Below are 57,499 nucleotides of genomic sequence, written 5' to 3' on the forward strand. Positions count from 1 at the left end.
GGCGGCGATACAATCGCCGGCAACCTTCCCCCGTTTCAACCCCGAGCCTCCGAATGTCCCCTGCGTCGTCGCTGTTCCGCCTGGCCGTGCCCGTGCTGCTGCTGCTCACCCTGGCGCTGGCCGGCTGTGGCGACAAGGACGCTGCCGACAGCAGGGCGATGACCCAGCCCAGCGCACAGGCCGCCGCCGCCGCCGATCCGGCCGCCGCACCGCTGCTGGCCGCCTTGCAGAAGCAGCTCGACGGCCATCGCCGCATCATCGTGCTGCTGGCCGACGAAGCGCAGCAAACGCCCGCCGACCGCGCCACCTCCAGCCGCATCGGCCAGCAGCTGTTCCACGACGGCCTCGAGCAGCGTGCGGCCATCGCCACGCAGTTCGACGCCTTGCTGCGCGGGAGCAGCCCGCGCCGCTTTGCCACCCTGGGCACGGTGCTGGACTACATCGAGTCGGCCCCGGAACTGTTCGATGCCGACCGCCTGGCCTTCCGCGAAGTGTTGCGCGACCTGCACGAGCGGGTCGGCGCGGACTCCTCGCTGCCGGCGGTGAAGCTGCACCAGCGCATCGGCGAAGACCTGGAGGCGCTCGATGAGATCGAGCGCAACTACAACCAGGAAATCACCCGCATCTTCAGCCGCTTCGAGCGCACCCGCGCCATCGCGCTCAAGCGCGAGAAGTGGGACGACTACCTGGCCCACCTGCGCAAGCAGTACCGCCGCGAGGCGATCCTGCGCGACTACGGGGTGATCGAGCCCTACCCGATGTCGATGCAGGACAGCGACCGCGAGATCTTCGGCCGCGACCTGCCGCCCAAGACCGTGGTGCTGACCTTCGACGATGGCCCGCACAAGGCCTATACCGACGAAGTAATCGCCATCCTGCAACGCTACGACGTACCCGGGGTGTTCTTCGAGGTGGGCCGCAACCTGGGTGCGGTGCAGCCCGACGGCAAGGTCACGCTGGGCCCGATGGCGTCCATCAGCCGCAACCTGATGGCGCAGGGGTACGCGGTGGGCAACCACAGCCTGACCCATGCGCAGCTGTCGCGCACCACCGGCGATGCGTTGCGCCAACAGGTGCTGGCCACCGACACCCTGCTCAAGGATGTCGATGCGCGCCGCGCGCCGTTGTTCCGCTTCCCGTACGGCGCGCGCAATGCCGAAGGCCTGCAGCTGCTCAACGAGGCCGGGCTGAAATCGATCATGTGGAACATCGATTCGATGGACTGGGCCGACCCGGTGCCCGAATCGATCGTGCAACGCGTGGTCGAGCAGGTACAGAAGGAACAGCGCGGGATCATCCTGTTCCACGACATCCACGACCGTGCGGTGAAGGCCTTGCCGCAGATCCTGGACCGGCTGATCGCCGACGGCTACCAGTTCGCCGGCTGGAACGGCCGCGATTTCAGCGTGGCCCGCGCGCGCAAGGGCGCCGGTTCCGATGCCACCATCACCACCGGCTACGAGAAATCCTGGGCCATCGTGGTCGGCATCGACGACTACGCCAAGTGGCCCAAGCTGGAGCACGCCGGCCACGATGCCCAGGCCGTGGCCGACACCCTGACCGGTCAGTTCGGCTTCCCGTCATCGCAGGTGATCGTGCTGAAGAACCAGCAGGCCACCCGCAACAACATCCTGGCCGCCTTCCACGACCGCCTGGCCGATGACCGCACCGGCCGCAACGACCGGGTATTCGTATTCTTCGCCGGCCACGGCGCGACCCGGCGGCTGGCCTCGGGCCGCGACCTGGGCTACATCATCCCGGTGGATTCGGACCCCAACGAGTTCGCCACCGATGCCATCGCGATGACCGACATCCAGAACATCGCCGAAAGCCTGCAGGCCAAGCACGTGATGTTCGTGATGGATGCCTGCTACAGCGGCCTGGGCCTGACCCGCGGCGGGCCGTCCTCGTCGCGCTTCCTGCGCGAGAACGCGCGCCGCAGCGCACGCCAGATGCTCACCGCCGGCGGCGCCGACCAGCAGGTGGCCGATGGCGGCCCGAACGGCCATTCGATGTTCACCTGGGTACTGCTGCAGGCCTTGAGCGGCAAGGGCGACCTCAATGGAGATGGCTTGATCACCGGCACCGAACTGGCTGCCTATGTGGCCCCGGCGGTGGCCGCGGTCGCCCAGCAGACCCCGGCCTTCGGCAGCCTGCCGGGCTCGCAGGGCGGCGAGTTCGTGTTCCAGGTGCCCGACAGCCAGGAATACCTCAACGCCGATACACGCCAGCTGTCGCCCGAAGCGATCGCGCTCAACACCCGGGTCGATGCGGCCCAGGGCGGCAAGGGGCAGGGCGAAGCGCCGGTGACCGTGGCCGACCTGCAGGGCGGCAGCAACACCCTGGTGGTGCCGGCCGCCGTGCCCACCTCCGACCGCCAGCGCGCGCAGCAGGCCAACGACCGCGGCCTGCAGTTGTACCGCGAGAAACGCTATGACGAGGCGGCCCTGCAGTTCACCGAAGCCCTCAAGCTGCGCCCGGACTTTGCCCAGGCCGCCAACAACCTCGGCTTTGTCTACTACCGCCAGCAGCGCTACGCCGAAGCGGCGCGCTGGCTGGAGAACACCTTGAAGATCGATCCTTCGCGGGCGGTGGCCCACCTCAACCTGGGCGATGCCTACGCCCATGCCGGCGACAAGGCCAAGGCCAGGCAGGCCTACACCACCTACCTGGCGCTGCAGCCGCAGGGCAGTGGCGCCGCCCAGGCGCGCGCGCAGCTGGAGAAGCTGTAAGCCATGCACCAGACGCCTCCCGCGGACACCATCGTCGCTATCGCCACTGCGCCCGGTGCCGGAGGCGTGGGCATGCTGCGCCTGAGCGGGCCGCGCGCGCGCGACATCGCCCAGGCCGTCGGCGTGCGCACGATGCAGCCGCGCCACGCGCACTACGCGCGCTTCCGCGACGCGCACGGCGAGGTGATCGATGACGGCATCGCGCTGTGGTTCCCGGCGCCCAACAGCTTCACCGGCGAAGAAGTGGTGGAACTGCAGGGCCACGGCAGCCCGGTGGTACTGCAGCAACTGGTTGCGCGCTGCATCGCGCTGGGCGCCCGCCAGGCGCGGCCCGGCGAATTCAGCGAGCGCGCCTTCCTCAACGGCAAGCTCGACCTGGCCCAGGCCGAAGCCATCGCCGACCTGATCGCGGCCAGCGACACCCGCGCCGCACGCGCGGCCCGGCGCTCGCTGGACGGGGTGTTCTCGCGCCGGGTGGATGAGGTGGCCGAACAGCTGGTGGTGCTGCGCATCCATGTCGAAGCGGCCATCGATTTCGCCGACGAACCGCTCGATACCCTGGGCGGTGCGCAGGTGCGCAGCGGCCTGGGACAGGCGCTGGGCGCACTGCGGCAGCTGCGCGACGATGCCGAGCGCGGCCGCAAGCTGCGCGACGGCCTGCATGCGGTGCTGGTCGGCCCGCCCAATGCGGGCAAAAGCTCGCTGCTCAACGCGCTGGCCGGCAGCGAGCGGGCGATCGTCACCGACATCGCCGGCACCACCCGCGACACCCTGCGCGAAACCATCCGCATCGACGGCCTGGAACTGACCCTGGTCGATACCGCCGGCCTGCGCGAGGGAGGCGATGCGATCGAACGCGAGGGCATGCGCCGCGCCCACGTGGAGATGCAGCGCACCGACCTGGCCATCATCGTGCTCGACGCGCGCGATCCGCAGGCCGGCCATGCCGCGGTAGCCGATGCGATCGTCGAGGTGCCCCAGCAGCTGTGGATCCACAACAAGAGTGACCTGCTGGAGACGCTGCCGCCGCCCGTCGATCCCAACGTGGTGCATGTATCGGCCGCCACCGGCCTGGGCCTGGAGCGCCTGCACGCGCGCCTGCGCGAACTGGCCAGTGGTGGCGCCGGCGACAGCGTGGACGGCGAGTTCTCCGCGCGCGCCCGCCACGTCGAGGCGATCGTGCTGGCGATCGGCCACGCCGAACGCGCCGACGCCGAACTGGCCCACGAGCACCTGGAGCTGGCCGCCGAGGAACTGCGCCTGGCGCATGAGGCGCTGGGCGGGATCACTGGGCGGATGAGCGCCGACGACCTGCTGGGGCGGATATTCTCGAGCTTCTGCATCGGCAAATAGGCCCGCCTTTCTTCCCCCTGTCACACCGCGCCGGCACACTGCGCCGGTCCTTTCCACGCCCCGCCGCGTCGGCGCGGGCCGCATCAACAGGGGTTTGCAGTGTCGAAGTCGTTGTGGGGTTGTGCCTTGCTGTTGTCGCTGGCCGTGGCACCATCGGTGGCCATGAGCGCCGAATCTTCCTCCTCCGCGCCGCGCAAGGCGGCGGTATACGGCCACCGCGGCGCCAGCGCGCTGTTGCCCGAGCACACCCTGGCCGCCTATGCGCAGGCGATCGCCGACGGCGCCGACTACATCGAACCGGACCTGGTGATGACCAGGGACGGGGTGTTGGTGTCGCGCCACGAGAACGAGATCGGTGGCACCACCGATGTGGCCGCCCATCCCGAATTCGCCAGCCGCAAGACGGTCAAGACCATCGATGGGGAGCGCATCGAAGGCTGGTTCAGCGAAGACTTCACCGTGGCCGAACTGAAGACGCTCTACGCCCGCGAGCGCCTGCCGCAGCTGCGCAGCACCGCCTATGACGGGCAGTTCCGCATCGCCACGCTGGACGAGATCATCGCCTTCCTGGTGCAACAGGCCGGGCGTGCCAACCGCGGCATCGGGCTGGTGCCGGAGATCAAGCACGGTACGTACTTCAAGGGCATCGGCCTGCCGATGGAAGACAAGGTGCTGGCCGCGCTGCAGGGCAATGCGTATACCCGCGTGGCGCCGGTGACGATCCAGTCGTTCGAGGTCGGCAACCTGCGCTATCTGCGCGGCAAGCTTGGCCGCGATTCCAACATCCGCCTGCTGCAGCTGATCGGCGATGCCAAACAGCAGCCCGGCGATGTGCTGGCGGCCAAGGGCGGCCTGCACTACGCCGATATGATCACCCCGGCCGGGCTGCGCGAGGTGGCCAGCTACGCCGACGGCATCGGCCCCAGCCTGCGCATGGTGATTCCGCTGGATGCTGCCGGAAAGCTGGGCACACCCACCACGCTGGTCGGCGACGCGCATGCCGCCGGCCTGATGGTGGTGCCGTATACCTTCCGCCCGGAGAACTATTTCCAGGCCGCCGAGTTCCGCAAGGGCGAGCCCAATGCGCGCAACGCCGACGGTTCGGTCGCCGAAATGCGCGCTTACCTGGCCACCGGTATCGATGCGTTCTTCACCGACGACCCGGCACTGGGCCGGCGTGCGGTGGACGGGGACGCGAACTGAGGGTGTCGTTATTGCCCCTTGCTGCGGGATGAGGCGACTACCAACGTCAGCGGCCCTCAAAGGGCGGATACCGAATGCTGATCGGCCTGTACCCACCAACGGTGGGTACCTACCGGTTCTGGTCCGAAGCTGGCACCGGGACGGCAGCATCACGAAGGCTTCGGGTGCCCTCTGCGGGTAGCGCTTGTGGGATGGCGCCGGTCGCGCTGGGGCTCCGGGCGCAGGTCAGGCGGCACCGTCTTGTTGTCGTGGGCGGCCACCGGTACCGTGGCCGACAGACAGGGAGGTCGGCATGTTGATCGGACACCGCTACGAACGCACGCCGCATGGCGATCTGCGCATCCATTCCTACAATCGCGTACAAGCCAGCCTGGTCCTGCTCACGACGGCGCTCGCCCTGGCAGCGCCCACCGCGTTCGTGGTGGGCGGACTGGTGGAAGGCCGCTCGCCGCTGGCCAGCCTGGGCCCGTTGTCCTGGCTGCTGGCGGTGACGGCATTCCTGTTGCTGGTCGTGCTGGCGGTGGGCCTGCTGGTCTACGCCGAGACCGGCGAAACGCTGACCCTGTCGCGTGGCGAGGGTGTCGGCCGGCGCCACACCCGCACGCTGTTCGGCCGCCGCGAGCGGCTGCAGGTCGCCTTCGCGCTGGATGGGCTGTCCGAACTCCAGCTGCGACGGCAGGGCACCATGCACCGCGCGACTACCCAGCTGTGGCTGGTCCGCAACGACGGCACCGAGACCCGGTTGACGCCCGGCAATGTCGCCGTGCACCCCGGCACCACCCGCACCGACCGGTGGCTGGAAGCGCTGGCCGGCTACCTGCAGTTGCCCGTACCGGTCGGCGTGCTCGACGCGCCGCGCACGCCGTTCCTGGCACCGGCGGCAAGGGGCGCCCCGGCCTCGCCGCGCAGGGTGACGCCATCGGCGGCACGGGCGGCGGCGGTTACTACGCGCCAACGCCGGGCGGCGGCGCCCCAGCACACCGCGGCACCGCTGCCCGCCGAAAAGGCCGGTGCCGGCATCCGCATCTTCTTTGGCCTGCTGGGCACCTTGCTGGGGTTGCTCGAACTCAAGCACCTGCTCACGTTGCTGGCGGCGCTGTCCAATGCGCGGATCCGGGTGGGCGGCTACCGCTTCAGCGCACATACCTACTACTGGAGCGAGCAGCCGGTCGCCTACGCGTTCAACGTGTTGTTCGGGTTGGCGATGGTCGTGCTGGTCGGCATGTTCGCCGTCGGCTGCCTGCGGCTGGCGCTGTTTGGCCGGATCAGATCGGCCAGCTGAGGGCTACTCGTGCGGCCCGGGCTGGTCGCGTGGGCGGAATGGCAGCACCACGAAGTCCTGCCCTTGGCGCGGTTGCCACAGCACCGGCACGCGGGTCGGCGAGGGCGGCTCCAGGTCGCCATCGCGCGGGGCCTGCAGCTCGTCGTCGTCTTCTTCCTCTTCCCAGCTGTAGCGCTTGCGCGCGGCCATCGGGTCGGACAGGCGGAACAGCAGCGCACTGATGATGCCGGCGAAGGCACCGCCCATGTGCGACTGCCAGGACACGCCCGGCTCGTGCGGCAGGATGGTGATCAGCATGCTGCCGTAGAACAGGAAGGCGATCAGCCCGGCGGCGATCGCCGGCCGGTCGCGGCGCAGCAGGCCGAGCACGAACACCAGGAACATCAGGCCATGGGTGATGCCGCTGGCGCCCAGGTGGCGGCTGCCGATATCGCCCAGCAACCACGCGCCCAGGCCCGAGCCGATCCACAGCAACGGAATCGCGCGCAGGGTGGCCTTGGGATAGACGCTGCCGGCCAGGGTGCCGAGGATCAGCAGGGCGGCTGCGTTCGCACCCAGGTGCTGCACCGAACCGTGCAGCAGCGGTGCGCCGAGGATGCCGAGCAGGCCGGCGGTCTCCAGCGGCGCCACTGCCCACGGCCGCCAGTCGAAATGGCCTTGCGCGGTGAATACCGCCACCAGCACCAGCACGAAGGCCAGGCTCAGGTTGAACGCCCGCATCACGCGACCACGGTCGCTGCGGGGCGGTTCCGGCGCGTCGCCGGCGGGCAGGGGCTGGGGCAGGTTGGCGTTCATACCCTAAGGGATTGCGTCGCCCGCGCTGAACACAAGGGCAACGCGATGGGAGTAAGTGGTGCCGCCGGCGGGACAATCCCGCCGGCGGCAGGTGCGGTTACGCGTCGCCGGCCTTGGGCGGATTCTTCAGGCTCAACACCACGGTGGCGGCGATGATCAGCGCCACCACGCCCAGCGAGATCGGGGTGGGGATCTTGAAGATGTCGATCAGCATCATCTTGGCGCCGATGAAGGCCAGCACCAGGGCCAGGCCGTACGGCAGCAGGTGGAAGCGGTCGGCCATGCCGGCCAGCAGGAAGAACATCGCGCGCAGGCCCAGCACCGCGAACACGTTGGAGGTGAGCACGATGAACGGGTCGGTGGTGATGGCGAAGATTGCCGGAATGCTGTCCACGGCGAAGATCACGTCGGTGACCGCGATCAGGATCAGCACCACGAACAGCGGGGTGAACCAGCGTTTGCCGTCGCGCATCACGCTCATCGCATTGCCGGCGTAGTCGGGCAGCAGGCGCAGGTGTCTACGCATCCAGCGCAGGGCGGGGTTGGCCTCCAGGTCCGGTTCGGTGCCGGCCGAGAACCACATCTTCCAGCCGGTGAACAGCAGGAACGCGCCGAACACGTAGAGCAGCCAGTGGAACTTGGTCAGCAGCACGCTGCCGGCGAAGATCATGATCGTACGCAGCACGATCGCGCCCAGGATGCCGATGATCAGTACCTTTTGCCGCTGTTCCTCGGGCACTGCGAAGTAGCCCATGATCATCAGGAACACGAAGATGTTGTCCACCGCCAGGGCTTTTTCGACCAGGTAGCCGGTCAGGAACTCCAGGCCGACCTTGTTGGCCACCACCTGGCCGGCGGTTTCGTTCAGGTAGTACCAGAGGCCGCCGTTGAAGGCCAGGGCCAAGGCGACCCAGCCGATCGACCACCACAGGGCCTCCTTGAAGGTGACCTTGTGTGGCCCGCCGTGCCGCATCAACACCAGGTCGACCAGCAACGCGATGATCACCACCGCGCCGAAGCCGCCCCACAACCACAAATTACCGATCGTCTGCATGGGTTTATCCGTTGGAAAAATGAATGCCTCAAGCCGGATGGCGAGGATCTGCAACGGAGGATCGGGGGGATCCGGGGACAGAGCTTCGCCATACGGCGAAGGTCTCGCTCGCAGCCCCGATGGATGGGACTGCCGTTGCACCGGAGCCTGCGGGCTCGAATTGACGGCGACAACGTCTGGGAGCTACTCCCCTTCTGCGGCCGATTCTGCGGGCTTGGCCGGCTGCCGTCAAATCCGCTCCGGTCAGCAACGCCGCCGCGGCCGGCCCGCCGCCGGCCCGGCAGGAACTGTCGCCGGCCGCCCGGCGACAGCGCGTATGTGGCGCCGCGTCATACAATAGGCCGATGAATATTCAAGACCCCGTTGTCCGCCTCAAGAACGCCTGGCGCTCCAGCCACCCGTGGATCTTCCAGAAACTGGTCGAAAAACCGGCTGTCCGGCCCAAACCCGGCGCCATCGTCGAGGTCATCGGCGTGGACGGGGAGTGGATCGGGCGCGGCTTCTACAACGGTCATTCGCGTATCGCCGTGCGCATCCTGGAAACCGACCAGGCCATCCCGGTGGACGCCGGCTGGTTCTCGCGCAAGATCGCCCAGGCGGTGTCGCTGCGCCGCGACGTACTGAAGCTGGACGAGATCTCCGATGCCTGGCGGGTGGTCCACAGCGAGGGCGACGGCCTGTCCGGCCTGGTGGTGGACCGCTACGGCGACCTGGTGGTGGTGGAATTCTTCGCCGCCGGCATGTTCCGCCACCGCGAGTGGGTCTACGAGGCGCTGCGCGAGCAGTTCCCCGGCTGCCGTTTCCACAGCTTCGCCGACGAGCACGTGCAGAAGCAGGAGAGCTTCGATTTCCACGGCAACACCACCACCGAAGCGTCGGTGATCACCGAGTACGGGGTGAAGTTCCGCGCCGACCCGGCCGGTGCGCACAAGACCGGCTTCTTTGCCGACCAGCGCGAGAACCGCCAGTGGCTGAGCCAGCAGGTGGAAGGCAAGACCGTGCTGGACCTGTGCTGCAACACCGGTGGCTTTGCGGTGTATGCCGCCGCGCGCGGTGCGGCCGAGGTGGTCGGCATCGACATCGATGAAGACGTGATCGCCATCGCCAAGGGCAACGCCAAGCTCAACAACGTGCGCCCGAAGTTCATCCAGTCCGACATCTTCCCGTGGCTGCGCGATGCGTCCAACCGCGGCGAGCAGTTCGACGTGGTGATCCTGGACCCGGCCAAGATGACCCGCGACCGCGACCAGGTGATCACCGCGCTGAAGAAGTACCTGGACATGAACAAGCTGGCGCTGGGCGTGGTCAAGCCCGGTGGGCTGCTGGCCACGTTCTCGTGCACCGGCCTGGTGGCCGAGGACCAGTTCCTGGACATGCTGCGCCGCGCGGCGTTCTACGCCGGCCGCACCATCCAGATCCTGAAGGTGGCCGGCGCCGGCCCGGACCACCCGTTCATGGCCCACGTGCAGGAATCGCGCTACCTCAAGGCGGTGTTCTGCCGCGTGGTGGATTGATTCGCAGGATCTTGGCCACGTTCGGCATCGGGTAGTGCCGGCCGCTGGCCGGCTCCTCCTGGTCTCCGATTGTCGCGGGGAGCCGGCCAGCGGCCGGCACTACCGTTTGTTGTCCTCTCGGCGCTATGGTCTGACGCTTCCCATCCAAGGTGAGGCGTCATGACGTTGCGCAGTCTGTCTCTGCTGGTATCGCTGGCGTTGTGCGCGCCGCTGGCCGCCCACGCGGTCGAGTTCACCCCCCAGGAGTTGGCCAGGGCCACGGCGCTGCAGCAGCGGCTGCTGACCCTGGACAGCCACCTGGACACGCCGGCCAATTTCCACCGCGACGGCTTCGATATCAGCCAGCGCCACGACCACAACGCGCTGTCGCAGGTGGATTACCCGCGCATGGTCGAAGGCGCGCTGGATGGCGGCTTCTTTGCGATCTACACCGACCAGGGCGACCGCACCGCGCCGGCGCACCGGCGCGACCGCGATGCCGGCCTGCTGCGCCTGACTGAAATCCGCGAGATGCTCGCCGCGCACCCGGACACCTTCCAGCTCGCATTGACCGCCGCCGATGCCGCGCGCATCAAGGCGGCCGGCAAGCGCGTGGTCTACATCAGCATGGAGAACGCCAGCCCGCTGGTGGACGATCCCTCGTTGCTCAGCTACTACCATCTGGCCGGGCTGCGCCTGCTCAGCACGGTGCACTTCGCCAACAACGAGTTCGCCGATTCGGCCACCGACCCCAAGGGCGCCGAGTGGAAGGGCCTGAGCCCGGCCGGCAAGGCGCTGGTCGACGAAGCGGTGCGGTTGGGCATCGTCATCGATCAGTCGCACGCCTCCGATGCAGTATTCGACGATCTGATCCAGCGCCTGCCGGTGCCGTTCGTGCTGTCGCACAGCTCGGCCAAGGCGATCTACAACCACCCGCGCAACCTGGACGATGGGCGCCTGAAGCGACTGGCCAAGGCCGGCGGCGTGATCCAGGTCAACGCTTATGGCGGCTACCTGATCGACACCGGCAAGAGCGAAGCGCGCTCGGCCGCCGAGAGCGCGCTGATGGAACAACTGCGCAGCGATTACGACGGCCTCAGCATCGCCCAGGGCGTGGCGCTCAAGCGGGGGCTGGAGGATATCGACCAGCGCATCCCGCTGCGCAAGGCGACGCTGGACGACTTCTTCGCCCACGTCGAGCACATCCTGAAAGTGGTCGGCCCCGAGCACGTGGGCATCGGGCTGGACTGGGATGGCGGCGGCGGCCTGGCCGATCTGCAGGACGTGAGCCAGTTGCCGAAGATCACCGCCTGGCTGCTGCGCAAGGGCTACACCGAGCAGCAGATCGCCGGCATCTGGGGCGGCAACCTGCTGCGGGTGATGGCGCAGGCCCAGGCGCATGCCCAACAGGCAGCCAAACCCTGATCCCGGACCGGTAGTGCCGAGCCATGCTCGGCAACGCGCAATCGCGCAATGCAGCCGAGCATGGCTCGGCTCTACCGGAACATGGCGGCGGTAGGTGCCGACCGTTGGTCGGCACACTCCCGGATCAGGTCTTGTTGATCACCGCATTGCGACGGCCATAGGCGAAGTAGGCGACCAGGCCCAGCAGGTTCCAGGCCAGGAAATACAGCTGGGTCTTGCTCGGCAGGCTGAAGAACAGGTACACGCAACCGATCACCGCCAGCGGGCCCACCACATACGCCAGCGGCGTGCGGAACTTGCGCACCCGGTCCGGCTCGCGTTTGCGCAGCACCACCAGGCACAACCCCACCGCGGTGAACGCGGCCAGGGTACCGGCATTGGCCAGCGCGGCGATCTCGTCCAGGCGGGCCACACCGGCCAACGCGGCCACCAGCACCGCGGTGAACAGCGTGGTGGCGATCGGCGTACCGGTGCGCGCGCTGACCTTGGACAGGCTGCGCGGCAACAGGCCGTCGCGCGACATGACGAAGAAGATCCGGCTCTGCCCGTACAGGAAGGCCAGCAGCACCGTCGGCAGCGCGATCACCGCCGCCGCGCCGATCCACTTGGCCGCACCAGGGCTGCCCAGCTCGCGCAGGATCAGCGCCAGCGGCTCGGCGCTCTGGCCGAAGATGGTGTAGCTCATCGCCCCCACCGCAGCCAACGCCACCAGCACGTAGATGATGGTGCAGCCGACCATCGAGCCGATGATGCCGATGGCCAGGTCGCGGTCGGGCTTCTTGGTTTCCTCGGCCGCGGTGGAGATCGCATCGAAGCCGTAGAAGGCGAAGAAGATGATCGCCGCCGCGGCCATCACCCCGTGCTCGACGCCATCGGCGCCCAGCGACTTGGCAAAGCCGAACGGCATGAACGGGTCCATGTGGCCGCTGTCGAACTCCGGCAGCGCGATGGCCACGAACACGGTCAGCGCGATGATCTTGACCACCACCAGCACTGCGTTGAGGGTGGCGCTTTCCTTGGTGCCGGCCATCAGCATGCCGGCGACCACGAAGGTGATCAGCACCGCCGGCAGGTTGATGAAGCCGCCTTCCACGTGCGGGCCGGCCGTGAGCATCAACGGCAGGTCGATGCCCCAGCCATGCAGGAAGCCCACCGCGTAACCGGACCACCCGACCGCCACCGTACTGACTACCAGCGAGTACTCCAGGATCAGGCTCCAGCCCACCACCCAGGCCACCACCTCGCCGAGTGCGGCGTAGCTGTAGGTATAGGCGCTGCCGGCGGCCGGCATCATCGTGGCCAGCTCGGCGTAGGACAGCGCCGCGCACGCGCACACCGCACCGGCGATGGCAAAGGAGATCAATACCGCCGGGCCGGCCAGGTTGGCGCCCACCCCGATCAGGGTGTAGATGCCGGTACCGACGATGGCGCCGATGCCCAGCGCGATCAGGTGCGGCCAGCTCAGGGTCGGGATCAGCTGCCTGCCGGCTTCGTGGACGGTGACTTGGTCTAGGGACTTGCGCCGGAGCAGTGACATGGGGCCTCGCGGTGGATGACTGTTAACGACAAGTCTGCGAGTTTTACCGAACGCGGTGCCGCATTACTACTGCCAAGCGTCCCCGCCCCTGAAACGGAACGCCTGACCAGGGAAAGGGTGACGAAACCGGCACAAAGAACGTCGACGCGATCCCAATGGCGGCTGGAGCGGCGATCCGCCGCAGGCGTGCCCCATCGCGCCGGCGGCATGCCGGCACTGTGGCCAGGGGCGGCCGGGCAGGCCGGCCTGTCTTCAGCGGTTCAACGTGGCCATGGCCGCCTCGGCATAGCGTGGGCCGGAGGCCACGTTCGGTGGGAAGATCGCCGCGATCCGGGCCAGCGCGTCCGCGTCCAGCCGGACCTGCAACGCGTCCAGGTTCTCTTCCAGGTAGGCCAGCCGCTTGGTGCCCGGGATCGGCACCAGGTCCTCGCCCTGCGCCAGCACCCAGGCCAGGGCCAGCTGGCCGGGGGGGATGCCCATGCCCTGCGCCATCGTGGTGACCGCATCGACCAGGGCCAGGTTGCGCGCGAAGTTGTCGCCCTGGAACCGCGGCGACTGGCGGCGGTAGTCATCGGCGTCGAAGTCGGCCGGGCTGCGGATCGCCCCGGTCAGGAATCCCCGGCCCAGCGGCGAGTAGGGGACAAAACCGATGCCCAGCTCGCGCACGGTGCGCAGCACGCCGTTGTCCTCCGGGTCGCGCGACCACAGCGAGTACTCGGTCTGCACGGCGGTGATCGGGTGCACCGCGTGCGCGCGGCGGATGGTCGGCGCCGATGCCTCGGACAGGCCCAGGAAACGCACCTTGCCCTGTTCGACCAGGCGCGCCATCGCCCCGACCGTGTCCTCGATCGGCACGCTGGCATCCACGCGGTGCTGGTAGTACAGGTCGATGTGGTCCACCCCGAGCCGCTGCAGGCTGGCCTCGCAGGCGGCGATGACGTACTCGGGGCGGCCATCGACGCTGCGCGCGGCGGTATCGGTCGGCTCCATCCGGATGCCGAACTTGGTGGCCAGGAACACCTGGTCGCGGCGGCCGGCAATCGCCTTGCCGACCAGTACCTCGTTGGTATGCGGGCCGTACATGTCGGCGGTGTCGAGCAGGGTTACGCCGCGCTCCAGCGCGCGGTGGATCACCGCGATGGCATCGGCGTCGTCGCCGCGGCCGCCGTAGAAGGCACTCATACCCATGCAGCCCAGGCCGAGTGCGGAAACAGCGGGGCCGTGGCGGCCAAGGGTACGGGTATGCATGGGACAGCTCCGGAGCGGGGGAGGGGACAGGCCGCCAGCAGCGGCCCGGAGGCACAGCATCCTCCGCTGTACCATGTGGATAAACCGCTGTTGACCGCATCCACCTTGAAGGCAGGCTTCACAATGTCCGCGCATCCCCCGTTGTCCGCCGTGGTCGCCTTTGCCCGGGTCGCCGACCATGCCAGCTTCAGCCGCGCCGCCGACGCGCTGGGCGTATCGCCCTCGGCGTTGTCGCAGACCGTGCGCGCGCTGGAGGCACGCATGGGCGTGCGCCTGCTGCACCGGACCACGCGGCGGGTGACCCTGACCGAACATGGCGCACGCTTCCTGGAGCGGGTTCGCGGCGGGCTGGCGCAGATCGAGGCGGCGTTCGAGGACCTGGACGCGGTCCGCGCGGTGCCGGCCGGCAAGCTGCGCATCAACCTGCCGCACTACGCCGCCGAACTGCTGGTGCTGCCGCACCTGCCCGGCTTCCTGGCGCGGTATCCCCAGGTGGAGGTGGAGCTGTTCGTCGAGCCGGCCCTGGTGGACCTGCTGGCGGGCGGTTTCGACGCCGGCATCCGCCTGGGCGAAAGCCTGGCCCGGGACATGATCGCCGTGCCGATCGGCCCACGCGAACGCCAGGTGGTGGTGGCCAGCCCGGATTACCTGGCCCGCCATGGCCGGCCGCAGACCCCGGCCGAACTGGTCGGGCACGCCTGCATCGTGCTACGGCGCAGCAACGGCCGGTTGATGCCGTGGGAATTCACCCGCGACGGCCGCGACCTGCAGGTGGAGGTCAGCGGCCCGCTGGTGTTCAACGACAGCGCCCTGATCCATGTCGCCGCGCGCGCCGGCATGGGCATGGCCCAGGGTTTCGAGGCGCTGATGGCCCCCGATATCGCCGCCGGGCGGCTGTGCAGTCTGCTGCAGGACTGGCAGCAGCCGTTCGCCGGCTTCCACCTGTATTACCCCGCACGCGAGCAGATGGCGCCGAAGCTGCGGGTGTTCATCGACCACCTGCGCCAGGCGGCACAGGCAGGTTGAGGCGGCGTATCAGCCGGCCGCGTCGACCGGCACCGCACGGATCACCGCGCGCAGCCAGGCATCGTCCTGTGGCAGCCCATGCGGGTAGACCACCCGGGTGTCGTCGGGAAATTTCTTGCAGCGCAGGATGCCGTCGGCATCGAACAACCGCCAGCCCTGCGCGGCATCCTCGGCCTCGCTGATGCGCCGGCGCAGGGCCAGCGCCAGGCTGGCCTGGCAATCGAACACGCAGGCGTGCAGGTCGATCCGGTCCAGCGGGCGCAGCCCGGCGACGATGCGGGTGACCGCCGGGTCGGCCAGATCGACCCGGCCGGTGCCCATGCCGAGCAGCCGCTCGTCATGGCCGGCCAGGTGCTGCACGAAGTACACGGGCACGGGCATCGGTTCCTCGCGGTGGCGCCGGTACGGCGACCGTTGGCGCCGATTGGACACCGGGTGGCGATGCAGGGGAATCCAAACGTATGAATCGCCCCGGCCCGCATGGTTGATGCAGCCTATTTCCAGCCCACCCCGGCACCGTGCCGGGCCCGGCGCATCGCTGCGGCGGCAAGGCGTCAGCCACTTACGCCGAGGCGCACGCCAAAACCGACCAGGAAGATTCCTGCCACGCGCGCCATCCAAACCCCTACACGCGGACGCTGGAGAATCTGACGGCGCAACAGGTTGCCCACCCCGATCAGCACCGAGCAGTACGCCAGCCCCATGACGAAGATGATCATTGCCATGGTCGAAAACGTCAGCATTCCCTGGTGCCGGGCCGGGTCGATGAACAACGGCAGGAAGGCCATGTAGAAAATGATCGCCTTGGGGTTGAGCAGGTTGATCAGTACCGCCTGGCGGAAGTAGTGGCCCGGCTGCAGGCGGATGCCGCCTTCGCTGCCGCCCTTGCGCGCCGGGCGCAGCAGGCCGATACCGATCCACACCAGGTAGGCCACGCCCAGGTACTGCACTGCGTGGAACACCAGCGGGTTGGCCTTGAGCAGCGCGGCCACCCCGGCCACCGCCAGCCACATCAGGATCTGGTCGCCCAGCAGCAGCCCGAACAGGGCGGTATAGCCGCCGCGCACGCCGCCACGCCCGGTTGCGGTGAGCAGGGTGAAGGTGCCCGGGCCGGGCAGGGCCAGGAACACCAGCACGGCGGCAACGAAGGTCCACAGATCCTGGATGCCCATCCACGGCATGGCGACGACTCGACTACGGGGGAGCGCCATTGTCGGGCACCGGCGCGGTTGCCGATAGCGTCAGCGCGCGCTGTGCGGCAGGTGCTCCAGCAGCGGGTGCAGGCGCTGTTCCAACAGCGCATGCAGTTGCCGGATCGCCGGCGAGAACTGCTTGCGGTGCGGGCACACCAGATTCAACGGCAGGCTGTCGCCGGCGCCGTCCAGCAGCACCTGCAGGCGTCCGGCGCGCACGTCGGCGCACACATCCAGCCAGGACTTGAACACGATGCCTTCGCCGGCCACCGCCCAGCGCCGCACCACGTCGGCGTCGTCGCAGACCATGTTGCCGCGCACCGGCACCACCACCCGGCGCCCGTCCACCTCGAAGTGCCAGCGGTCGTAGGCACGCCCGGCCAGCTGGTACAGCAGACAGTTGTGGTCCTTCAGCGCCTCCAGGCTCTGCGGCGCGCCATGCCGGGCCAGGTAGCCGGGCGAGGCGGCCAGCACCCGGCGGTTGCCCGGCAGCAGCGGCAGCGCGACATAGCTGGCGTTGTCGAAGCGGCCCAGGCGGAAGGCGACGTCGACCGGGTCGCGGAACACATCGGCGACCTGGTCGGACAGGTGCAGGCGCAGCTGCAGCCTGGGGTGCGCGCTGCGGAATTCGGTCAGCCAGGGCAGCAGCAGGTTGCGGCCCAGGTCCGACGGCGCGGCCAGCTGCAGCACCCCGCGCAGTTCGGCGTCCTCGCCGCGCACCCGCGCCTGGCCTTCGCTGAGCGTGGCCAGCACGTCCTGCGCGTAGGGCAGGTACAGCGCGCCTTCGGCGGTCAGGCGCAGGCTGCGGGTGGAACGCACGAACAGGCGCAGGTCCAGCTCGCGCTCCAGCCGCGCCACGGCCGCGGCGACCTGGCCGGGCAGCAGGTCGGCTTCGCGCGCGGCATTGGAGAAGCTGCCCAGCGCGGCGGTACGGACGAACAGGGCGAGGTCGTCGATGCGGACCATTTTCATTCCTGCAGTGAAAGTGCTGCCCGATTCTGCGCCTTACTGCGGCGCCGGGTGAAGCGCAGGCTGTGCATCCTCCCCAACGGACCTGCCCCCAATGAAAGCTGTCGCCTATACCCAGCATGGCCTGCCGATCACCGACCCGCGCGCGCTGCAGGACATCACCCTGCCGATCCCCGACCCGGGCCCGCGCGACCTGCGCGTGCAGGTCCGGGCGATCTCGGTCAACCCGGTGGATACCAAGGTGCGCAACGGCGTGGCCGTCAGCGAACCGCGCGTGCTGGGTTGGGACGCGGTCGGCGTGGTCGATGCGGTCGGCGCCGGGGTGAGCCTGTTCAAGGTCGGCGATGCGGTGTTCTACGCCGGCGCGATCGGCCGCGCCGGCAGCAATGCCGAGTACCAGCTGGTGGATGAGCGCATCGTCGGGCACAAGCCGGCCAGCCTGGACGATGCCGCCGCCGCGGCCTTGCCGCTGACCGCGATCACCGCCTGGGAACTGCTGTTCGACCGCCTGCGCATCCCCGAAGGCGGTGGCGATGGCCAGACCCTGCTGGTGATCGGTGCGGCCGGCGGGGTCGGTTCGATCCTGGTGCAACTGGCCCGCCAGCTGACCGGCCTGACCGTGATCGGCACCGCCTCGCGCCCGGCTACCCAGGACTGGGTGTATGGCCTGGGCGCGCACCACGTGATCGACCATTCGCAGCCGCTCGGCGACGGCCTGCAGCGGCTGGGCATCGCCGCTGTCGAGCATGTGGCCAGCCTGACCCACACCGACCAGCACTACGACCAGATCGTGGCCGCACTGGCGCCGCAGGGCCAGCTGGCGCTGATCGACGATCCCGGCCAGCTGGACGTGATGGCGCTCAAGCGCAAGAGCCTGTCGCTGCACTGGGAGTCGATGTTCACCCGCTCCAGCTTCGACACCCCGGACCTGCAGCGCCAGCACGAGCTGCTCGAACGCGTCGCGGCGCTGGTCGATGCCGGCGTGCTGCGTACCACCCTGGGCGAGCACTACGGCCGCATCAATGCCGCCAACCTGCGCCAGGCGCACGCCCTGATCGAGAGCCACCGCGCGCGCGGCAAGCTGGTGCTCGAAGGCTTCTGACGATCAGCGGCGCGGGCCGGCCCGCGCCTGCCCGGGGCGCAGCTGTTGGGCGCCTGTGATCGGTACGCAGGCGCAGCCAATGAGACCGGCTGCGCCTACACTTGCGTGCATGCAAACCCAATTCCTGATCCTCGGCGGCCTGGTCTGTGCCGTCCTCGTCCTGCAGCTGGTGGCCATGCTGCGGCGTTCCCAGCATGGCGGCCTGGAACAGGCGCTGCGCGATGAGGCGCGGGTGGGCCGCAGCGAGCTGCGCGAGCAGCTCGAAGGACTGGGGCGGCAGCAGGATGCGCGGCTGGAAACCTTCGCGCGCGCGCTGACCGACCTGTCCACCCGCACCGACCAGCGCCTGGACCTGCTGCGCGATGCGCTGGGCGAAGACGCACGCCGGGCGCGCGAGGAAGGCACCCAGGCCCAGCAGCGCACCGGCGAACTGCTGGCGCTGCGCCTGCAGGAGGTGCGCGCGCAGCTGGAGGCATTCGGCCAGCAGCAGCAGGCGCGGATCGAGGCGTTCGGCCAGCAGCTGGTCGAGCTGACCGGCCGCACCGATGTGCACATGGCCGCGCTGCGCCAGGCCCTGGCCGACGATGCGCGGTTGGGCCGCGAGGAAGCCGGGCAGTCGCAGCAGCGCCTGGCCGAGTCGCTGGGCCTGCGCCTGCAGGAGCTGACCCAGCGCAACGAACAGCGCATCGGCGAGATGCGCAGCACGCTGGAACAGCAACTCAACGCCCTGCAGGCCGACAACGCGCAGAAGCTCGAACAGATCCGGGTGACCGTCGACGAGAAGCTGCAGACCACCCTGGAGACCCGCCTGGGCGCGTCGTTCCAGCTGGTCTCCGAACGCCTGGAGCAGGTCCAGCGCGGGCTGGGCGAAATGCAGCAGCTGGCCACCGGCGTGGGCGATCTCAAGCGCGTGCTGAGCAACGTCAAGAACCGTGGCAGCTGGGGCGAAGTGCAGCTGGACAACATCCTCGAGCAGACCCTGACCCAGGAGCAGTACGCGCGCGCGGTGAAGGTGCGCCCGGACAGCGGGGAGATCGTCGACATCGCCGTGCGCCTGCCCGGGCGTGGCCACGAAGACACCCCGGTGTGGCTGCCGATCGATTCCAAGTTCCCGCGCGAGGACTACGAACGCCTGCTCGATGCGCAGGAGCAGGGCGACGTCGAGGGCGTGCGGGTGCAGGGCGCGCAGCTGGAGCGCGCGATCCGCATCCAGGCCAAGTCGATCAGCGACAAGTACATCGCCCCGCCGCATACCACCGATTTCGCGGTGATGTTCCTGCCCACCGAAGGGCTGTATGCCGAAGTGATCCGCCGGCCCGGGCTGGTCGACCTGCTGCAGCGCGAGCACCGCGTGGTGGTGGCCGGGCCGACCACCGTCACCGCGCTGCTCAACAGCCTGCAGATGGGCTTCCGCACGCTGGCGATCGAACGCCGTTCCAGCGAAGTGTGGGGCCTGCTGGGCGCGGTCAAGAGCGAGTTCGGCAAGTTCGCCGGCATCCTGGAAAAGGCCGAAAAGCAGATCACCACGGTCGGCCGCAGCCTGGGCGAAGCCAGCCGCAAGACGCGCACCATCGAGCGCCGCCTGCGCGGGGTGGAGACGCTGGGCACCGAACAGTCCCAGGACCTGCTCGGCGATATCGCCGGCGAGGACGAGGACAGCGCGGCCGACGAGGCCGAGGGGACGCAGGACTGACCACGCGCGGACATGCAACGCATGCCCCGGATCGCGCATGCTATGCCTCCTGCCGACCGTTCAAGGAACCTGCATGCGCCTGACCCTGTTGTTGCCCCTGCTGCTGGCGCTGGCCGGCTGTGCCAGCACGCCCCCCGCTCCGTCGCCGGGCACTGAGCTCTCCGATACGACCGTGCCGGCCGCCGAAGCCGCTGCGCAGGCCGCCGCCGAGGCCGCCGCGGAAGCCGCCGCCGCCGCCACCTGCGCGGCCGAGGGCGGCACCCTGCAGGCACTGGGCCGCCTGCAACGCGAGCAATGCGTGGTGCGCTATGCCGACGCCGGCAAGGCCTGCAGGGCCAAGTCCGACTGCACCGGGCAGTGCCTGGCCACGGCCGAAACCGCTGTCGGCGCCAAGGCGTCGGGCGTATGCCAGTCCGATGTCAGCCAGAACTTCGGCTGCCGCCAGCGCATCGACAAGGGTGTGGCGCAGGGCACGATCTGCGTCGACTGATCTTTCCCCGGGCACGGTCCCGCCGTGCCTTTCCCGATCCAACGCAAGGACATTCCCCCCGTGAGCCAGACCGTCTACGACATCCCCGTCACCACCATCGAAGGCCAGCCGTCCTCGCTTGCGCACTACCGCGGCAAGGTGCTGCTGGTAGTCAATGTCGCCTCCAAGTGCGGCCTGACCCCGCAGTACGAAGGGCTGCAGAAGCTGTACAGCGACAAGCAGGCCGCCGGCCTGGAAGTGCTGGGGTTCCCGGCCAACAACTTCCTGGCCCAGGAGCCGGGCAGCGAGGCGGAGATCCAGCAGTTCTGCCAGCTGGAATACAACGTCGGCTTCCCGTTGTTTGCCAAGATCAGCGTGGCCGGTGAGGACACCCACCCGCTGTACCAGCAGCTGACCGCCGCCCAGCCGGCCGCCACCGGCGAAGGCCCGATGCGCGAGAAGCTGCAGGGCGCGGTGGCCAAGTACCCCGAGCTGGTGGTCAACCCGGCGCCGGGCGTGCTGTGGAATTTCGAGAAGTTCCTGATCGGTCGCGACGGCCAGGTGGTGGCACGCTTCGCCCCGGACGTGACGGCCGACGACGCGCGCCTGCTGGCTGCGGTCGACGCGGCACTGGCGGCCTGACCGGCGCCGGCGGGTAAATGGAAAAAGCCCCGCATTGGCGGGGCTTTTTTTATCGCACTACGACCAACGGCCGTGGTCTACCGCTGCGGTGGGTACCGACCGTTGATCGGTACCCCGATCGGTACGCCGGTCAATTGCCCCAGTTGGGCATCGGCATCGCATCGACCGGGATCGGCGCGGTGTCATCGGCGTCCCGGCCGCGCGCATGCTTGCCGCGCAGGTCGTTCTCGATCTGGTAGTTGCGGCGCTGCAGCCAGGCATCGCGAGTCAGGGCGTATTCGTCCACTGCGCTGTCGCGGATGTCGTCCAGCGCCATCAGCTGCGAGCGCATGTCCACCAGTTGCAGGCCCTGCAGGCCGATGCGCAGCTTGTCTTCCTCGATCGTGCGGATCGGCGACAGCGGCATGTCGCCGGCCAGGCCGAACACATCGCGCACGGTACGCGGGCCGAAGAACGGCAGTTCCACGTAGCGCGAACCGCGCCAGCCCCAGGCACCCAGGGTCTGGCCGAAGTCCTCGCTGCGGCGCGGCACCATCGCCTTGCTGGCCGGGTCGAACAGACCGCCCAGGCCCAGCGTGGAGTTCATCATGAAGCGGCCCAGGCTGTCCCAGGCATCGGCCGGGCGGCCCTGCAGCAGCTGGTTGGTGATGGTCACCGGCGCACGCAGGTTGCTGAAGAAGTTGGTTACCCCGGTGCGGGCAAAACGCGGCACCACGTGGGTATAGGCCGTTGCCAGCGGACGGGCGATGGCACGGTCGACCACGTTGTTGAAGCTGTGCACCTTGCGGTTGAACGGTTCCCACGGGTCGTAGGGTGGCCGGCCGGGTTCGCCGCCATCGGCGCTGGGGGCCGGGCCGCCGTACAGCGCGGCGAAATCGTCCTCGGCATCGGTCGGGGCGGCGTCGCCGGTACTGCCTGCCGCTGCGGTGGCATCGACAGCGGCAGGCGCAGGGGCGGCCGGTTCGGCACTGGCTGCCGACGGCGCATCGACCGTATCGGGCACGGCCGAGCTGTCCACCGCGACGCTGGCCGGTGCGGCATCGCGGGCCGGCTTGCCCGCGCATGCGGTGAGGGCCAGGGCCAGCAGGAGGAGTGAGAAAGTGCGTATGACGTTCATGTCAGCTCGCGGCAGTGGGGGCGTTGAAATCCAGGGACGGTGCCAGCCGGTAGGCGGCACTGAGTTCGTTGAAGCCGGCCGGGGCGCCGTTGATGTGCGGTTGGATGCCCTGGGCGCGCAGCCGCGCGGTCAGTTCGGCCAGCAGCGCCAGGCCGGCGCTGTCCACCTGCGGCACCGCGGTCAGGTCCAGCACCTGCACCGGGCCGGGCGCCTGCACGGTGTTCCACAGCGCGGTCGCCGCGGCGCGGTCGAGCACGCCGCTGAACACCAGCGAGGTGCCCTGCACGCTGGCGCTGGCCGGGTTACTTGCCACTCGGGGCGGCCTGCATGCTGCCGTTGCGCAGTTCGGTGGCCACCTGCTGGATCGACTTCTGGCGCAGCGGGGCATCGAACTGGGTCTTGAAGGTCTGCACGTAGGAGATGCCTTCGATCATCACATCGAAGATCTTCCACTGGCCGTTGACGTTGCGCATCAGGTAGTCGACCGGGGTCGCCTCGCTGCCGGCCCGCACCAGTTCGGTGGAAACCTTGACGCCGCGGTTGCCCGGCAGCGGCTGCTCGGCCTTCAGGCGGAAGCTGGGCTTGCCCTGGATCTCCAGCAGCGCCGAACCGTACCGCTGCATCAGGTTGTCGGCCATGGCATCGGCGAACAACTTGACGTCGGCATCGGAGGCACCGCGGCCGTGCACGCCCAGCACCAGGCGGGCGGCGTAGTCACGGTCGAAGGTCTTGGTCAGTTCGCCGTTGATGAAGCTGCGCAGCGCGGCCGGGTTGCTGCGGAACTCGCCGCGGCGCTGCTGCAGGGTGGACAGGATGCGGGTGCTGGCATCGAGCACGACCTTGCCGGCCTGGCCCTGCTGGGCGCTGGCGGCGGCCGGCGCGGCCTGGGCAAAGCTGAGCGAGGGGACGCTGGCGAGCAGGGCAGAGGCCAGCAGGAGCGGAATCAGTTTGGTTTTCATTTGTGCGCTTCCGTTGCCGGCGCGTCGGCGCCGGGAGCATCCTGGGGAGCGGCGCCGGCATTGGCCGGGCCACTGAACATGTACTTGCCGACCAACTGCATCAGGTCCACCGCCGGCTGGGTGAAGACGATTTCCTCGCCGGACTTGAGCACGTCCGGATCGCCGCCGGGCTGAAGACCGATATAGCTTTCGCCAAGCAAACCGCTGGTGAATATGCCTGCCGAGGTATCGGCCGGCAGATCCTTGAACTTCGGGTCCAGCTTCAGGGTGACGATCGAGTCGAACCGGGTCGGGTCCAGCTCGATCGCGGCGACCTGGCCCACCACCACGCCACCGATCTTGACCGGCGCCTGCTTGCGCAGCTGGCCGATCTGGGTGAAGCGCGCCTTCAGCTCGTAGCCGTCGCCGCCCAGGCCCCAGCGTTGGTTGGTGGAGGCGACGGCCAGCACCAGCAGCGAGGCCAGCGCCAGCAGCAGGAACGCGCCGACGGAAAATTCGAGTCTGGGACCGCGGATGGCCATGGGTTGTCTCACTTGTTCTTGGTCAGGTGCCCGGGCAGGTGCCCGGGCGGGGGTCTGGAGGTTCAGCGGAACATCATTGCCGACAGCACGAAGTTGAACATCAGCACCAGCAGCGAGGCATTGACCACCGCGCGGGTGGTCGCCACCGAGGTGCCTTCGATGGTGGGTTCGGCGTGGAAGCCGACATAGGACGCGACCAGGGCGGCGGTGCCGCCGAAGATCGCCGACTTCAGCATCGCCACGCCGAAGTCGTCCCAGAAGTCCACGCTGTTGCTCAGCGCCGACCAGAACACGCCGTTGTCCAGGCCGAGCACATGCACGGCCTCGAAGTAGCTGGCGCTGATCGCCAGCGAGCAGAAGATGCCGGTCAGCAGCGGCACGGTCAGCACCGCCGCCCAGAAGCGTGGCGCGACGACTTTGGCGACCGGGTCGATCGCCATCAGTTCCAGTGCCTTGATCTGGTCGGTGGCGCGCATCAGGCCCAGCTCGGCGGCGATCGAACTGCCGGCGCGGCCGATGAACAGCAGCGCGGTCAGCACCGGCGCCAGTTCGCGGTACAGCGACAGCCCCAGCAGGGTCGACAGCGCATCGGCCGCGCCGAAGGTGGTCAGCGTGCGGTAGCCCTGCAGGGTCAGCACCAGGCCGACGAAGGCACCGCCGACGGCGATGATCGGCAGCGAGCGCGCGCCCACCTTGTAGATCTCGCGGGTCAGCTCGGCGAGGAAATCGGCGGTCGGCAGCGAGCCGCGCAGCACCGTCAGCGAGAACAGGCCGGCCCGGCCCAGCGCGCGGGTGGCGTCAACGAACGGCATCAGGCAACCCTCGCACGCGGCGTAGCATCGAAGGGAATCGGACCGTCCGGCTGGCCGTGCAGGAACTGGCGCAGCAACGGGTCCTGGCTGGACTCCAGCTGCGCCGGGCTGCCCTGGAACACCACCCCGCCGTTGGCGATGGCGATCACCTGGTCGCAGATCGGCAGGGTCTCGTGCACGTGGTGGCTGACGATGATGCTGGTCAGGCCCAGGCTGTGGTTGAGGCGCTGGATCAGGCTCATGATCACCCCCGAGGCGATCGGGTCCAGCCCGGTCAGCGGTTCGTCATAGATCATCAACGGCGGGTCCAGGGCCAGCGCGCGCGCCAGCGCCACCCGTCGCGCCATGCCGCCGGACAGCTCGCGCGGCCACGCGTCGGCGGCGGCCAGCAGGCCCACCGCGTGCAGTTTCATCTGCACCAGGCGGTGCAGCAGCGGTGCCGGCAGGCGGGTATGGGTGCGCAGCGGCAGCGCCACGTTCTCGGCCACGGTCAGGTCGGTCAGCAACCCGTTGCCCTGCAGCAGCACGCCCACGCTCTTGCGCATTTCCAGCAGGGCGCGGTTGCCGGTGGGAATCGGCTGGCCGAACAGGCGCACATCGCCGGCGACCGGGCGCAGTTCGCCGGTCAGCGCCGCCAGCAAGGTGGACTTGCCACTGCCCGACGGGCCGAGCACGGCGGTGATGCTGCCGCGCGGGACGCGCAGCGAAACATCGCGCAGGATCGGACGACCGCCGCGGTCAATGCGGACGTTGGACAACTGCACCAGAGGTTCTTCGGAAGCCGTCATGGACGCCATTAACAAAATTCCAACGTTGTAAGATCATGGTGAACGGCTGAACATAACCGAACTGGACCGTGCAGTATTGTCGCACGGCCATGGCTGCGCATCGGCCGGGCAGTCCTGCCGCCGGCTGCAACACAGCGTACCGGGCCGGCGCCGGTTGGCGTGAGTGGCCCGAAAGGCCATGCCCGCGCTGCGTTCGCGCGCCGGCTGCGGCACACTGCCGTGATGACCAATGCAGTTCCGGATGTCCGCCTCTACCACTCCAATGCCCTCGATGTGCTGGCCGCCCTGCTGGCCGCCACGCTGCGCACCCCGGTGCCGGGCCAGTCGATCCTGGTGCCGGAGGTGGTGCTGATCCCGCAGGTGGCGATGCGCCGCTGGCTGCAGTCCACCCTGGCCGCCGAATACGGCATCGCCGCCAATCTGGACTTCCTCACCCCCGGCGAGCTGGTCGCGCGCGCCTTGAATGCCAATGTACCCGGCGAGCATGACGACCTGGCCGCGGCCGCCCTGCGCTGGAAGCTGTATGCCGCCCTGACCGACCCGGCCCTGATGGCGCAGCCGCCGATGCGCGCGCTGCAGGCCTATCTCTCCGTCGCCGACCCGCTCAAGCCCTGGGCGCTGGCCGCCGAGCTGGCCTCGGTGTTCGAGAAGTACCAGGCCTGGCGCCGTGACTGGCTGCTGGGCTGGGAGGCCGGGGCCGCGCCGAACGACCCGCAGGCGATCCTGTGGCGGCACATCGCCCTTGGCCAGCAATACCGCGCGCGCCGCATCGATGCCTATCTGGCCCGCTTCGAGGGCGCCGGCCAGCCGTTGCCGCAGGGCCTGCCGGCGCGGATGTTCGCCTTTGCCACGCTGAACATCTCCCCGGACGTGCTGCGGGTGATGGCCACCCAGGCGCGGGTGGGCACGCTGCACTTCTACCTGCCCACCCCGACCCAGGCGTACTGGGGGGACCTGCAGACCCTGGGCGAGAAGCTGCGCAGCGGCGCGCCCGATCCGTTCGGCGAGGCGGCCGGGGAGAACCGCCTGCTGCAGGCCTGGGGCGCGGCCGGCCGCGACTTCATGGCGGTGCTGGGCAGCTATGAAGTGGTGCACCCCTCCGGCGAGATCGCCGCCTACAACGACCCCGAGGACGACGCCCGGCCGGGGCTGGACCAGGGCGGCTTGTCCGACAGCCTGCTGCACCGCCTGCAGCGCGATCTGTTCCATCGCCGCGGCCAGCCCTCCGGCGCGTTGCGCCCGGCGCTGCGCTACGACGATCCCAGCCTGCAGGTGCATGCCTGCCATACCCGCCTGCGCGAACTGCAGGTACTGCACGACCAGTTGCGCGGCCTGCTCCAGGACCCGCGCTTCGATCCCCCGTTGCAGGCCCGCGACATCGCAGTGCTGGCCCCGGACATCGATCCCTACGTGCCCTACCTGGAAGCGGTGTTCGGCGGCCGCAGCGGTGGCCAGGACCATATTCCCTATGCGCTGGCCGACACCAGCCCGCTGGCCGGCGAACCGCTGGCCGATGTGTTCGTGCACCTGCTGGGGCTGCCGGTATCGCGCTTTGGCCTGAACGAAGTGCTGGACCTGCTGGCCAGCCCACCGCTGGCCGAGGCGGCCGGGCTGGACGCGGCGGCCTTCGACCGCCTGCACGACTGGCTGCAGGCCGCCGGCGCACGCTGGGGGCTCAATGCCGGGCACCGCCGGCAGCACCAGGCGCCGGCCGACGACGCCTTCACCTGGCAGTTCGCGTTGGACCGGTTGCTGCTCGGCCATGCCAGCGGCAGCGACGGCGACATTGCCGGGGTGGCGCCGTGGCCGGAACTGGAAGGCAGCGCGCTGGACGCACTGGACCGCCTGCTCGGCCTGCTGCGGGTGCTGGCCCGGTACCAGCAGGCGCTGGGCCAGGCCCTGCCGCCGGCGCAATGGCGCCGGCGGCTGCTGGCGCTGCTCGACGCGCTGCTGCCCGAACCGCCGGCGGCGGCCAACAGCCAGCGCGCGCTGGAACGCCTGCGCAAGCTGATCAACGAATTCGCCGCCGATGCCGACAGCGCCCGTTTCCAGGGCGAGGTTCCGCCGGAAGTGGTGCGCGCGCACTTTGCCGGCGTGCTGGCCGAAGCCGATACCCGCGCCCCGTTGCTGACCGGCGGGGTCAGCTTCGGCCGCATGGTGCCGATGCGGCTGCTGCCGTTCCGGGTGATCTGCGTGCTGGGCTTGAACGATGGCGATTTCCCGCGCCGCGATCCGGCCGCCGGGCTCAACCAGCTCACCGCCGAACTGGGCACCGACCGGCGCCGGCACGGCGACCGCTCGCTGCGCGAGGACGACCGCTTCCTGTTCCTGCAGCTGTTCGCCTCGGCGCAGGACGTGTTCTACCTGAGCTATCTCGGCGCCGATCCGCGCGATGGCAGCGTGCGCGAGCCGTCGGTACTGGTCAGCGAACTGCTCGATGCGGCCGCCGAGTACCACCAGGTACCGGCCGACGCCGCCAGGGCGCTGACCGTGCGGCATTCGCTGCAGCCGTTCGCCCCGGCGGCGTTCGGCGGCGGCGATGAGCCGCGCCGCTTCAGCTATCGCCAGCAGTGGCATCCGGCGGCCGGTTCGCTGGGCGGCACGCGGCGCGCGCTGGCGCCGTGGTTCGACGCACCGTTGCCGGCGCTGGACACGCTGGAAGCGGCGGCCGAACTGAGCCTGGATGCGCTGCGCCGTTTCCTCACCGATCCGGCCAGCCAGTTCCTGTCGCAACGGCTGGGCCTGCGCCTGCCCGAGGACCTGGGCGATGCCGACGATGTCGAACCGCTGGTGATGGCCACCGGCGGCACCGACGCCCTGCTGCTGCAGGAGGCGGTGATCCAGGCCACGCTCGAGCAGGACCACGCGCCGCTGTACCCGCGGCTGCGCGCGCGTGCGCTGTTGCCGTCGGGGGCCCTGGGCCAGCGCCAGTTCGAGGTATTGCACGCGCAGACCCGGCCGTATGCGCAGGCCCTGGCGCAGTGGCAGGACGGCAGCCGCGCCGACAGCCGCCGTTATGAGGTGGACATCGACGGAGTACGCCTGCACGGACGGGTCGACGGGGTGTATCCGCATGGCCTGGCGCGGCTGCGCCCGGGCCCGCTCACCGGCCGCGCGGCGATCCGCCAGGGACTGGACTGGTTGCTGACCAACGCCGCCGGCGATGCGCAGCCGCTGGTCCAGTTCCACGAGGCCGGCGACGACGGGCTGGGCCCGCACATCCTGCCAGCACTGCCGCGCGAGCAGGCCCGGCAGGTGTTGCGCCGCCTGTTGCAGCTGCGCCAGGAAGGGTTGCGCGCACCGTTGCTGTACGCGCCGTCCACCGGCTGGGCGCTGTACACCGCCGCCGAGGCCAAGCGCGAAGCCGACGGCCGCGCCAAGTGGCACGGCAGCGACCGCACCTGGGCCGAATCCAGCGGTGCCGGTTACCAGCTGGCGCTGCGCGGCCGCGATCCGTTCGCCAGCGCCGACAGCTACCGGCAACTGCTGCACAACAGCCTGGTGGTGTTCACCGCAGTGCGCGAAGGCCGGGTGTTCGCCGGCTTCGACCAGGAAGGAGCCCTGCGATGATCGACCACGACCTGCCCGACGATCCCTACCTGTCGCTGCCGCTGGACGGCGTGCGCCTGATCGAGGCCAGCGCCGGCACCGGCAAGACCTTCACCCTGGCCACGCTGTTCACCCGGCTGGTGGTGGAAAACGGCTGGCGCATCGGCCAGATCCTGGCGGTGACCTTCACCGATGCCGCCACCCAGGAACTGCGCAAGCGCATCCGCGAGCGCCTGGCGCTGGCCGCCCAGCTGGTGCAGCGCCCGGCTGCCGACGAGGACAGTCCCGAGGTGGTGCTGACCCGTGCGATCCTGCAGCGCCAGCTCGCCCTCGGCCGGGAAACCCCGGCCGCGCTTGCACGCCGGCTGCAGACCGCTGCCGATGAAATCGACCTGGCGTCGATCTTCACCATCCATGGCTTCTGCGCCCGGGTACTGCGCGAGCACGCCCTGGAAAGCGGGCATACCTTCGACCCGCCCACACTGCTGCCCAGCGAACGGGCGCTGCACGACGAGCTGGCCGCCGACCTGTGGCGGGTGCACGCCAACGATCCGGCCACGGTCGATGCCCTGACCCGGCTTTGGTCCGGCCCGGAGGCATTGGCGGCCGGCCTGGCCACGCTGATCAAGCCGCTGCCGTTGTTGCCGGCCCCGCCCGCAGCGCTGGCCGACGATCCGCGGCCGGCGCATGTGCTGGCCGCCCGGCAGTTCGCCGCCGCCTACCGCACCCATGGCGAGGCATTCCTGGGCGAAGTCTGCGCGGCGGTGGAAAACAAGGTGCTCAACGGCAGCAGCTACAAGCTGGCCTGGCTGGAACCGCTGGCCGTGCAGCTGCACCGCTGGGCCGGGGCCGACGATCCGGACGCGCCGCTGGACCTGGAACGGCTGCGCCGGCTGGGCGCCGACGAACTGGCCGCGCGCACCAACAAGGCGCACGCCGGCAAGGCGCCCTGCTCGCCGCTGCAGCACGAACTGGCCGTGTACCTGGCCAGCGCCGACGCGCTGGAGCAGTGGCAGCGCGGCCAGGCCATCGCCTTCCTGCATGCGCTGCGCGACCAGGCCCGCACCCGCCTGGCCGAACTCAAGCGGATCGGCCGGGTACAGAGCTACGACGATCTGATCCATGGCGTGGCCGATGCGCTGGAAGGCCCGCACCGCGCCGCGCTGGTGCGGCAGCTGCGTGCGCAGTACGCGATCGCGCTGGTGGATGAGTTCCAGGACACCGACGACCGCCAGTGGGGCATCTTCCAGCAGGTGTTCGGCGACACCGCGCAGACCGCCGAGGCGGGGCTGGCCCCGGCGCTGTTCCTGATCGGCGATCCCAAGCAGGCCATCTACGGCTTCCGCGGCGGCGATATCCACACCTACCTCAAGGCCAAGCAGCAGGCGCAGGCCGCGCCGCCGCTGGACCGCAACTTCCGCTCGCGCCCGGCGGTGCTGCGTGCCATCGCGGCGTTGTACGCCCAGGCCGGCGAACACGCCTTCCTGGAGCAGGGCATCGCCTTCGAGCCGGTGCACCCCGGCGGTACGCGGCTGGACGCCGATTTCCTGCGCGACGGCATACCGGCCCCGGGCCTGACCGTACGCATGCTGCACAACCCCGACGGCGGCGCGCTCAAGGCCGATCCATCGCGGCAGCAGGCCGGCGATGCCTGCGTGGCGGCGATCCACCAGGTACTCAGCGAGGCCCGCCAGGGCCGCGCGCTGCTGCGCGGGCAGCCGGTGCAACCCGGCGACATCGCCGTGCTGGTGCGCTCGCACCGCGAAGCCGTGCGCATCCAGCAGGCGCTGGGCGCGGTCGGCATCCCCGCCGTCGCCGCCGGCAAGCAGAGCCTGTACGCCACCGCCGAGGCGCACGAGCTGCGCCTGCTGCTGCTGGCCCTGCTGCAGCCGGCCGATGAAGGGCGGCTGCGCGCGGCGCTGTCCAGCGTGCTGCTCGGCGAAGATGCGCAGGCCATCGCCGCGCTGGAAGGCGACGGCCATTCCCAGCGCGGCTTCCAGGTCCGCCTGCTGCTGTGGCGCGAACGCTGGCAGCGCGGCGGGCCGTTCGCGGTGATCGCCGACCTGTGCGCCGAACACGCCGAACGCCTGCTTGGCCTGCTCGATGGCGAGCGCCGCCTGACCAACTACCTGCAGCTGGGTGAACTGCTGCAGCAGGCCGCCGCCCAGACCCTGGGGATGCATGGCCTGCTGGACTGGCTGCAGGTGCAGATGGCCCATGCCGACCAGGACGACGAACAGCAGCTGCTGCGGCTGGAATCGGACGCGCGGCGGGTGCAGATCATCACCCTGCACAAGAGCAAGGGCCTGGAATACCCGCTGGTCTACCTGCCGTTCGTCGGCATCGGCCGCGATGCCCGCAACAGCGCGGCCCACTGCACGGTGTATGCCAACGAGCGCCGCGAGCTGCACTGGAAACTGGACAAGGACGAGGCCTGGGCCGCCGCCAGCGCGCGCAGCGCGCAGGAACAGGAGGCCGAGGACGCACGCCTGCTCTACGTGGGGCTGACCCGCGCCGAACATGCGCTGTGGATCGCCGCCGGCGACCTTGCCGGGCTGGCCAAGACCCGCCTGGCGCCGATGCTGTCGGACCTGGACGCACTGCGCGCGCACCCGGACATCGCGGTGCTCGACGGCGCGCTGGAACCACGCCCGGCGCAGCTGGCCTTCCAGCGCGAGGGCGACCTGCCGCCGGTGCGCGCGTTGACCCGCCGCGTGCCGCACGACTGGTGGGTGTACAGCTTCACCCAGCTGGCGCACGCCGACGCCAGCCATGACACCGACGCGGCCGCCACCGAAGTGCCGGCCCCGGCCGCCGACGAACCGGCGGGCATCAGCTTGGACGCCGATGCCGAGGCGGCGGCACCGGCCAGCGAGGCGGCGGTCGACCCGCGCTTCATGGGCAGCCGTTTCGGCAACGTGCTGCACGAGGCGCTGGAAAACACCGAGTTCGCGCAATGGGCCGGCTGGCAGGCCGGGCAACCGGCGCCTGCCGATCAAGCCCAGGTACTGCGCGCCTCGCTGGCTGCCGAAGGCTATGCCGATGAAGACCTCGACGACGGCGTGGCGGTGCTGACCACGCTGGTTGGCCAGACCCTGACCGTGGCGCTGCCCGAAGGCGGCGCGCTGCACGACCTGCCGGCCAACACGCGCCGCGCCGAAATCGAGTTCCACTTCGCCATGCAGCCCACCGCGGTACCGGCGCTGCTGCAGCTGCTGCACGCGCATGGGCTGGTGCGCGAACGCCACAGCTTCGGTGCCCGGCGCACGCTGGAGGGCCTGATGACCGGCAAGATCGATCTCACCTACGAACGCGGCCAACGCTGGTACGTGCTCGACTACAAATCCAATCGCCTGCCCGGCTATGACCGGGCGCAGCTGGAAAGCGCCATGCAGCACAGCGAATACGACCTGCAGGCACTGATCTACACGGTGGCATTGCACCGCTGGCTGCGCTTCCGGCTGGGCGCGCAGTACGACCAGGCGCGCGACATGGGCGGCATCCGCTACCTGTTCTGCCGTGGCCTGGATGCCACGCGCGCCGACAGCCCGGGCGTGTACGCGCACCGCTTCGATCCGGCGCTGGTGGATGCCGTGGATGCATTGTTCGCCGGTGGCCCGCAGGCCCAGGCGCGCATGGCCGCGCGCGCGCGGGGCGAGGCATGAGCCTGCTCGCCGCACTGCAGCGCAGCAACGCCCTGCGCAGCCTGGACCAGGCGCTGGCGCGCAGCCTGCAGCGGTTGCGCCCGGACACGCCCGATGCGGTGCTGGCCGGCGCCGCGCTGGCCTCGCTGGCGGTGGCCCAGGGCCATGCCGGGTTGGACCCGCGGCAGCCGCAGCGGCTGCTCGAGGCCGGCGTGGACTGGCCGCCCGGCGCGGACTGGCTGGCTCAGCTGGGCGCCTCGGCGTGGGTGGACATGCCCGCTTCGCAGACCGACGCGGCCGCCACCGATGCGCCGCTGGTACTGGAAAACGGCCTGCTCTACCTGCGCCGCTACCGCGAATACGAACGCCGCCTGGCCGAAGGCCTGCAACGCATCGCCAGCCATCGGCTGGATGCGGCCGACCCGGCGACGCTGGCGGCGCTGTTCGGCCAGCTGTTCCCGCAGGCCCGCGACAGCATCGACCACCAGGCGCGCGCGGCCGCCGTCGCGCTGCGCCATCCGCTGGTGCTGGTCACCGGCGGGCCCGGCACCGGCAAGACCACCACCATCGCGCGCCTGCTGGTGCTGCTGGCCGCGCAGGCGGTGCAGGTCGACCAGCCGTTGCCGCGGGTCGCGCTGGCCGCGCCCACCGGCCGCGCCGCCGAGCGCATGGCCGAAAGCCTGCGCCTGGCGGTGCAGCGGCTGCGCCTGCTCGGCATCGCCCCGGCGCTGTGCGACGCCATGCCCGGCACCGGCACCACCCTGCATCGCCTGCTCGGGGTGATTCCCGATTCCCCGCGCTTCCGCCACCACGGCGACAACCCGTTGCCGTTCGAGGTGGTGGTGGTGGACGAAGCGTCGATGATCGACCTGCCGTTGATGGCCAAGCTGGTCGAGGCGATCGCCTCGGGTACCCGGCTGGTGCTGCTGGGCGATCCGGACCAGCTGCCCTCGGTGGAAGCCGGCGATGTGCTCAGCGCGATCCTGCACGCCAGTGGCGATGGCCTGGGCACCCAGGCCGACGATGCCCAGGCCCTGCGCCCGCTGCTGGCGCCGGCGGCATTGCAGCCGCTGGCCGCGCCAATCCGGTTCGCCGGCCGGCGCGTGCAGCTGCAGCGCGGCTACCGGCAGACCGATGCGCTCGACCTGGCCGCGCTGGCCCAGGCCGTCCGCCAGGGCGACAGTGCCACCACGCTGGCCCTGCTGCGCGGCGGCACGCTGGCCGGCGTGCATTTCCATGAAGATCACCGCGACCCGTTGCAGCACCACCAGCAGCACCTGCTGGCGCATTGGCGAGCGCTGGGCGCGGCGGCCGACCCGGGCCAGGCGCTGGCCGATGCCGGCCGGATCCGCCTGCTCACCGCGTTGCGCGAAGGGCCGCAGGGCGCCCGCGGGCTCAACGCCCGCATCGAAGCCCTGTTGGCCGGGGTGCCGCGGCCGGGCCTGGCGCCGGGCTATTTCCACGGCCGCTTGCTGCTGATCACCGAGAACAGCTACCGCCACCGTCTGTTCAACGGCGATATCGGCATCTGCCTGGCCGATCGCAACGGCGCGGTGACGGCCTGGTTCCCCGGCGAAACCCCGGACCAGCCGCGCGGCTTCCATCCCGGCGCATTGCCCGCGCACGAAAGCGCGTTCGCGATGACCGTGCACAAGGCGCAGGGCTCGGAATTCGATGAGGTCTGGTTGCAGTTGCCGCGCCAGGACAACGGCGTGCTGTCGCGCGAGCTGGTCTATACCGGCATCACCCGGGCGCGGCAGTCGCTGCATGTACTGGGCGGCGAGGAGGTGATCATCGCCGCGCTCAAGCGCCATGCCAGCCGTGTGTCCGGGTTGGCCATGCGGTTGCAGGGTCACAAAGATCCGGCCGTGCAGGACAGTGCGGCAGCGCCGATCGACAGCGCCGCCGTGCCGCCGCCGGCGCAGGGCCGGCTGTTCTGAAGCTTACTCGGGAATCAGCACGGTGCCGTCGGGGAAGACGATGGCGCCGTCGCCGCTGACATCGAAGAAGCCCACCTGGTGGGTATTGGCCAGCACCTGCACCAGGCCATGCGCGTTCTCGGCCACTTCGTCGTCGAACGAGGCGTAGATCACGTGCTGGCCGATGCTGTAGTCGGTCACTTCGGGGCGCTCGTCTTCGTCGTCGGCCAGCGGGCCGTCCATCGGCGGGAAATGCTCGACGATCGCGCCGAACCATGCCTGCAGCGCCGGTACCGACACCGCTGCATCGTCGTAGTCGTGCTTTTCGTTCCACTCGGTCTGCGCGTCGTACCACTGCAGGAAGGCTTCCGCTTCACGCGGGGCCACGGCGGGGTCGAACACCATCAGGTCGTAACTCATCGGGATCACCTTGTTCCATGCGCAAATGCATGCGGCAGGATAGCCTTGATCGGCATGGGCCGGCCGGCCCGCCCCGGCGCGGTTCAGCGCGGTGACGGCAGCGCAGCGGCGGTAGCGGCGTGCGGTTGCGCCACCGGCGCCTCCGGGAACAACGCAAAGCGTAGCCCCAGCACCCCCATCAGCGCGTCATCGCGCGCCTTGCCCGGGGCCACCGTCTGCACCCGCCGCAGCGACGCCTCCAGCCTGGCCTGCAGACCGGCCGGTGCGGGCAGCGGGCCGCGCCGTGCCACCTGCGCGCGGTAGTGCGTGGCCACATCGTCCAGGATCGCCTCGATCGCCTCCACGCTGGCCGGCGGCAGGCCGTGGCGGGCGCGCCGCAGCTGCAGGATGTTCAGGCCGATACGGGCTTCGGTGAGCATGTCCACCGAGGCGATGTCGCTGCCTTCCGGGGTGGCCGCCAGGCGTGGGGCGAGCAGGCCCAGCAGGTCCAGCATGCGCGCGGCGAACTGCTGGCGGTCCTGCTGGCCGCGGCCTTCGGCGGCCTCGGCCAGCGTGGTCCAGCCCTGGCGCACCAGCCGGCGCGCGGTCCACTCGGCGCCGACCGAGCGGAACAGGCGGGTCATCATCACCGCAAAGCCAATACCGATGAACATGGCCACCGAGGAATTGATGAAGCTCTGGATATTGGCGTTGTAGGTGTTCTGCACGTTCAGCAGCGCCACCAGGTTGACCATCAGCGGCAGCCCGATCAACGCGGTCTGCGGCTTGTGCAGCAGCAGCCCGGCCGGCAGGAACACCACCGCCAATACCAGCGCCAGGCTGCCGAAGTCGTGTACCGCCGGGAACACGCCGAACAGGTACACCCCGGCCACCAGGCTGGCCACGATCGCCCACAGCAGGAAGGACAGCATGCTCGGCGCCGGGTCGTCCTGGGCGGCGAAGAACGCGGCGGCCACGGCGGCCATCATCGCGCCATTGCCGCCGCCTTCCCAGCCGAGCGTGATCCACAGCGCGCAGTAGGTCATCAGCGCCATGCCGGCGCTGGCGGCGGAGAACAGCGCCATGCCGTAGTCGACGTGGCGGGCATCGCCCACGCGCCTGGCGCCGATGCGGTAGTGCGCGGTGTCGCGCGGGGCATCGCCGCGTTCGATCGCCTCCTGCAGGGTGGCGCAGTCCTGCCACAGGTCCACCAGCTCCTCCAGGCGCAGCAGCAGGGTGACCAGCAGCAGGTGGTCCAGCTCGCCATCCACGGCCGGCTTCAAGGCCAGGATGCGCTCGCGCAGCGCCGCGTACCCGCTGGCGCCGGCGCGGCCCGGCGTCTCCAGCCACTGCGCGATGTCGGCCACCAACGGCTCCAGCCCTGGCGGCAGCGCGCGGCCACCGGCGCGCAACGCACTCAACCGGTCGGCGATGGACGACAGCACCGGCAGCATCAGCAGCATCCGGTCGCGCAGCTGCTGCATCGACACCGCTGCACCGGCGTGGCGCGGGTCGTCGCGGCGCAGGAATTCGATCAGCGCGTCGAACTGCACCAGGTCGGCGGCCAGCCGGTTGCGCGGTGCGTGCGCCTGGCCGCGCAGCAGGATCTGCCGGCACCACTGCGCCGCATCGCCCATCCAGTTGCCTATCCGCGCGCGCAGCATCGGCCGCACCGAGGTAGGGAACAACAGCGAGGCGAACAGCACCGCCACCACCGTGCCCAGGATGATCTCCTCGCTGCGCGCCACCACCGTGTCGAAGATGGTGTCCGGCGAGGTCACCGCGGGAAAACCGATGAAGGCGGTGGTGTAGCCGGCCAGCAGGAACGCATAGCCGCGCGGGCCACGGTTGAGCAGGGCCACGAACAGGCAGACCGACAACCACAGCGACATCGCCGCGCTGAGGAGGAACGGGGTTTCCACCAGGTGCGGCAGCATCCACAGCGTGGCCGCCCCGGCGATCAGCGTGCCGAGGACGCGGTACACGCCCTTGGCGCGGGTCGGGCCGAGCATTGGCTGGGTGACGATGTAGACGGTGGCCATCGCCCAGTACGGGCGCGAGAGGTTGCCGGCCAGGCCGATGTACAGCGCAGCCAGTGCGGCCAGGAAGGTCTTGACCGAAAACAGCCATGCCTGGCGGTCCAGCAGCAACATGGGGTTACCTCGTGGCCGAGCGCGGGGCCACGGCGTCGGCATTCCAGCCCCCGCCCAGCGCCAGGAACAGCTGGATCTGGTCGCGCGAGACCTGCGCCTGGGCCTGGGCCAGGGTGGCATCGGCCGACACCAGCGTGCGGTCCGCATCCAGGCTGGCCAGATACGAGGTGCGCCCGCCCTGGTACAGGCGGCGGTTCTGGCTGGCGGCCAGCGCGGCCTGCTGCTGGGCCAGCTGCAGCGACTGCAACCGCTGCAGGTCCTGCGCATAGCGGCTGAGCGCGGTCTGGGTTTCGCGCAGCGCCTGCAGCACGCTGTGGTCGAACTCGGCCAGGGCCGCATCGGCACCGGCCTCGGTGGCATGGATGCGCGCATGGGTGCCCGAGGACGGCAGCGTCCAGGAGATCAGCGGGCCGATCGACCACTGTCGGGTCAGCGGCTGGCCGACATCCTCGAGCAGGCCGGCCACGCCCAGCGAGGCGCCCAGGCGGATGTCCGGGTACAGCTCGGCGGTGGCCACGCCGATGCGGGCGGTGGCGGCGGCCAACCGGCGCTCGGCCTGGCGCACGTCGGGGCGGCGCGCCAGCAGCGCACGGCCATCGCCCACTGGCAGCGGCTGGGCCAGGGTAGGCGCCTGGCTGCAGTCGGCCACGCCAGCGGGCAGTTGCCCCGGGGTGCGGCCGAGCAGGGCGGCCAGCTGGTATTCGGCGGCCTGGCGGTGGGCGTGCAGCGGCGGCAACGCGGCCTGCAGCATCGCCACCTGGGCATTGGCGCGGGCCAGCTCCGGCGGGGTGCCACGGCCGGCGTCGATCAGCCGCTGGGTGACCTCGCGGCTGCGCTGCTGCAGTTGCAGCGAGTGCTCGGCCACGTGCAGCTCATGGTTGGCGTGGCAGATCTCCACGTAGCTGCCGGCTACCTGCGCCACCAGCGAGACGCGAGCCAGGTCGAGCGCGGCGGCCACGCTCTGCTCATCGGCGTGCGCGGCTTCGGCGGCGCGCTTGAGCTTGCCGAACAGGTCGAACTGGTAGGACACGGCGAACTTGCCGTCGGCCAGGCTGATCGGCGGCAGCTCGTGCTCCAGCAGGAACGACTCGGCCGACAGCTGCGCGCGGCTCACCCCGGCCTCGGCCTCGTAGTCGACACCACCGGCATCCAGCGCCTGCTCGTAGACGGCGGCGGCGCGGCGCAGGTTGGCGTCGGCTACCTTAAGTTCCACGTTGTCGCGCAGTGCCTGCTGCACCAGCGCATTGAGGCGGTCGTCCTGGTACAGCTCCCACCAGCGCGCCGGCAGTTCGGCGCCGGCGGCCACCTGCGGGTTGCCGGTGTCGATGAAGGCCGCATTCGCCTCCGGTCGCTGGAAGGCCGACCCTGCGGGCACGGCGTAGTCCGGGCCGACGGTCGTGCACGCGGCCAGCGTGGTCAGCGCCAGCCCCAGCGCGATGCGGTGCAGGGCAGGGCGATTCACAGCGCCGCCTGGGCCGGTTGCGCCGACGTGGCCTTGGCATCGGGCTGGATGGTGACCGTGGCGGTGCGCCCGGCGATCAGGTTCACGCCCGCCGGCACCGTGTCGATATGGATGCGCACCGGGATGCGCTGGGCCAGCCGCACCCAGTCGAAGGCCGGGGTCACGTTCGGCAGCAGGCTGCTGCCTTCGCTGCGGTAGCGGTCCTCGATGCCGGCGGCGATGCTCTGCACGTGGCCCTGCAGTGGCTGGGCCTCGCCCATCAGGCGGATGTCGACCTTCTGCCCGGCATGCACGCCGCGCAGGCGGGTCTCCTCGAAGTACCCATCCACGCGGAACGAGCCGGTATCCAGCACCGCGATCACCGGGCGCCCGGCGGTGACATAGTCGCCGGCGCGCACAGTGCGGTCGTTGACATGGCCATCGCTGGGGCTGCGCACTTCGGTGCGGGCCAGGTTGAGCTTGGCCAGGTCCACCGCCGCCTGCGCGGTGGCCATCGAGGCCTGAGCGGCCAGCAGCTTGGCCCGGCGCACTTCGGCGTCCTCGGCGGCGACCAGGTCGGACAGGCTGCGGTCGCGGGCGATCTCGCGGCGCAGCTGGTCCAGCATGGCACGGCGTTCGCCGAGTGCGGCCTGGGCCTGCTCCAGCGCGATCTGGTAACGGGCGCGGTCGACCACGAACAGGACCTGGCCGCGGGTGACCGGCTGGTTGTCGGCCACCTTCACCGCCTCCACCAGCCCGGACACGTCCGGGGCCACCTGCACCACGTCGGCGCTGACGTGGGCATCGCGCGTCCACGGCTCGTCCATGTAGTACGCCCACAGGTGGCGCAGCACCAGCAGCGCGGCGATCGCCGCCACGACGGTCAGCACGACCGGGAAAGCACGCTTGAGGGTCTTGTTCACGATTGCATCCAACGCATCAGGGAAAACAACCCGCCGAGCACGATCACGTACAGGGCCAGGTTGAACAGGGCGGGGTGCCAGATGTGGCGGTAGGCGCCGCTGCGCTGCAGGACCAGGTGCAGCCCGCTGTTGAGCAGGTAGGCCAGCAGCATCAGCCCGAGCAGGGTCGGGACGAACACACCATAGAAACTGAATTCACCGTACATCGAGGCAAAGGGTTCGCAGGAGAGCGGAAAGGGGATCGCCCGGCGTCAGGGGCCGACACCGGGCGGTACAACGGGGAACAGGCTTACGTCACGCGTTCGGCGGCCTCGGCCAGCAGCTGCCACAGCTTGAGCACCGTGCGCAGTTCGTCGGTCGACAGTTCGCCGAACACGTCCCGGCGCAGCCCGATGAGCTGGCTTTCCAGCTCGCTGACCAGCGCCTGGCCCTTGTCGGTCAGCCACAGCAGGTTGGCGCGGCGGTCGCTGGCGTCGCATTCGCGGCGGACCAGGTCGCTGGCCGACAGCTTGTCCAGCAGGCGCACCAGCGAGGGGCCTTCCATGCCCAGCTGCTGGGCCAGCGCGACCTGGCGGATACCCCCGCCGGCGCGGCCGATCAGCAGCAGCGGCATGGTGCAGGCCGCCGAGATGCCATAGCTGCCCAGCGCCTGGTCGGCCAGGCGCTGCCACTGCCGCCCTGCATAGAGCAGGCCGGAGCTGAGCTGCATCTGCAGCTGGGTACGTTCGTCGAGGGTGCGTTTCATGGCAGATAGATAGGATACTACTAATTTCGACCCTATCAATACCCTTGGGCGCAGCGCCGCCCAACGCCGCCCCAATGAAGACGGGCCCCGGCCCGCGCCGGGGGGACGCCCGAGGGGTCTGTCGGGTACGATGCTCGCCCCCCTTCGGGTGCTGTATGTAATGAGCAAGCAAGACAACGACGCCACCCCGGTCACCCAGGCCGATGCCGAATCGGCCGTGCGCACCCTGCTGCGCTGGGCCGGTGAAGACCCCACCCGTGAAGGCCTGCTGGATACCCCGCGGCGCGTGGCCGAAGCCTACGGCGACTGGTTCAGCGGCTACCGCGACGACCCGCGCGCCTACATGGAGCGCACCTTCGAGGAAGTGGCCGGCTACGACGAGCTGATCGTGCTGCGCGACATCGAGTACGAAAGCCACTGCGAACACCACATGGCGCCGATCATCGGCCGCGTGCACGTCGGCTACCTGCCGGCCGGCAAGGTAGTGGGCATCAGCAAGCTGGCCCGCGTGGTCGAGGCCTATGCCCGCCGCTTCCAGGTCCAGGAAAAGATGACCGCGCAGATCGCCCAGTGCATCCAGGACGTGCTGCAGCCGATCGGCGTGGGCGTGGTGGTGGAAGGTGCGCATGAGTGCATGACCACCCGCGGCATCCACAAGCGCGGGGTCAGCATGGTCACCTCCAAGATGCTGGGCAGCTTCCGCGAGGATGCGCGCACCCGCGCCGAGTTCCTGCGCTTCATCGAAGTGGGCGGCAAACGCTGAACATACTGGGTGTCCGGCTGCGATCGGCCGGGCCGGCAATTTTCCCGCCGCGCGGCAACAGGCCACGCGGCGGTCTTCCGGATGTCCTGTCTGCATGAAGCACCGCGAACGCATCACCCGCTATCGCATCCTGCGCGAGCAGCCGCAGTGGAAGCTGCTGGCCGCCGCCAACGCTCCGGAGATCATCGGGCTGCTGCAGAGCCTGCTGATGGACGGCGAGCGCACGCTGCCCGCTGCAGTCCTGCATGAGCGGTTGCAGAGAGCGCTGGACCAGCTCAACGGCGAAGAGTTGTCGCGTGAGCTGCCGCGCACCGGCCAAGCCTACATTGCCCATTGGCTGGCACAGGGCTGGCTGGAGCGGCGCCTGCCCGACGGCGCCGATCAGGAGCAGTACGAACTGTCGACCCAGGCTCTGCAGGCGATTCGTTTCGCTGACAGCCTGGAGCAGAGTCGCGTCGCCGCCACCGAGAGCCGTCTGGCGCTGGTGATCGAGCAGCTCTCGCAGCTGGCCGCGCAGACCGAGTCCGATCCGGATGCACGGCTGTCGGCGCTGCGCGACGAACGTGATCGTATCGACGCCGAGATTGCGAGGGTAGGCGAGGGCCGTGTGGTCACCCTCGACGGCAAGCGCGCGCTGGAACGGGCGCGCCAGATCATCACCTTGGCCGATGACCTCACCGAAGACTTCCGCCGCGTCCGCGACGATTTTGAACGCCTCAACCGCGAGTTCCGTGAACGTATCATCGACGATGAAAGCGAGCGCGGCGATGTGCTCTCCCGGCTGTTCGAGGGCGTGGATGTGATTGGCGACAGCGACGCGGGGCGCAGCTTCCAGGCCTTCTGGCGACTGCTCAACGATGCCGAGCAGAGTGCCCAGCTCGACGCTGCGCTGGAAACCGTGCTTGCGCGCGGCTTCGCCCGGCGGCTGGATCGCAACGAGCGCGCCTTCCTGCGCGGCTTTACCGGCACGATGCTCGACCGTGGCGGCCAGGTCCACGACGTGCTGCAGCACTTCGCGCGCAGCCTGCGTGGTTTCGTGCAGAGCCGGGGATACCTGGAGCAGCGCCGGCTCAACCAGCTGCTCAAGCAGGCGCAATCCGAAGCACTGGCGCTGCGTGATGAATTCACCGCCCAACGTCCCATCGGCCGCGACCTCCAGCTCACAACCAGCCGACTGCGATCGTGGTCGCAGTGGAAACTGCACGATCCGCGCACCGCGCAGGTCGATGGCAGCGTCCAGCGCAATGACGCCGCCAGCATCTCATTGGAAAGCGTCGGCGATCTGGTGGCCTCGTCGGAAATCGACTTCCGAACGCTACGCCGCGATCTGCACGAGCTACTGGCCATTCAACCGAAACTGAGCATCGCCCAGGCCCTGTCGCAACGTGAAGCGCCGCAGGGGCTGGGCAGCGTCATCGGCTACCTGTCGCTTGGCACCCGCCACGGCACAGTGGTCGATGGCGAGCAGGAAACCGCACACTGGCGTGGCGGCGATGGGCAGTGGCGACGCGCCCGCATCCCGTTGGTTTGGTTCACCCAGGAGAAACGCCATGAACTGGCATGAAGATTCCAACGATGCCGAGCCGATCGACGGCGGCGCCCATGACCTCGACGCAGAACCGGTCGTCGTCACCCCGGTGCCGCGGCGCAACAGCGACGTGTTCTACATGGGCGACACCGGGCGTCTGCCGCTCGACGGGCGCCGAGCGCTGTGCCAGCTGTTGATAGGCCCGAGTATCGACCAGATGCGCCACGCCAAGCTGTGGCCGGCTCTGATCCGCAGCGAAGCGGCCATCCGTTCAGCGCTCTCGGACCTGTTCCTGGAACTGGTGCTGGACCGCGACAGCGGCGTTGCCTTCACCCGCCAAGCCGACACCGAAGACGTCGACGCGCCGGTATTGCTGCGCAGCTCGCCGTTGACGTTCATCGACTCGGTGCTGCTGCTTTATCTACGCCAACAACTGGCCGAGGCCGACGCACGCGGCAATCGCGCCGTAGTGGCCGAGACGGAGATGGCCGAAGCCCTGGCGATCTATGAGAAGAACCTCTCCACCGACCGCGCCGGATTCAACCGTCGCGTCGCGGCGGCCGTGCAGAAAATGAAAGAGAACCACATCCTCACCCGCCTGCCAGGCCAGGAAGATCGACACGAGGTGTCCCCGGCGCTGAAGCTGCTGTTCTCCGCCGAAGACGTGTCAGCACTGTCGTCGGTCTACCGCAAGTTGCGCGAAACCCCGGCTGCTAAAGCCTGAACGGAACGACCGATAACGCATGGCCATCTCCAAGCACACTCCCGCCCTATTCACCGAAGGCCTGCCTGATCCGCGGTTGCAGCAGTTCCGCATGCGCCGCCTGCAGGTTCACAACTGGGGCACGTTCAACGGACTGACCGAGGTGCCGATCGCCGAACGGGGCTTCCTGTTCGTGGGTCGCTCCGGTTCGGGCAAGTCGACCCTGCTGGATGCCATGTCGGCCATGCTGGTTCCCCCATCGATCGTCGACTTCAATGCGGCTGCACGGGAAGCCGAGCGCAGTGGTCGCGACCGCAACCTGGTGTCCTACGTGCGTGGCGCGTGGGCTGACCAGCAGGACCGTGGCACCGGCGAAATTGCCACTCAGTACCTGCGCAAGGGTGCGACCTGGACGGCAGTGGTGCTGGAGTACCGTGCTGGCGACGGCCGGGTGGTCAGCTTGGTACGGTTGTTCTGGATCGCCGGCAACGGCGCGGCAGCCGCCGACGTCCGCAAGCACTACCTGATCGCCGAGCGGCCTTTCGATATCGCCAAAGACCTTGGCGGCTTCGACCTGGACCTGCGAAAGCTCAAGCAGCGCCTGGGCGACGTCCACCATTTCGACAGCTTCACCGGCTATGCCGAGCGCTTCCGCCACCTGCTGGGCATCGACAACGAGATGGCGCTGCGCCTGCTGCACAAGACGCAGTCGGCCAAGAATCTCGGCGACCTGAACGTCTTCCTGCGCGACTTCATGCTGGATACGCCCAAGACGTTCGATGCCGCCGAGCGGTTGGTCAGCGACTTCGCCGAACTGGATGGCGCGCACACGTCGGTGGTCACGGCCCGGCTCCAGGTCGAAACGTTGTTGCCCGCGCGTGCGTTGCACGCCGAACTGAAAACAATGAACCTGCAGCGCGCCGATGAGGAGACCTTGAAGCTCGGCCTCGACAGCTTCCGCGAATCGCGGCTGCAGCAGTTGCTGGAAAAGCGCCTGCAGGAAATCGATGTGCGCCATCGTGGGCTGCAGGGAGAAGAAACCCAGCGCCGCCAGGCACTGGTAAATCATGAGGAGCACCTCGCTGAGCTTGAGCTGCAGCGGCGCCAGCAAGGCGGCGAGCGCATCGAAGAGCTTGAGCGTGAACAGGGGCGCGCCCAGTCAGAGCAGGATCGCCGGCAAGCAAAGCGCGAGCAGGCCCGCCAGGCTGCAGCAAAACTGCAGGAAGACCTTCCAGATGACGCGCATGGGTTTGCGCAGTTGATCGGGCGGGCGCAGAGCGAACTCGATAATCGCCAGCAGGCGGCAGCGGCCTTGGATGACGCGATCGCCGAGCGCCAGGCAGGCAAACAGGACGATACTCGTCGTTTCGCCGATGTTCGCGCAGAACTGGAAGCCATGGAGCGCACCCCCTCCAGCATTCCCGCGCCGCTGCAGAAGCTGCGCAGCCGGCTATCCGAAGAGACGGGCGTGCCCGAGGCCGCGCTGCCCTTCGTCGGTGAGCTGATCCAGGTCCACCAGGACCAGGCAGCCTGGCAGGGCGCGATCGAGCGTGTATTGTTCGGCTTCGCACAGTCGTTGCTGGTGGAAGACAAGCACTACAACGAGGTCAATGCCTGGGTGAATCGTACTCACCTTGGCATGCGGCTGACCTACTATCGCGTCCGCCGCAACGACGATGCGATCGTACGCTCGCCATCAGCGCGATCGTTGCTGCACAAGCTTGAGCTTCGCGACAGTGTGTTCGAGCCGTGGCTGCGTCGCGAACTTGGCAAGCGTTACGACTATGAGTGCGTCGAAGCCAAACAACTGCGCGATGTCGAACGAGGAATTTCGCGCGAAGGGCAGGTCAAGCATCCCGGCGACCGGTTCGAGAAGGACGACCGCAATGCGATCGGCGACCGTCGCCGTTGGCTTCTGGGTTTCAACAACCGGGAAAAGCTCGCCCTGTTCCGAAAGGAAGCGCAGGAACTGGCGCAACGCATCGCCGAATGCGACCAGGACGTTGCGAGCTTGCGCAGCCAACGCGACCTCGACAACGATCGACGACTTGCCTGCAACCAGCTGATCAACTTCGCTTGGGAGGAGGTTGATGTCGCCACCGCGGTCCAGCGACTCCAGGACATCGCATCGGCCCTGCAGGAACTGCGGGACGGCAACGCTGATCTGGCCCGTCTGGCCCAGCAGATCGACCGCGCCCGCGCCGATATCGAGCAGGCGAAGCGAACCTATGAGGACACGCGCGTCGAACTTCGTGAACTCTCCCGCGAACGCGACAAGCAGGACGCCAGGCGCCAGAAGAGCCGAGCGCTGGTACTGCCCGCACTGGGTGTGACCCAGGAAGCAGGACTTCAGCGTCGCCTCGACGCGTTCGGTGGCTTCAGCCTCGAAACGCTCGAAGACCAGATGCGCGAGATCAGCAAGGGCATCAATGAGAATCTGGCCTCCACGCAGCAGGACGTGCACCGCGTCGAATCGCAGCTGGTCGCCTGCTTCCGCCGCTTCGCGCAGGCCTGGCCGGAGGAGTCGGGCGACTTTACCGCGTCGGTTGCCTCGGCAGACGATTACCTCGCACGCCTGGCGCGTCTGGAGCGCGATGGCCTGCCTCAGCATGAAGAGCGTTTCTTTGACCTGCTGCAGAACCAGAGCAAGAACAACCTGCTGGCACTGCAACGACACAGTGCCGAGGCGCGCAAGTCGATCGGCCAGCGGCTGGACGAAGTCAATGCCTCGCTGGAGCAGGTACCGTTTAACCGTGGCACGCTGCTGACCATCGAGCTCAGTGACCGGCGCCTGCCCGAGGTGCTTGAGTTCCATCTGCAGCTGCGTGACGTGCTCTCGCATCATCAGACCGAAGAGCGCGAGGTGGCCGAGGCACAGTTTGCCGTGCTGCGTGAGCTGGTGAAGCGGCTTGGCTCGCAGGAAGGCGAGGACAAGCGCTGGCGGGAAAACGTGCTCGACGTGCGCCTGCATGTGGAGTTCATCGGCGTCGAGCTGGACGCCGCAACCCGCCAGCAGGTCGAGATCTACCGCAGTGGCGCCGGCAAGTCCGGCGGCCAGCGGCAGAAGCTGGCTACGACATGCCTGGCCGCTGCGCTGCGATACCAGCTGGGTGGGGCCGAGAGTCAGTTGCCCAGCTATGCCGCCGTGGTGCTGGACGAAGCGTTCGACAAGGCCGATAACGAGTTCACCGCGTTGGCGATGAACATCTTCGAAAACTTCGGCTTCCAGATGGTGGTGGCAACGCCGCTGAAATCGGTGATGACGCTGGAGCCCTTCATCGGCGGCGCCTGCTTCGTTGAGATCAGTGGCCGGCACGACTCCGGGGTGCTGTTGATCGAGTACGACGAAGAGGGCAAACGGCTCAAGCTGCCAGAACGCACCCGCGCCGTCGCCGAGCGAGCGGAAGACTGATCTGGCTGGAAGGCATGCGATGATGGGGCATGGCACCTACCCGCATGCTCCTTCCAGCGGCTGCATTGGCCGAGCTTGAACGACGCTGGCGACGGCGTCGCGGTCAGTGGTTACTCGGCGAAGGCAGTTGGCCCGAGCTGATCGCATTGAACGAGCCGTCGCAGAGCCTGGTCGAGAGCGAGGATGGCTTCAGGAAGTTCGGTCACTGGCTGAAGGCCTGGCAGCCCGTCGAAGGTGTGACCATCCGCAATGTGACCTGGTCGAGGCTGGGTCCGCAGGCATTGCCTACGCACTGGCGTCTGAGTGATGCATCCGCGGTCGCAGCGGCGCTCGGCCAGACCGTCCGCTGGCAACGTGCTTTGGCCGCGTTGGAGCGCTTTCAGCGTGCGTGGCCGGATGCCGGGGATCTGCACGTCCGATTGGCCAACGCCCATTTCGATATGCTGGGTGACGCCCCCGAGGGTGAGCTGGAGCGCGTGATCGGCGTGCTTCGCTGGCTGGAGATGAACCCATCGAGCGGTCTCTACCCGCGCCAGATACCGGTTTCCGGTATCGACAGCAAATGGCTGACCGGCCGAGCGCGCATTCTGGGTGATGCATTGGCGGTACTGCGGCCGGGTTCGGGCGGCAGCCGCTTCGCAGAGCGTGCGGGCTTGCGGGAGCTCCCAGATCGAGTGCGCATGCGCGTGCCGGATGCTGCGCTGGCGGCGCATCTTGGTGGGTTGGATGATCTGGCCGTGCCGATTGAGCAGCTCGCTCGCCTGGAGATCCCTGTCCGGCGGGTGTTGATCGTGGAGAACCTGCAAACCGGCCTTGCCTGTGAGGGACTTCCTGGAACACTGGTGCTGATGGCGAAAGGGTACGCGGTCCAGTATTCAAGTCGCGTACCGTGGCTCGCCAGCCTGCCCGTCTTCTATTGGGGAGATATCGATACTCACGGGCTGGCCATTCTGGACAGGTTGCGCGCGCACTTGCCGCACGTGGTCTCGGTGCTGATGGATGAGCAGGCCCTCCTGTCCTGTCCTCCCGATCGAGTCGGCGTTGAAGACGTCGTGCATCAGGCTGCAACCCTCCCGCGACTGACCGCCGACGAAGCGGCGTTCTATGTTCAACTCCGCTCGGGACGCTACGGGGCATCGATACGATTGGAGCAGGAGCGGATCGACTGGAACTACGCCATTGCACGGCTGCGTGCTGAGCTGGCGGACTAACCGGCGAAGGTGTCCCAGCCCATCCGCGCGATCAGCACCACCACCAGGCCAACGAACAGCTTGCGGATGAACGGCGTGCCGCCACGCAGCGCCAACCGCGTGCCCACCACCGAGCCGATGATGTTGGCCGCGGCCATCGGCAGCGCGAACAGCCACAGGATGTTGCCGGTGGGAACGAAGAACGAGATCGCCGCCACGTTGGTGGCCAGGTTCACCACCTTGGAGGCGGCCGAGGCGCGCAGGAAATCCAGCCCGAAGAAGCGCACGAACAGGAAGATCAGGAAGCTACCGGTGCCCGGCCCGAAGAACCCGTCGTAGAAGCCGATCACCGCGCCGATACCCAAGGCGGTGGCCAACTCCTTGCGGCCGATCTCGCGCGGCCGGTGCAGGGCACCGAAATCCTTCTTCCACAGCGTGTAGCCCAGCATCGCCACCAGCAGCACCAGCACCAGCGGCCGCACCGCATCCTTGGGCAGCAGGCTGACCGCGGTGGCGCCGGCGAAGGAGAACACGAACGCGGTACCGGCGGCGAACAGCACCGGCCGCCACGGGAAGCGCACATTGCGCGCATAGCGCCAGGCCGCCGCACCGGTCCCGAACATCGAGCTGAACTTGTTGGTGCCAAACAGCATCGCCGGGGTGTGCTGCGGCAATACGGTGAACAATCCGGGCAACTGCACCAGCCCACCGCCGCCCACGGCGGCATCGACCAGACCGGCGATGAAGGCGATCGCCACCAACCACAACAGCTCAGGGGGAACCAGTTCCAGCACGGCAGCAACTCTGCGACACAAGGCGCGCCAGCATACGCCCGGGCCCTGGTACCGGATAGCACCGCGCACGCCGCGCGCACGTACCGGCCAACGGTCGGTACCTACGGCGTACCCGGACAAACGCGCGACAATGCGCCCATGAGCACACCTGATCCCTGTCCCTGCGGCCGCCCGCTGGCCTACGCCGCCTGCTGCGGCCGGTACCATGCCGGCGCCCCGACGCCCGATGCCGAAGCGCTGATGCGCTCGCGCTACAGCGCCTACGTGAAACAGCTGCCGGATTACCTGCTGGCCAGCTGGCACCCCAGCACCCGCCCGGCCGAACTGTCGTTGGAGGAGCCGGCCGGCCAGCGCACCCGATGGCTGGGGCTGACCGTGCACGAACATGGCCTCACCGATCCCGACCATGCCCGGGTCAGGTTCACCGCGCGCTACAAGGTCGGCGGCGGCAGCGCGGTAAAGATGCTAGAACACAGCCGCTTCGTGCGCGAAGACGGCCGCTGGTTCTATCTCGACGCGTTGCCCTGAGCGGCATCGCCGCTGCTGCGCACCGCCACGGCCCGTTGCAGGCCGTGTGCGCGCACGCAGTTGCGCCCGGCGTCCTTGGCGGCATACAGCGCCTGGTCGGCGGCCTTGATCACCGCCTGCGGGCCATCGCCGGCGCGGCTGTCGGCCACGCCGATGCTCACCGTTACCTGCACCACCACGCCAGGGCCGCCACGGCCCCGCTGCAACCGCCCGACCGCATCGTCGGCGGCCCGCGCCGCGCGGTCGCGCAGGGTCAGCCGGGTGTCGGCCACCATCGCCCGGACCGCTTCCACCGCATCCACGCAGGCCGGGGCAGGGCGGTCCAGGAACACCAGCGCGAACTCCTCGCCGCCATAGCGGAACGCGCGGCCGCCGCCACCCACCGCGGCCAGCCGTGCGGCCACCAGCTTGAGCACGTCATCGCCGCTGTCGTGGCCATGGGTATCGTTGAAGCGCTTGAAGTGGTCCACATCGACCATCGCGATGGTGTAGGTTGCGCCCACCCGTTGCAGGCACTCGTTCAACGCGCGCCGGCCGGGCAGCCCGGTCAGCTCGTCGCGGAAGGCCATGTGGAAGGACTCCTGCAGCATCGCCGAGACGAGCAGCAGCAGCGCGGCGCTGGCCAGTGCCGGCAGCAGTGCCGGCGACAGGAACACCCGTGGCAGCATCGCCCAGACCACCAGCAGCGCGACCAGCATCGCCGTATGCAATGGCCGCGGCTGGCGCAGCGCCTGTACCGCCAGCCCGGCCAGGGCCAGCACGAACGCCAGCGAGGGCAGCTGCGCCAGCCGGCTCCAGCCGGTCGGCAACCAGGGCCAATGCTGGTCCGAGAGCAGGTCGTGCATGCCCTGCGGCCCCTGTGCGGCCAGCAGGGCGAACGTCCCCACCGCCGCGCCGCTGACCACCCCGCGCAGCAGCAGGTCCTGGCGCAGGCGCCCGCGCTCGGGCCACAGACCATGCAGCGCCATCAGCAGCGGCAGCCATACCGACACTGCGTGGAACAGCAGCGGGGTCAGCGCGGTCACCGCGCCGGTGTTGAGGAAACCGCCCACCAGCCCGTGCAGGATCGCAAATGCCAGCGCGATCGCCAGCAGCAGGCATACCGCGCGCACGCGGTTGTAGATCAGGCCCAGGCCGACGCCCAGGCAGGTCAGCACCAGCGGCAGGATGCGGTGCACCGCGCTGGCCACCTCGTCGGCCGGCGTGGCCGACCATACGCCCAGCCCCACCAGCGCGGCCGGCAGTACGAACAGGTAGTGGCCAGGCTGGCGTAGCAGGTGATCGCGCAAGGACGGTTCCACGGGTGTGGGCCGGCGCGCCAGGGCTGCATCGTGCAAACCGGAACACGCAGGCGATGGTCTTCCCGGTAGCGGCCTGCGCGCAGTCAACTTGAGTGGCGGCGTGGGCGGTGTAACGCGATGTGAGCCTTGCCATGACGTTGCGCTCACCCCGGCTGGTCGATCCTGCACGGGATGAATATCGCCGTTGCCCCGTCGCCGCCGACCACGGCCGCACCCCCGGCACCGCTGGCCGTGCGTTATGCCGGCATCCGCGCGCGCAGCATCGCGCTGGCCAGCCCGCTCAGTGCCGAAGACGCCCTGGTACAGAGCATGCCCGATGCCAGTCCGGCCAAATGGCATCTGGCCCATACCACCTGGTTCTTCGAACGCTTCGTGCTGGCCACCCAGCCCGGCCATGTACCGTTCAACGCCGACTGGCACTACCTGTTCAACAGCTACTACCAGAGCATTGGGCCGGCGCATGCGCGCCCGCAGCGCGGGCTGCTGTCGCGGCCATCATTGGACCAGGTGCTGCAGTACCGCGCGCTGGTCGACCAGCAGGTGATCGGCCTGCTGCAGGCCAATGCGCTCGATGCGCAGGCCAGCCACCAGTTGCTGCTCGGCCTGCACCACGAACAACAGCACCAGGAGCTGCTGCTCACCGACATCAAGCATGCGTTGTGGAGCAACCCGCTGCAGCCGGCCTACCGCGACGACCTGGTCCGCACCAGCGCGACCGCCATCCCGCTGCGCTGGCGCGGCAGCCCCGAACAGATCGTCGAGATCGGCGCCCCGGCCTGGCCCGGGCACGGCGCCTTCGCCTACGACAACGAATCACCGCGGCACCGCGTGCTGGTGCCCGCCCATGCGCTGGCCAACCGCCCGGTCAGCAACGCCGAGTACCGCCAGTTCATCCAGGCCGGTGGCTACCGCGACGTCACCCTGTGGATGAGCGAAGGCTGGGCGCTGTGCCAGGCCGAAGGCTGGCAGCACCCGCTGTACTGGGACGATGCGCTGGAGCGCGAGTTCACCCTTGGCGGCTGGCAGGCCCTGGACCCGCACGCGCCGGTCTGCCACCTCAGCTATTTCGAAGCCGACGCCTATGCCCGCTGGCAGGGCGCGCGCCTGCCCACCGAGTTCGAATGGGAGGCCGCCGCCAGCGGCCAACCGCTGCACGGCCACTTCGCCGATGCCGACCGACTGCATCCGGCCGGCGCCAGCGCGGCCGGGCAGGCCACCGACACCGCCCTGCTGCAGTTGTTCGGCGATGTCTGGGAATGGACCAGCAGCGCCTACGGCGCCTACCCGGGCTTCCGTCCCTTCGCCGGCAACCTGGGCGAATACAACGGTAAATTCATGAACGGCCAATGGATCCTGCGCGGCGGCAGCTGCGCGACCCCCGAAGGGCACGTGCGTGCCAGCTACCGCAACTTCTTCGCGCCTTCGGCGCGCTGGCAGTTCGCCGGCCTGCGCCTGGCCCGGGACGCGGCATGAGCACGGTCAGCGACGCGCTCGAAGCGCTCACCGACCTGCAGCCCGACCGCGCCCGGATCACCGCCGACATCCTGCAGGGCTTGTCGCTGCGGCCGCGTCAGCTGCCATCCAAGTACTTCTACGACGCGCGCGGGTCGGCGCTGTTCGAACGGATCACCCGCCAGCCCGAGTACTACCCCACCCGCACCGAACTGAAACTGCTGCAGGACTGCGCTACCGACATCGCCGTCGCCGTCGGCCCACGCCTGCACGTGGTCGAACTGGGCAGCGGCAGCGGCCGCAAGACCGAGTTGCTGCTGCACGCCCTGGCCGATCCGGTCGCCTACACCCCGATCGAGATCTCGCGCGCGGCCTTGCTGGCCAGCATCGCGCGGCTGGCCACCGCCTTGCCGCAGATTGAAATGCTGCCGGTCTGCGCCGACTTCACCGCCCCGGTGCAGCTGCCCACCCCGCAGCGCGCCGCCACGCGCCGGCTGCTGTTCTTCCCCGGCTCCACCCTGGGCAACTTCGTCCATGCCGACGCGGTGGCGCTGTTGCAGGCGATGCGCCGGACCATGGGCAGCGACGGCCTGGCCCTGATCGGCATCGACCTGCACAAGGACCCGGCCCTGATCGAGGCCGCCTACAACGATGCGGCCGGCATCACCGCCGCGTTCACCCTCAACCTGCTGGCCCGGCTCAACCGCGAGATCGGCAGCGACTTCGACCTCGAGGGTTTCGCCCACCGCGCCCGCTACAGCGTGCCGCGGCTGCGCATCGAAACCGAGCTGGTCAGCCGCTGCGCGCAGACCGTGCAGGTGGCCGGCCGCCGTTTCGATTTCGCCGAGGGCGAAGCGATGACGGTCGAATACAGCCACAAGTACACCGACGCGGTGTTCGCGTCACTGGCCGCCGAGGCCGGGCTGCGGGTCAGCGCGCACTGGAACGCGACCGAACCAGCATTCGGGCTGCGGCTGTTGCAGCCGCTGTAGTCAATCTGCCGCATCGGCCCGTCGCCTCGACGCTTGCGGCTATCATGCCGTTCAACACTGGCTGCAAGGATTCCCGCCAATGAAATGCCTCACCGCAGCGTTGCTGGCCATGGCGTGGCTGGGCAGCGCCGCCGCGCAGGCCGCGCCGCAGGACGAATTCGACCGCTGCCTGGCCAGCCTGCAGCCGCAGGCGCTCAAGCAGGGCGTCAGCGCGGCCGGCTTCAGCCGCCCCACTGCCGGGCTCAGCCCGGACCTGAGCGTGCTGCCGCTGCTGGATGCGCAGCCGGAGTTCACCACCCCGTTGTGGGATTACCTGGCCGCCCTGGTCGACAGCCAGCGCGTCGACGACGGTCGCGCGCTGCTGGCCCAGCACCGCGACCTGTTGAACCGCGTGTCCAGCCAGTACGGCGTGGACCCGGCCACGATCGTGGCGGTATGGGGCGTGGAGAGCGATTACGGCCGGGTGTTCGGCAAGCGCCCGCTGCTGCAGTCGCTGGCCACGCTGTCGTGCAACGGCCGCCGCCAGCCGTTTTTCCGCGGCGAACTGCTGGCCCTGCTCAAGCTGCTCGACGCCGGCGACCTGCAGGCCGAGGGCCTGACCGGCTCGTGGGCCGGCGCATTCGGCCACACCCAGTTCATGCCGTCCACCTATGCCCGCATTGCCGTGGATGGTGATGGCGATGGTCGCCGCGACCTGGTCGCCAGCATTCCCGATGCCCTGGCGTCCACCGCCAACTACCTGGCCAAGGCCGGCTGGCGCACCGGCCAGCCATGGGGCATCGAAGTGAACCTGCCTGCCGGCTTCAATCCCGCCGTGGCCGGGCGTACCCAGCGCAAGCCGCTGGCGGCCTGGCGCGCGCTGGGCATCGTGCCGGTCGGCGGCGGCGCGCTGGCCCCGGCCGGCCTGCCGGCCGACAGCAATGCCGCGCTGCTGCTGCCCACCGGTGCCAAGGGCCCGGCCTGGCTGGTGTTCCGCAACTACGACGCGATCTACGCCTACAACGCCGCCGAAAGCTACGCGCTGGCCATCGCCACCCTGGCCGACCGCCTGCGCGGCGGCAGCGGCACGGTCGCGGCCTGGCCCACCGACGACCCCGGCATCGGCCGCCGCGAACGCCGCGAACTGCAGACCCTGCTGCTCGCGCGCGGCCATGACATCGGCGCCGCCGACGGCATGGTCGGCACCGCCACCCGCCGCGCCATCCAGGCCGAACAGCAGCGCCTGGGCTGGGCCAACCCCGACGGCCGTGCCGGCCAACGCATCCTCACCGCCCTGCGCACCGCGCCTCCCCTCCCGACCCCGCCGACGCCCATGCCCGCATCCAGCCTGCCTGCCTCAAGCGTGTTCCCGCTGCCGCCCAACCGTACCCGCCTGCTGCAGTCGCCGGCCGCGCCCGGGGCCGCATTGCCCAGGCTCGAGGGCCTTGGCCTGGCCAACGTGCAGGGCTTCCCGGCCTGGCAGGTGGACACCCCGTTCGCCACCGCCGCGGTGTCGGTGTTCGGTGGTCAGTTGCTGTCCTACGTGCCCAAGGGCGGCAAGGACGTACTGTGGCTCTCGCCCAGCGCCCAGGCGCTGCCCACCCCGATCCGCGGCGGCAGCCCGGTGTGCTGGCCTTACTTCGGCCGTCAGGGGCAGGGCACCGATGTACCGTCGCATGGCTTCGTGCGTGACCTGCCGTGGACGCTCCAGGACGCCCGCCGCGAGGCCGACGGCACCGTCGTGCTGACCCTGGCACCACCGGCGCTGGACAACCTGGCCCTGCGCCTGACCATGCAGCTGCGCATCGGCCGCACCCTGGAACAGCGCCTGCTCACTGAGAACACCGGCAGCCAGCCGCTCAGCTTCACCCAGGCGCTGCACAACTATTTCCAGGTCGGCGATGCCCTGCAGGTCAGCGTCGAGGGCCTGGATGGCCTGACCTACCTGGACAAGTTCGAAAACTACGCCACCCCCCGCGTCCAGCGCGGCGACTGGAGCCTGCGCGACCCGCGCGATCCCGGCCGCAGCGACCGCATCTATACCCATGCCGGCGGGCGCTATGTCCTGAAGGACCCCACGCTCAAGCGCCGCATCGAGATCAGCACCGAAGGCAGCCGCTCGCTGGTGGCCTGGAACCCCGGGCAGGCCGGTGCGGCGAAGATGGTCGACGTCGGCGCCGGCTGGCGCAACTATGTCTGCCTGGAAGCGGCCAACGCCGGCCCGGACGTGGTCACCCTCGCCCCGGGGGCGCGGCACGCGCTGGTGCAGACCTTCCGCGTGCTGCCGCTGTAACCGGGCGCCAGCGATCCCTCAAGGAGCGAGTCATGACCGATACCCAGTGGTATTACGCCGATCCCCAGCAGCAGCGCCATGGTCCGCTGTCCACCGGGCAGCTGCAGCAGTTGCACGCCCAGGGCCAGGTTGAAGCCGGCACCCTGGTCTGGCGCCAGGGCCTGGAGCAGTGGCAGCCCCTGCACAGCATCGCCGAGCTGAGGGCCGCCCGTGCACCGGATCCAACCCATGATCCCTACGCCGCGCCAGCCTCGTCAGTCGGCGCGCCGGTGCCCGCACCGCTCAACGAGACCATGCAGGCCTACGCCGCCTTCGTCGGTCCCAGGTTCCCCGTCTACCGCCGCAAGTGGAATCTGGACCAGAACCCGAACCCCGACAGCGTCAGCACCTGGAACTGGGCCGCCTTCCTGTTCGGGGCGCTGTGGATGCTGTATCGCCGTATGTACGCGGTGGCCGCGCTCTGGCTTGGCGCGATGCTGGTCATTTCCAGCATCGAGCTGCTGATCGGCGTCAGCGGCAGCATTTCCGCCATCATCAGCATCGCCATTGCCGTCGCCGCCGGGGTGGTGGGCAACCACTTGTACCTGCGCCATGCCACGCGCCAGATCGGTGCGGCAAGCGCTGCCCACCGCGGGCAGGGGCCGGACCTGCAGGCCGAGCTGGCCGCGCGGGGCGGTACCAGCTGGTTGGCCGTGGTGGTCGGCGTAGCCCTGTTCGTCGCAGTGAACCTCGCCACGGCCCTGCTGCTGGATGCCTGAGCCGGCTAGCCGCGCCCGCTCCGTGGCCGCAGCACCAGCAGGCAGATGCCGCCGGCCACCAGGCCCCAGAACGCCGAACCGATCCCGGCCAGCGACAGCCCCGATGCGGTCACCAGGAAGGTGACCAGCGCCGCCTCGCGGTCGGCCTCCTCGCGCAGCGCGCCGGCCAGGCTGTTGGCGATCGTGCCGAACAGCGCGATGCCGGCCACGCAGGCCACCAGTTCCCTGGGGAAGGCCGCGAACACCGCCGCCACCGTCGCCCCGAACAGGCCCACCACGATATAGAAGGCACCGGCGGCCACCGCGGCGGTGTAGCGCCGCGCCGGGTCTTCATGCGCCTCGCGGCCCATGCAGATCGCCGCGGTGATCGCCGCCAGGTTCAGGCCGAAGGCCCCGAACGGGGCCAGCAGCGTATTGACCACCCCGATCCAGCCGATCACCGGCGACACCGGCGTGTCGTAGCCGCAGGCGCGGATCACCGCCACCCCGGGAATGTTCTGCGAGGCCATGGTCACCACGAACAGTGGCAGGGCGATGCTGAACACCGCCGGCCAGGACAGCGTGGGTGTGGTGAACACCGGTACCGCCCATTCCAGCCGTACCTGTTGCAGCTGCAGCAGGCCCTGGCCGCCGGCCACCGCGATGCCCACCAGCAGGGTGGCCACCACCGCATAGCGTGGGAACAGGCGCCGCCCGACCAGCCAGGTGGCGAACATCGCCAGCGCCATCGCCAACTGCGTGCCCATCGAGACGAACACCTCCAGCCCGAAGCGCAGCAGCACGCCGGCGAGCATGCCCGAGGCCAGGGCCATCGGTACCCGGCGCATCGCCCGGGCGAAGATCCCCGAGAAGCCGGCGATCATGCCCAGCACCGCGGCGAGGACGAAGGCACCGATCGCGTCGGAGTAGCCCACCGCGCCGGTCCCCACCACCAGCATCGCCGCGCCCGGGGTGGACCATGCCGTCACCACCGGCACGCGGTAGCGCAGCGACAGGCCGATACAGGTCACACCCATGCCCAGCCCCAGCGCCCACATCCACGAGGCGATCTGCGCCTGCGATGCGCCCACCGTCTGTGCGGCCTGGAACACGATCACCGCCGAACTGGCGAAGCCGACCAGCACCGTGATGAAGCCGGCCATCACCGACGGCAACGACACATCGCGCAACAACGAACGTTTGCTACCCACCGACATCGCATGCACCCCCGACAACAAGAGATGCATTGTTAGCAAGCCTGCGGCAGCACGCGCAACGCGCGTGCTGCCGCGCTGTGTGCCGGGCAGCACGCAACGATGACGCTGCGATGAAAAAGATCGACAAAAGCCTTGACGAATTTGCAGAAGTCTTTAGTATTCGCTCCCTCGCTGCGACGCGGTCTTCACCCCGGTGAACACCACGCCAAAGCGGCATCAACATCCTTCCAACGAAGGTGTTGACGGAAACGAAAAGCCTGACATAATAGGCGGCTCGCTTCGGTGAAAAGGCCTTCGGGTCACACGACGAAGCAGCATCGGCAACAACGTCCACTTCGGTGCGGCGGCCTTGAAAAAAGGTGTTGACGAGGCGGAAAAGCCAGCTATAATGGGCGGCTCGCAACGACGGAAACGTCGGGGCACA

Annotated in this window: 47 protein-coding genes; 24 read left to right on the forward strand and 23 right to left on the reverse strand. The window is 69.3% G+C overall.

Features of this window, described 5'->3' with window-relative positions; genetic code table 11:
- The first annotated feature begins 53 nt into the window (after window positions 1-53).
- From IC535_RS01715 to IC535_RS01730, 4 genes are all read left to right on the forward strand, one after another.
- Entirely contained in the window at window positions 54-2,732 is a 2,679-nt protein-coding gene (locus tag IC535_RS01715; protein ID WP_228884834.1) for a polysaccharide deacetylase family protein, read from the forward strand.
- Window positions 2,733-2,735: 3 nt separating this feature from the next.
- Complete coding sequence (gene mnmE, locus IC535_RS01720) at window positions 2,736-4,085, forward strand: tRNA uridine-5-carboxymethylaminomethyl(34) synthesis GTPase MnmE (protein ID WP_228884835.1); 1,350 nt, start codon at window positions 2,736-2,738, stop codon at window positions 4,083-4,085.
- 162 nt (window positions 4,086-4,247) lie between these two features.
- Entirely contained in the window at window positions 4,248-5,288 is a 1,041-nt protein-coding gene (locus IC535_RS01725; RefSeq protein WP_228884836.1) for a glycerophosphodiester phosphodiesterase, read from the forward strand.
- A 292-nt stretch (window positions 5,289-5,580) separates the two neighbouring features.
- The gene (locus tag IC535_RS01730; RefSeq protein ID WP_228884837.1) at window positions 5,581-6,570 is read left to right on the forward strand and encodes a hypothetical protein; all 990 of its coding nucleotides are present in this window, start codon (window positions 5,581-5,583) and stop codon (window positions 6,568-6,570) included.
- Window positions 6,571-6,573: 3 nt separating this feature from the next.
- Here the strand turns inward: IC535_RS01730 and IC535_RS01735 are convergent, their stop codons facing one another.
- Window positions 6,574-7,365, reverse strand: coding sequence for a rhomboid family intramembrane serine protease (locus IC535_RS01735; protein WP_228884838.1), 792 nt, complete (start codon window positions 7,363-7,365; stop codon window positions 6,574-6,576).
- A gap of 97 nt (window positions 7,366-7,462) precedes the next feature.
- Entirely contained in the window at window positions 7,463-8,419 is a 957-nt protein-coding gene (locus IC535_RS01740) for a TerC family protein (protein ID WP_228884839.1), read from the reverse strand.
- 344 nt (window positions 8,420-8,763) lie between these two features.
- Between IC535_RS01740 and IC535_RS01745 the strand changes: the two genes are divergently transcribed.
- Both IC535_RS01745 and IC535_RS01750 read left to right on the forward strand, forming a co-directional pair.
- Entirely contained in the window at window positions 8,764-9,933 is a 1,170-nt protein-coding gene (locus IC535_RS01745; protein ID WP_228884840.1) for a class I SAM-dependent rRNA methyltransferase, read from the forward strand.
- A gap of 159 nt (window positions 9,934-10,092) precedes the next feature.
- Window positions 10,093-11,337, forward strand: a complete 1,245-nt coding sequence (locus tag IC535_RS01750) for a dipeptidase (RefSeq protein WP_228884841.1) — start codon at window positions 10,093-10,095, stop codon at window positions 11,335-11,337.
- A 124-nt stretch (window positions 11,338-11,461) separates the two neighbouring features.
- On the opposite strand, the gene IC535_RS01755 is transcribed toward IC535_RS01750, so the two are convergent.
- Window positions 11,462-12,874, reverse strand: coding sequence for an amino acid permease (locus IC535_RS01755; RefSeq protein WP_228884842.1), 1,413 nt, complete (start codon window positions 12,872-12,874; stop codon window positions 11,462-11,464).
- Between the two features lie 252 nt (window positions 12,875-13,126).
- Entirely contained in the window at window positions 13,127-14,122 is a 996-nt protein-coding gene (locus tag IC535_RS01760; RefSeq protein ID WP_228884843.1) for an aldo/keto reductase, read from the reverse strand.
- Window positions 14,123-14,245: 123 nt separating this feature from the next.
- Between IC535_RS01760 and IC535_RS01765 the strand changes: the two genes are divergently transcribed.
- Entirely contained in the window at window positions 14,246-15,148 is a 903-nt protein-coding gene (locus IC535_RS01765; RefSeq protein ID WP_228884844.1) for a LysR family transcriptional regulator, read from the forward strand.
- 9 nt (window positions 15,149-15,157) lie between these two features.
- Here IC535_RS01765 and IC535_RS01770 read toward each other — a convergent pair whose 3' ends face one another.
- The 3 genes from IC535_RS01770 to IC535_RS01780 all read right to left on the reverse strand — a co-directional run bounded on the left by IC535_RS01770 (window position 15,158) and on the right by IC535_RS01780 (window position 17,307).
- Window positions 15,158-15,529, reverse strand: coding sequence for a hypothetical protein (locus tag IC535_RS01770; RefSeq protein ID WP_228884845.1), 372 nt, complete (start codon window positions 15,527-15,529; stop codon window positions 15,158-15,160).
- A gap of 173 nt (window positions 15,530-15,702) precedes the next feature.
- Window positions 15,703-16,359: a leucine efflux protein LeuE gene (gene leuE / locus IC535_RS01775; protein ID WP_228884846.1), complete on the reverse strand. Its 657-nt coding sequence runs from the start codon at window positions 16,357-16,359 to the stop codon at window positions 15,703-15,705.
- Window positions 16,360-16,389: 30 nt separating this feature from the next.
- On the reverse strand, window positions 16,390-17,307 hold the full coding sequence (locus IC535_RS01780) for a LysR family transcriptional regulator (RefSeq protein ID WP_429000321.1): 918 nt from the start codon (window positions 17,305-17,307) through the stop codon (window positions 16,390-16,392).
- Window positions 17,308-17,404: 97 nt separating this feature from the next.
- On the opposite strand from IC535_RS01780, the gene IC535_RS01785 reads away from it, so the two are divergent.
- The 4 genes from IC535_RS01785 (at window position 17,405) to IC535_RS01800 (ending at window position 21,216) form a co-directional block, all read left to right on the forward strand.
- Window positions 17,405-18,412 carry a zinc-binding alcohol dehydrogenase family protein gene (locus IC535_RS01785; RefSeq protein WP_228884848.1) on the forward strand — a complete coding sequence of 336 codons (1,008 nt, stop codon included), beginning with the start codon at window positions 17,405-17,407 and terminating at the stop codon, window positions 18,410-18,412.
- 109 nt (window positions 18,413-18,521) lie between these two features.
- Complete coding sequence (rmuC, locus tag IC535_RS01790; RefSeq protein WP_228884849.1) at window positions 18,522-20,105, forward strand: DNA recombination protein RmuC; 1,584 nt, start codon at window positions 18,522-18,524, stop codon at window positions 20,103-20,105.
- A gap of 73 nt (window positions 20,106-20,178) precedes the next feature.
- Window positions 20,179-20,595: a hypothetical protein gene (locus IC535_RS01795; RefSeq protein ID WP_228884850.1), complete on the forward strand. Its 417-nt coding sequence runs from the start codon at window positions 20,179-20,181 to the stop codon at window positions 20,593-20,595.
- 60 nt (window positions 20,596-20,655) lie between these two features.
- Window positions 20,656-21,216, forward strand: a complete 561-nt coding sequence (locus IC535_RS01800) for a glutathione peroxidase (protein ID WP_228884851.1) — start codon at window positions 20,656-20,658, stop codon at window positions 21,214-21,216.
- A gap of 130 nt (window positions 21,217-21,346) precedes the next feature.
- Here IC535_RS01800 and IC535_RS01805 read toward each other — a convergent pair whose 3' ends face one another.
- From IC535_RS01805 to IC535_RS01830, 6 genes are all read right to left on the reverse strand, one after another.
- Window positions 21,347-22,333 (reverse strand): MlaA family lipoprotein, encoded by a 987-nt coding sequence (locus IC535_RS01805; protein WP_228884852.1) that lies wholly within the window; start codon window positions 22,331-22,333, stop codon window positions 21,347-21,349.
- Window position 22,334: 1 nt separating this feature from the next.
- Window positions 22,335-22,646 carry an STAS domain-containing protein gene (locus IC535_RS01810; RefSeq protein ID WP_228884853.1) on the reverse strand — a complete coding sequence of 104 codons (312 nt, stop codon included), beginning with the start codon at window positions 22,644-22,646 and terminating at the stop codon, window positions 22,335-22,337.
- Window positions 22,636-23,292, reverse strand: coding sequence for an MlaC/ttg2D family ABC transporter substrate-binding protein (locus IC535_RS01815; RefSeq protein ID WP_228884854.1), 657 nt, complete (start codon window positions 23,290-23,292; stop codon window positions 22,636-22,638). Before IC535_RS01815 ends, IC535_RS01810 begins: the two co-directional genes overlap by 11 nt.
- A complete protein-coding gene (gene mlaD / locus IC535_RS01820; RefSeq protein WP_228884855.1) occupies window positions 23,289-23,813 on the reverse strand; it encodes an outer membrane lipid asymmetry maintenance protein MlaD in 525 nt (174 codons plus the stop codon). The genes IC535_RS01815 and mlaD overlap by 4 nt, the downstream gene beginning before the upstream one ends.
- 62 nt (window positions 23,814-23,875) lie before the next feature.
- On the reverse strand, window positions 23,876-24,625 hold the full coding sequence (locus IC535_RS01825) for an MlaE family lipid ABC transporter permease subunit (protein WP_228884856.1): 750 nt from the start codon (window positions 24,623-24,625) through the stop codon (window positions 23,876-23,878).
- Complete coding sequence (locus IC535_RS01830) at window positions 24,625-25,413, reverse strand: ABC transporter ATP-binding protein (protein WP_228884857.1); 789 nt, start codon at window positions 25,411-25,413, stop codon at window positions 24,625-24,627. Before IC535_RS01830 ends, IC535_RS01825 begins: the two co-directional genes overlap by 1 nt.
- A 222-nt stretch (window positions 25,414-25,635) precedes the next feature.
- On the opposite strand from IC535_RS01830, the gene recC reads away from it, so the two are divergent.
- Genes recC through recD form a run of 3 tightly spaced genes read left to right on the forward strand, consistent with a single transcriptional unit; the run spans window position 25,636 to window position 34,546 of the window.
- Complete coding sequence (gene recC, locus IC535_RS01835) at window positions 25,636-28,983, forward strand: exodeoxyribonuclease V subunit gamma (RefSeq protein WP_228884858.1); 3,348 nt, start codon at window positions 25,636-25,638, stop codon at window positions 28,981-28,983.
- Complete coding sequence (recB, locus tag IC535_RS01840; protein WP_228884859.1) at window positions 28,980-32,627, forward strand: exodeoxyribonuclease V subunit beta; 3,648 nt, start codon at window positions 28,980-28,982, stop codon at window positions 32,625-32,627. The genes recC and recB overlap by 4 nt, the downstream gene beginning before the upstream one ends.
- Window positions 32,624-34,546 carry an exodeoxyribonuclease V subunit alpha gene (gene recD / locus IC535_RS01845; protein ID WP_228884860.1) on the forward strand — a complete coding sequence of 641 codons (1,923 nt, stop codon included), beginning with the start codon at window positions 32,624-32,626 and terminating at the stop codon, window positions 34,544-34,546. Before recB ends, recD begins: the two co-directional genes overlap by 4 nt.
- Window positions 34,547-34,549: 3 nt before the next feature.
- Here recD and IC535_RS01850 read toward each other — a convergent pair whose 3' ends face one another.
- From IC535_RS01850 to IC535_RS01875, 6 genes are all read right to left on the reverse strand, one after another.
- Window positions 34,550-34,945: a hypothetical protein gene (locus tag IC535_RS01850; RefSeq protein ID WP_228884861.1), complete on the reverse strand. Its 396-nt coding sequence runs from the start codon at window positions 34,943-34,945 to the stop codon at window positions 34,550-34,552.
- Between the two features lie 83 nt (window positions 34,946-35,028).
- Entirely contained in the window at window positions 35,029-37,077 is a 2,049-nt protein-coding gene (locus tag IC535_RS01855; protein ID WP_228884862.1) for an FUSC family protein, read from the reverse strand.
- Window positions 37,078-37,081: 4 nt separating this feature from the next.
- Window positions 37,082-38,539 carry an efflux transporter outer membrane subunit gene (locus IC535_RS01860; RefSeq protein WP_228884863.1) on the reverse strand — a complete coding sequence of 486 codons (1,458 nt, stop codon included), beginning with the start codon at window positions 38,537-38,539 and terminating at the stop codon, window positions 37,082-37,084.
- Window positions 38,536-39,441, reverse strand: coding sequence for an efflux RND transporter periplasmic adaptor subunit (locus tag IC535_RS01865; RefSeq protein ID WP_228884864.1), 906 nt, complete (start codon window positions 39,439-39,441; stop codon window positions 38,536-38,538). Before IC535_RS01865 ends, IC535_RS01860 begins: the two co-directional genes overlap by 4 nt.
- Window positions 39,438-39,647, reverse strand: coding sequence for a DUF1656 domain-containing protein (locus IC535_RS01870; protein WP_228884865.1), 210 nt, complete (start codon window positions 39,645-39,647; stop codon window positions 39,438-39,440). Before IC535_RS01870 ends, IC535_RS01865 begins: the two co-directional genes overlap by 4 nt.
- 83 nt (window positions 39,648-39,730) lie before the next feature.
- A complete protein-coding gene (locus tag IC535_RS01875) occupies window positions 39,731-40,186 on the reverse strand; it encodes a MarR family winged helix-turn-helix transcriptional regulator (protein WP_228884866.1) in 456 nt (151 codons plus the stop codon).
- 160 nt (window positions 40,187-40,346) lie between these two features.
- Here IC535_RS01875 and folE point away from each other — a divergent pair, with 160 nt between their 5' ends.
- The 5 genes from folE to IC535_RS01900 all read left to right on the forward strand — a co-directional run bounded on the left by folE (window position 40,347) and on the right by IC535_RS01900 (window position 47,803).
- On the forward strand, window positions 40,347-40,949 hold the full coding sequence (folE, locus tag IC535_RS01880; protein ID WP_228884867.1) for a GTP cyclohydrolase I FolE: 603 nt from the start codon (window positions 40,347-40,349) through the stop codon (window positions 40,947-40,949).
- Between the two features lie 94 nt (window positions 40,950-41,043).
- Window positions 41,044-42,513: a DUF3375 domain-containing protein gene (locus tag IC535_RS01885; protein ID WP_228884906.1), complete on the forward strand. Its 1,470-nt coding sequence runs from the start codon at window positions 41,044-41,046 to the stop codon at window positions 42,511-42,513.
- Window positions 42,500-43,201 (forward strand): DUF4194 domain-containing protein, encoded by a 702-nt coding sequence (locus IC535_RS01890; protein ID WP_228884868.1) that lies wholly within the window; start codon window positions 42,500-42,502, stop codon window positions 43,199-43,201. The genes IC535_RS01885 and IC535_RS01890 overlap by 14 nt, the downstream gene beginning before the upstream one ends.
- Before the next feature lie 19 nt (window positions 43,202-43,220).
- The gene (locus IC535_RS01895) at window positions 43,221-46,592 is read left to right on the forward strand and encodes an ATP-binding protein (RefSeq protein WP_228884869.1); all 3,372 of its coding nucleotides are present in this window, start codon (window positions 43,221-43,223) and stop codon (window positions 46,590-46,592) included.
- A 29-nt stretch (window positions 46,593-46,621) separates the two neighbouring features.
- Window positions 46,622-47,803: a Wadjet anti-phage system protein JetD domain-containing protein gene (locus IC535_RS01900; RefSeq protein ID WP_228884870.1), complete on the forward strand. Its 1,182-nt coding sequence runs from the start codon at window positions 46,622-46,624 to the stop codon at window positions 47,801-47,803.
- Here the strand turns inward: IC535_RS01900 and IC535_RS01905 are convergent.
- Window positions 47,800-48,576, reverse strand: coding sequence for a sulfite exporter TauE/SafE family protein (locus IC535_RS01905; protein ID WP_228884871.1), 777 nt, complete (start codon window positions 48,574-48,576; stop codon window positions 47,800-47,802). The two genes, IC535_RS01900 and IC535_RS01905, sit on opposite strands and share 4 nt — an antisense overlap.
- A gap of 138 nt (window positions 48,577-48,714) precedes the next feature.
- On the opposite strand from IC535_RS01905, the gene IC535_RS01910 reads away from it, so the two are divergent.
- Window positions 48,715-49,104, forward strand: a complete 390-nt coding sequence (locus tag IC535_RS01910; RefSeq protein ID WP_228884872.1) for a YchJ family metal-binding protein — start codon at window positions 48,715-48,717, stop codon at window positions 49,102-49,104.
- Here IC535_RS01910 and IC535_RS01915 read toward each other — a convergent pair.
- The gene (locus tag IC535_RS01915) at window positions 49,083-50,393 is read right to left on the reverse strand and encodes a GGDEF domain-containing protein (RefSeq protein WP_228884873.1); all 1,311 of its coding nucleotides are present in this window, start codon (window positions 50,391-50,393) and stop codon (window positions 49,083-49,085) included. The genes IC535_RS01910 and IC535_RS01915 overlap by 22 nt on opposite strands.
- A gap of 183 nt (window positions 50,394-50,576) precedes the next feature.
- On the opposite strand from IC535_RS01915, the gene egtB reads away from it, so the two are divergent.
- From egtB to IC535_RS01935, 4 genes are all read left to right on the forward strand, one after another.
- Window positions 50,577-51,878: an ergothioneine biosynthesis protein EgtB gene (gene egtB / locus IC535_RS01920; RefSeq protein WP_228884875.1), complete on the forward strand. Its 1,302-nt coding sequence runs from the start codon at window positions 50,577-50,579 to the stop codon at window positions 51,876-51,878.
- On the forward strand, window positions 51,875-52,849 hold the full coding sequence (egtD, locus tag IC535_RS01925) for an L-histidine N(alpha)-methyltransferase (RefSeq protein ID WP_228884877.1): 975 nt from the start codon (window positions 51,875-51,877) through the stop codon (window positions 52,847-52,849). The genes egtB and egtD overlap by 4 nt, the downstream gene beginning before the upstream one ends.
- Window positions 52,850-52,958: 109 nt before the next feature.
- Window positions 52,959-55,121, forward strand: a complete 2,163-nt coding sequence (locus tag IC535_RS01930; protein WP_228884907.1) for a lytic murein transglycosylase — start codon at window positions 52,959-52,961, stop codon at window positions 55,119-55,121.
- Between the two features lie 32 nt (window positions 55,122-55,153).
- Window positions 55,154-55,879 (forward strand): GYF domain-containing protein, encoded by a 726-nt coding sequence (locus tag IC535_RS01935; RefSeq protein ID WP_228884878.1) that lies wholly within the window; start codon window positions 55,154-55,156, stop codon window positions 55,877-55,879.
- A 5-nt stretch (window positions 55,880-55,884) separates the two neighbouring features.
- Here the strand turns inward: IC535_RS01935 and IC535_RS01940 are convergent, their stop codons facing one another.
- Entirely contained in the window at window positions 55,885-57,075 is a 1,191-nt protein-coding gene (locus tag IC535_RS01940) for a benzoate/H(+) symporter BenE family transporter (protein WP_228884908.1), read from the reverse strand.
- The coding region (locus IC535_RS01945; protein WP_228884879.1) for a hypothetical protein at window positions 57,062-57,499 on the reverse strand (438 nt) is incomplete at its 5' end. The genes IC535_RS01940 and IC535_RS01945, both read right to left, overlap by 14 nt.

The organism is Stenotrophomonas rhizophila (genome assembly GCF_020857975.1).
GTDB classification, from domain to species: domain Bacteria; phylum Pseudomonadota; class Gammaproteobacteria; order Xanthomonadales; family Xanthomonadaceae; genus Stenotrophomonas; species Stenotrophomonas rhizophila_C.

What these genes read in the sequence shown, in the direction of transcription:
- IC535_RS01890 (WP_228884868.1), top strand. Translation starts at nt 42,500, where the DNA reads ATGAACTGGCATGAAGATTCCAACGATGCCGAGCCGATCGACGGCGGC.
- recB (WP_228884859.1), top strand. Translation starts at nt 28,980, where the DNA reads ATGATCGACCACGACCTGCCCGACGATCCCTACCTGTCGCTGCCGCTG.
- IC535_RS01895 (WP_228884869.1), top strand. Translation starts at nt 43,221, where the DNA reads ATGGCCATCTCCAAGCACACTCCCGCCCTATTCACCGAAGGCCTGCCT.
- IC535_RS01760 (WP_228884843.1), bottom strand. Translation starts at nt 14,122, where the DNA reads ATGCATACCCGTACCCTTGGCCGCCACGGCCCCGCTGTTTCCGCACTC.
- IC535_RS01805 (WP_228884852.1), bottom strand. Translation starts at nt 22,333, where the DNA reads ATGAACGTCATACGCACTTTCTCACTCCTCCTGCTGGCCCTGGCCCTC.
- IC535_RS01725 (WP_228884836.1), top strand. Translation starts at nt 4,248, where the DNA reads ATGAGCGCCGAATCTTCCTCCTCCGCGCCGCGCAAGGCGGCGGTATAC.
- IC535_RS01755 (WP_228884842.1), bottom strand. Translation starts at nt 12,874, where the DNA reads ATGTCACTGCTCCGGCGCAAGTCCCTAGACCAAGTCACCGTCCACGAA.
- IC535_RS01935 (WP_228884878.1), top strand. Translation starts at nt 55,154, where the DNA reads ATGACCGATACCCAGTGGTATTACGCCGATCCCCAGCAGCAGCGCCAT.
- IC535_RS01900 (WP_228884870.1), top strand. Translation starts at nt 46,622, where the DNA reads ATGGCACCTACCCGCATGCTCCTTCCAGCGGCTGCATTGGCCGAGCTT.
- IC535_RS01750 (WP_228884841.1), top strand. Translation starts at nt 10,093, where the DNA reads ATGACGTTGCGCAGTCTGTCTCTGCTGGTATCGCTGGCGTTGTGCGCG.
- mnmE (WP_228884835.1), top strand. Translation starts at nt 2,736, where the DNA reads ATGCACCAGACGCCTCCCGCGGACACCATCGTCGCTATCGCCACTGCG.
- IC535_RS01815 (WP_228884854.1), bottom strand. Translation starts at nt 23,292, where the DNA reads ATGAAAACCAAACTGATTCCGCTCCTGCTGGCCTCTGCCCTGCTCGCC.
- IC535_RS01785 (WP_228884848.1), top strand. Translation starts at nt 17,405, where the DNA reads ATGAAAGCTGTCGCCTATACCCAGCATGGCCTGCCGATCACCGACCCG.
- recC (WP_228884858.1), top strand. Translation starts at nt 25,636, where the DNA reads ATGACCAATGCAGTTCCGGATGTCCGCCTCTACCACTCCAATGCCCTC.
- IC535_RS01875 (WP_228884866.1), bottom strand. Translation starts at nt 40,186, where the DNA reads ATGAAACGCACCCTCGACGAACGTACCCAGCTGCAGATGCAGCTCAGC.
- egtB (WP_228884875.1), top strand. Translation starts at nt 50,577, where the DNA reads ATGAATATCGCCGTTGCCCCGTCGCCGCCGACCACGGCCGCACCCCCG.
- recD (WP_228884860.1), top strand. Translation starts at nt 32,624, where the DNA reads ATGAGCCTGCTCGCCGCACTGCAGCGCAGCAACGCCCTGCGCAGCCTG.
- IC535_RS01745 (WP_228884840.1), top strand. Translation starts at nt 8,764, where the DNA reads ATGAATATTCAAGACCCCGTTGTCCGCCTCAAGAACGCCTGGCGCTCC.
- rmuC (WP_228884849.1), top strand. Translation starts at nt 18,522, where the DNA reads ATGCAAACCCAATTCCTGATCCTCGGCGGCCTGGTCTGTGCCGTCCTC.
- IC535_RS01855 (WP_228884862.1), bottom strand. Translation starts at nt 37,077, where the DNA reads ATGTTGCTGCTGGACCGCCAGGCATGGCTGTTTTCGGTCAAGACCTTC.
- IC535_RS01870 (WP_228884865.1), bottom strand. Translation starts at nt 39,647, where the DNA reads ATGTACGGTGAATTCAGTTTCTATGGTGTGTTCGTCCCGACCCTGCTC.
- IC535_RS01735 (WP_228884838.1), bottom strand. Translation starts at nt 7,365, where the DNA reads ATGAACGCCAACCTGCCCCAGCCCCTGCCCGCCGGCGACGCGCCGGAA.
- folE (WP_228884867.1), top strand. Translation starts at nt 40,347, where the DNA reads ATGAGCAAGCAAGACAACGACGCCACCCCGGTCACCCAGGCCGATGCC.
- IC535_RS01740 (WP_228884839.1), bottom strand. Translation starts at nt 8,419, where the DNA reads ATGCAGACGATCGGTAATTTGTGGTTGTGGGGCGGCTTCGGCGCGGTG.
- IC535_RS01940 (WP_228884908.1), bottom strand. Translation starts at nt 57,075, where the DNA reads ATGTCGGTGGGTAGCAAACGTTCGTTGTTGCGCGATGTGTCGTTGCCG.
- IC535_RS01930 (WP_228884907.1), top strand. Translation starts at nt 52,959, where the DNA reads ATGGCGTGGCTGGGCAGCGCCGCCGCGCAGGCCGCGCCGCAGGACGAA.
- IC535_RS01830 (WP_228884857.1), bottom strand. Translation starts at nt 25,413, where the DNA reads ATGACGGCTTCCGAAGAACCTCTGGTGCAGTTGTCCAACGTCCGCATT.
- IC535_RS01765 (WP_228884844.1), top strand. Translation starts at nt 14,246, where the DNA reads ATGTCCGCGCATCCCCCGTTGTCCGCCGTGGTCGCCTTTGCCCGGGTC.
- mlaD (WP_228884855.1), bottom strand. Translation starts at nt 23,813, where the DNA reads ATGGCCATCCGCGGTCCCAGACTCGAATTTTCCGTCGGCGCGTTCCTG.
- IC535_RS01795 (WP_228884850.1), top strand. Translation starts at nt 20,179, where the DNA reads ATGCGCCTGACCCTGTTGTTGCCCCTGCTGCTGGCGCTGGCCGGCTGT.
- IC535_RS01825 (WP_228884856.1), bottom strand. Translation starts at nt 24,625, where the DNA reads ATGCCGTTCGTTGACGCCACCCGCGCGCTGGGCCGGGCCGGCCTGTTC.
- IC535_RS01850 (WP_228884861.1), bottom strand. Translation starts at nt 34,945, where the DNA reads ATGAGTTACGACCTGATGGTGTTCGACCCCGCCGTGGCCCCGCGTGAA.
- egtD (WP_228884877.1), top strand. Translation starts at nt 51,875, where the DNA reads ATGAGCACGGTCAGCGACGCGCTCGAAGCGCTCACCGACCTGCAGCCC.
- IC535_RS01730 (WP_228884837.1), top strand. Translation starts at nt 5,581, where the DNA reads ATGTTGATCGGACACCGCTACGAACGCACGCCGCATGGCGATCTGCGC.
- IC535_RS01885 (WP_228884906.1), top strand. Translation starts at nt 41,044, where the DNA reads ATGAAGCACCGCGAACGCATCACCCGCTATCGCATCCTGCGCGAGCAG.
- IC535_RS01770 (WP_228884845.1), bottom strand. Translation starts at nt 15,529, where the DNA reads ATGCCCGTGCCCGTGTACTTCGTGCAGCACCTGGCCGGCCATGACGAG.
- IC535_RS01780 (WP_429000321.1), bottom strand. Translation starts at nt 17,307, where the DNA reads ATGGTCCGCATCGACGACCTCGCCCTGTTCGTCCGTACCGCCGCGCTG.
- IC535_RS01910 (WP_228884872.1), top strand. Translation starts at nt 48,715, where the DNA reads ATGAGCACACCTGATCCCTGTCCCTGCGGCCGCCCGCTGGCCTACGCC.
- leuE (WP_228884846.1), bottom strand. Translation starts at nt 16,359, where the DNA reads ATGGCGCTCCCCCGTAGTCGAGTCGTCGCCATGCCGTGGATGGGCATC.
- IC535_RS01715 (WP_228884834.1), top strand. Translation starts at nt 54, where the DNA reads ATGTCCCCTGCGTCGTCGCTGTTCCGCCTGGCCGTGCCCGTGCTGCTG.